The organism is Bradyrhizobium sp. USDA 4532, from assembly GCF_024171315.1.
GTDB classification, from domain to species: domain Bacteria; phylum Pseudomonadota; class Alphaproteobacteria; order Rhizobiales; family Xanthobacteraceae; genus Bradyrhizobium; species Bradyrhizobium australafricanum.
Map to the genome: position 1 here is coordinate 3,796,582 of NZ_JALJZN010000001.1, position 57,671 is coordinate 3,854,252.

At 58.8% G+C, this 57,671-nt stretch carries 36 protein-coding genes and 5 pseudogenes (1 of these 41 running past the window's edge); 24 read left to right on the forward strand and 17 right to left on the reverse strand.

From position 1 onward, the window contains the following. Window positions 1–15 precede the first annotated feature (15 nt). The 3 genes from J2R76_RS17750 (at window position 16) to J2R76_RS17760 (ending at window position 3,194) form a co-directional block, all read left to right on the forward strand. Complete coding sequence (locus J2R76_RS17750; RefSeq protein ID WP_253624362.1) at window positions 16–363, forward strand: NolY; 348 nt, start codon at window positions 16–18, stop codon at window positions 361–363. 990 nt (window positions 364–1,353) lie between these two features. Continuing rightward, window positions 1,354–1,599, forward strand: a complete 246-nt coding sequence (locus J2R76_RS17755; RefSeq protein WP_253624363.1) for a hypothetical protein — start codon at window positions 1,354–1,356, stop codon at window positions 1,597–1,599. Window positions 1,600–2,471: 872 nt separating this feature from the next. Next, complete coding sequence (locus J2R76_RS17760) at window positions 2,472–3,194, forward strand: outer membrane protein (RefSeq protein WP_253624364.1); 723 nt, start codon at window positions 2,472–2,474, stop codon at window positions 3,192–3,194. Window positions 3,195–3,512: 318 nt separating this feature from the next. Here the strand turns inward: J2R76_RS17760 and J2R76_RS17765 are convergent, their stop codons facing one another. Continuing rightward, window positions 3,513–4,238 (reverse strand): LuxR family transcriptional regulator, encoded by a 726-nt coding sequence (locus J2R76_RS17765; protein ID WP_253626025.1) that lies wholly within the window; start codon window positions 4,236–4,238, stop codon window positions 3,513–3,515. 1,338 nt (window positions 4,239–5,576) lie between these two features. Between J2R76_RS17765 and J2R76_RS17770 the strand changes: the two genes are divergently transcribed. Then, on the forward strand, window positions 5,577–6,293 hold the full coding sequence (locus J2R76_RS17770) for a sulfite exporter TauE/SafE family protein (protein ID WP_253624365.1): 717 nt from the start codon (window positions 5,577–5,579) through the stop codon (window positions 6,291–6,293). Window positions 6,294–7,265: 972 nt separating this feature from the next. Here the strand turns inward: J2R76_RS17770 and J2R76_RS17775 are convergent. Further along, window positions 7,266–8,579 carry a DUF2130 domain-containing protein gene (locus J2R76_RS17775; RefSeq protein ID WP_253624366.1) on the reverse strand — a complete coding sequence of 438 codons (1,314 nt, stop codon included), beginning with the start codon at window positions 8,577–8,579 and terminating at the stop codon, window positions 7,266–7,268. A 496-nt stretch (window positions 8,580–9,075) separates the two neighbouring features. Here J2R76_RS17775 and hemN point away from each other — a divergent pair, with 496 nt between their 5' ends. The 5 genes and pseudogenes from hemN to J2R76_RS17800 all read left to right on the forward strand — a co-directional run bounded on the left by hemN (window position 9,076) and on the right by J2R76_RS17800 (window position 12,401). Beyond that, entirely contained in the window at window positions 9,076–10,410 is a 1,335-nt protein-coding gene (hemN, locus tag J2R76_RS17780; RefSeq protein ID WP_253624367.1) for an oxygen-independent coproporphyrinogen III oxidase, read from the forward strand. Between the two features lie 401 nt (window positions 10,411–10,811). Further along, window positions 10,812–11,153, forward strand: coding sequence for an XRE family transcriptional regulator (locus J2R76_RS17785; protein WP_253624369.1), 342 nt, complete (start codon window positions 10,812–10,814; stop codon window positions 11,151–11,153). Next, the gene (locus J2R76_RS17790) at window positions 11,143–11,469 is read left to right on the forward strand and encodes a hypothetical protein (protein ID WP_253624370.1); all 327 of its coding nucleotides are present in this window, start codon (window positions 11,143–11,145) and stop codon (window positions 11,467–11,469) included. The genes J2R76_RS17785 and J2R76_RS17790 overlap by 11 nt, the downstream gene beginning before the upstream one ends. A 190-nt stretch (window positions 11,470–11,659) precedes the next feature. Continuing rightward, window positions 11,660–12,139, forward strand: a pseudogene (locus J2R76_RS40985) (HipA domain-containing protein); the annotation flags it as partial. Window positions 12,140–12,221: 82 nt separating this feature from the next. After that, on the forward strand, window positions 12,222–12,401 hold the full coding sequence (locus J2R76_RS17800) for a hypothetical protein (protein ID WP_253624372.1): 180 nt from the start codon (window positions 12,222–12,224) through the stop codon (window positions 12,399–12,401). Window positions 12,402–13,611: 1,210 nt separating this feature from the next. On the opposite strand, the gene J2R76_RS17805 is transcribed toward J2R76_RS17800, so the two are convergent. Next, window positions 13,612–13,767, reverse strand: a complete 156-nt coding sequence (locus J2R76_RS17805) for a hypothetical protein (protein WP_253624373.1) — start codon at window positions 13,765–13,767, stop codon at window positions 13,612–13,614. 360 nt (window positions 13,768–14,127) lie between these two features. On the opposite strand from J2R76_RS17805, the gene J2R76_RS17810 reads away from it, so the two are divergent. Together J2R76_RS17810 and J2R76_RS17815 are read left to right on the forward strand one after the other, a co-directional pair. Then, the gene (locus tag J2R76_RS17810) at window positions 14,128–15,714 is read left to right on the forward strand and encodes a carbohydrate porin (protein ID WP_253624374.1); all 1,587 of its coding nucleotides are present in this window, start codon (window positions 14,128–14,130) and stop codon (window positions 15,712–15,714) included. 333 nt (window positions 15,715–16,047) lie between these two features. After that, on the forward strand, window positions 16,048–18,252 hold the full coding sequence (locus J2R76_RS17815; protein ID WP_253624375.1) for a hypothetical protein: 2,205 nt from the start codon (window positions 16,048–16,050) through the stop codon (window positions 18,250–18,252). A gap of 718 nt (window positions 18,253–18,970) precedes the next feature. Here J2R76_RS17815 and J2R76_RS17820 read toward each other — a convergent pair. Together J2R76_RS17820 and nopM are read right to left on the reverse strand one after the other, a co-directional pair. Further along, window positions 18,971–21,220, reverse strand: a complete 2,250-nt coding sequence (locus tag J2R76_RS17820; RefSeq protein WP_253624376.1) for a hypothetical protein — start codon at window positions 21,218–21,220, stop codon at window positions 18,971–18,973. 931 nt (window positions 21,221–22,151) lie between these two features. Continuing rightward, window positions 22,152–23,903, reverse strand: coding sequence for a T3SS effector NEL-type E3 ubiquitin ligase NopM (gene nopM / locus J2R76_RS17825; protein ID WP_253624377.1), 1,752 nt, complete (start codon window positions 23,901–23,903; stop codon window positions 22,152–22,154). Between the two features lie 676 nt (window positions 23,904–24,579). Here nopM and J2R76_RS17830 point away from each other — a divergent pair. Further along, a complete protein-coding gene (locus J2R76_RS17830; protein WP_253624378.1) occupies window positions 24,580–26,400 on the forward strand; it encodes an NEL-type E3 ubiquitin ligase domain-containing protein in 1,821 nt (606 codons plus the stop codon). 317 nt (window positions 26,401–26,717) lie between these two features. Here J2R76_RS17830 and J2R76_RS17835 read toward each other — a convergent pair whose 3' ends face one another. From J2R76_RS17835 to J2R76_RS17850, 4 genes are all read right to left on the reverse strand, one after another. Next, window positions 26,718–27,758: a pectinesterase family protein gene (locus J2R76_RS17835; protein WP_253624379.1), complete on the reverse strand. Its 1,041-nt coding sequence runs from the start codon at window positions 27,756–27,758 to the stop codon at window positions 26,718–26,720. Between the two features lie 224 nt (window positions 27,759–27,982). After that, on the reverse strand, window positions 27,983–29,281 hold the full coding sequence (locus J2R76_RS17840) for a glycoside hydrolase family 28 protein (RefSeq protein WP_253624380.1): 1,299 nt from the start codon (window positions 29,279–29,281) through the stop codon (window positions 27,983–27,985). A 695-nt stretch (window positions 29,282–29,976) separates the two neighbouring features. Further along, entirely contained in the window at window positions 29,977–30,411 is a 435-nt protein-coding gene (locus J2R76_RS17845; protein ID WP_253624381.1) for a hypothetical protein, read from the reverse strand. Then, window positions 30,378–31,541: a hypothetical protein gene (locus tag J2R76_RS17850; protein WP_253624382.1), complete on the reverse strand. Its 1,164-nt coding sequence runs from the start codon at window positions 31,539–31,541 to the stop codon at window positions 30,378–30,380. Before J2R76_RS17850 ends, J2R76_RS17845 begins: the two co-directional genes overlap by 34 nt. A gap of 1,606 nt (window positions 31,542–33,147) precedes the next feature. On the opposite strand from J2R76_RS17850, the gene J2R76_RS17855 reads away from it, so the two are divergent. Then, window positions 33,148–34,557 carry an MATE family efflux transporter gene (locus J2R76_RS17855; protein ID WP_253624383.1) on the forward strand — a complete coding sequence of 470 codons (1,410 nt, stop codon included), beginning with the start codon at window positions 33,148–33,150 and terminating at the stop codon, window positions 34,555–34,557. Between the two features lie 228 nt (window positions 34,558–34,785). Here J2R76_RS17855 and J2R76_RS17860 read toward each other — a convergent pair whose 3' ends face one another. After that, window positions 34,786–34,992, reverse strand: coding sequence for a hypothetical protein (locus tag J2R76_RS17860; RefSeq protein ID WP_253624384.1), 207 nt, complete (start codon window positions 34,990–34,992; stop codon window positions 34,786–34,788). A 1,640-nt stretch (window positions 34,993–36,632) separates the two neighbouring features. Between J2R76_RS17860 and J2R76_RS17865 the strand changes: the two genes are divergently transcribed. The 3 genes from J2R76_RS17865 (at window position 36,633) to J2R76_RS17875 (ending at window position 40,209) form a co-directional block, all read left to right on the forward strand. Next, complete coding sequence (locus tag J2R76_RS17865) at window positions 36,633–38,066, forward strand: NEL-type E3 ubiquitin ligase domain-containing protein (protein ID WP_253624385.1); 1,434 nt, start codon at window positions 36,633–36,635, stop codon at window positions 38,064–38,066. A 1,616-nt stretch (window positions 38,067–39,682) separates the two neighbouring features. After that, a complete protein-coding gene (locus J2R76_RS17870) occupies window positions 39,683–39,880 on the forward strand; it encodes a hypothetical protein (protein ID WP_253624386.1) in 198 nt (65 codons plus the stop codon). Window positions 39,881–39,921: 41 nt separating this feature from the next. Then, entirely contained in the window at window positions 39,922–40,209 is a 288-nt protein-coding gene (locus J2R76_RS17875; RefSeq protein ID WP_375166572.1) for a GNAT family N-acetyltransferase, read from the forward strand. 977 nt (window positions 40,210–41,186) lie between these two features. On the opposite strand, the pseudogene J2R76_RS17880 reads toward J2R76_RS17875, so the two are convergent. Next, a pseudogene (locus tag J2R76_RS17880) lies at window positions 41,187–41,641 on the reverse strand (SMP-30/gluconolactonase/LRE family protein); the annotation flags it as partial. 150 nt (window positions 41,642–41,791) lie between these two features. On the opposite strand from J2R76_RS17880, the gene J2R76_RS17885 reads away from it, so the two are divergent. The 6 genes and pseudogenes from J2R76_RS17885 (at window position 41,792) to J2R76_RS40995 (ending at window position 45,147) form a co-directional block, all read left to right on the forward strand. After that, on the forward strand, window positions 41,792–42,115 hold the full coding sequence (locus J2R76_RS17885; RefSeq protein ID WP_253624388.1) for a hypothetical protein: 324 nt from the start codon (window positions 41,792–41,794) through the stop codon (window positions 42,113–42,115). Between the two features lie 239 nt (window positions 42,116–42,354). Further along, window positions 42,355–43,176: a type IV toxin-antitoxin system AbiEi family antitoxin gene (locus tag J2R76_RS17890; RefSeq protein WP_253624389.1), complete on the forward strand. Its 822-nt coding sequence runs from the start codon at window positions 42,355–42,357 to the stop codon at window positions 43,174–43,176. After that, a complete protein-coding gene (locus J2R76_RS17895) occupies window positions 43,173–44,051 on the forward strand; it encodes a nucleotidyl transferase AbiEii/AbiGii toxin family protein (protein WP_253624390.1) in 879 nt (292 codons plus the stop codon). The genes J2R76_RS17890 and J2R76_RS17895 overlap by 4 nt, the downstream gene beginning before the upstream one ends. Before the next feature lie 63 nt (window positions 44,052–44,114). After that, on the forward strand, window positions 44,115–44,537 hold the full coding sequence (locus J2R76_RS17900) for a hypothetical protein (RefSeq protein ID WP_253624391.1): 423 nt from the start codon (window positions 44,115–44,117) through the stop codon (window positions 44,535–44,537). Between the two features lie 120 nt (window positions 44,538–44,657). After that, window positions 44,658–44,858, forward strand: a pseudogene (locus tag J2R76_RS40990) (hypothetical protein); the annotation flags it as partial. Window positions 44,859–44,910: 52 nt separating this feature from the next. Continuing rightward, window positions 44,911–45,147 carry a hypothetical protein gene (locus J2R76_RS40995; protein WP_375166573.1) on the forward strand — a complete coding sequence of 79 codons (237 nt, stop codon included), beginning with the start codon at window positions 44,911–44,913 and terminating at the stop codon, window positions 45,145–45,147. A 339-nt stretch (window positions 45,148–45,486) separates the two neighbouring features. Here the strand turns inward: J2R76_RS40995 and J2R76_RS17910 are convergent, their stop codons facing one another. The 4 genes and pseudogenes from J2R76_RS17910 to J2R76_RS17930 form a co-directional block, all read right to left on the reverse strand. After that, window positions 45,487–46,158: a response regulator transcription factor gene (locus tag J2R76_RS17910; RefSeq protein WP_253624393.1), complete on the reverse strand. Its 672-nt coding sequence runs from the start codon at window positions 46,156–46,158 to the stop codon at window positions 45,487–45,489. Beyond that, a pseudogene (locus J2R76_RS17915) lies at window positions 46,155–48,837 on the reverse strand (PAS domain S-box protein). Before J2R76_RS17915 ends, J2R76_RS17910 begins: the two are co-directional and overlap by 4 nt. A gap of 89 nt (window positions 48,838–48,926) precedes the next feature. Beyond that, window positions 48,927–49,373 (reverse strand): hypothetical protein, encoded by a 447-nt coding sequence (locus tag J2R76_RS17925; RefSeq protein WP_253624396.1) that lies wholly within the window; start codon window positions 49,371–49,373, stop codon window positions 48,927–48,929. A gap of 30 nt (window positions 49,374–49,403) precedes the next feature. Next, window positions 49,404–49,772 (reverse strand): antibiotic biosynthesis monooxygenase, encoded by a 369-nt coding sequence (locus tag J2R76_RS17930; RefSeq protein WP_253624397.1) that lies wholly within the window; start codon window positions 49,770–49,772, stop codon window positions 49,404–49,406. A 97-nt stretch (window positions 49,773–49,869) separates the two neighbouring features. Between J2R76_RS17930 and J2R76_RS17935 the strand changes: the two genes are divergently transcribed. Beyond that, window positions 49,870–50,343, forward strand: coding sequence for a MarR family winged helix-turn-helix transcriptional regulator (locus J2R76_RS17935; protein ID WP_253624398.1), 474 nt, complete (start codon window positions 49,870–49,872; stop codon window positions 50,341–50,343). 251 nt (window positions 50,344–50,594) lie between these two features. Continuing rightward, window positions 50,595–51,086, forward strand: a pseudogene (locus tag J2R76_RS17940) (transposase); the annotation flags it as partial. Window positions 51,087–51,117: 31 nt separating this feature from the next. Here the strand turns inward: J2R76_RS17940 and J2R76_RS17945 are convergent. After that, entirely contained in the window at window positions 51,118–51,765 is a 648-nt protein-coding gene (locus J2R76_RS17945) for a 4'-phosphopantetheinyl transferase (protein WP_253624399.1), read from the reverse strand. A gap of 232 nt (window positions 51,766–51,997) precedes the next feature. Beyond that, on the reverse strand, window positions 51,998–57,671 hold the 3' end of the coding sequence (locus tag J2R76_RS17950; RefSeq protein WP_253624400.1) for a non-ribosomal peptide synthetase. 6,782 nt of this gene lie beyond the right edge of the window; only the last 5,674 of its 12,456 coding nucleotides appear in the window; its start codon lies off the right edge, out of view; its stop codon occupies window positions 51,998–52,000.

Below are 57,671 nucleotides of genomic sequence, written 5' to 3' on the forward strand. Positions count from 1 at the left end.
CCTTCGAATTCACGCATGCAAGACCTTGAGGATCGCATCGACCTACAACTCGATATCGTGGCAACTCTCGTACGCGAAGGAAGCAACGAGCTCGAGGCAATCCAGCTGCTCAACGCACTCACGAACGAAATGATATCAGCGGAACTGGAGCTCGGCCAGCTCGGCGATACGAGCACCGGTGGCCATCCTGGCGGCGGGCGAGCAGCGCGAATGAGACGGGACCATGGCGTCTACAATCCAGAAGAGCTTCAAATCTTGGGGCGCCTTCTCGATCAGGCAGTGGCCGCCTTACCGCCTGCACTGCGCACTCCGGCCAACCAGATGCGGATTGCCAGATTGATTCTGGCACGTGCGGCGGGCTGAGAGCCGTTTTGCTCTTCTGCGATTGACGGCCGCCCGGCGAGAGCTTCATCGCTGGGCTGACCGTGGCTGTGCTCTCCTACCCACGGATAAGGCCGGTTCAAGACCGCGGCTCACCGCTACGTGAGTGAGCCGCTTCCACGTGCTGATCATTTCGCTTCGAGGAGCGAGACATCCATCCGATTTCCGCTGGACTGCACCTCAAACGCTTGATCATGGCATCTTACACGGTCGCAGTTTACTCCAAGGCAGATAGGGGGCGCACGATCCGAGATATTCGTACCGCACGGTTGACCGCGCCTTCCGATATTCGGATCTTGGCAGCATAAGCTAGCTCCCTGATCGCGGCCGCATTGTTCTAAAGTTGCGGGCCACCTGATATTTCGTTGCCAGAACGAGCTCCTGGCAGATCAACGCAATTGTCGCGATAGCTTGTCCCGTTTCTTTGGTGCGACCCATCCGGAGCAGAATCGTATCGCAAACGTGGTGCCGCGCGCAGGAACCGGCGGATGTGGCCAGGCTGTTGACGCATGTCGGGAAGCACACGAACGGATTGTCGAGAATGAGCCACACAGCTGGACGCGACATAAAGAGCGCATACGACATCTCCCAGAACACTTCTTAGCCTTGAAAGTGGAAGGTAGCGAACGGCCTGCTCCGTAAGACGGCTGTAGTTCGACTGCCCCTTGGGAGCGTGAGCCCGGCGAACGGCGAAGGGCGAACGCCGGGCAACAAGATGCGGGGCGCAAAGAGGCAAATGTCAACGCAGGGTCTCTTCAGACAATTCAGAATCGTTCGACTCGCGCTGGCACTTCAACACTCGGTCATCCGGACTTCAACAAGCGGCATTATAAAGTTCGCTGTAGCGCCGCGGGCAGCTCGACACACATTTTGGCTGTGGCTCCGACTTCTTGCCGGTCAGGACAGGCCGCAGCTCGTCGGTACGCTTCGGACGAATCTTTTACCTTGTGCTAGGAGTCGAGGAGTTTCGAGATGGATCAGGTCATATCCGACCAGGTGCAAGCGCCAGAGGCTATCGTAAGTATCGCATTTGAAAAAGCGTGGCGCTTTGTCGAGAAGGACCCAGTTCTGGCGCATCATCTCAAGACGTTCCTTCACCGCCGCTTGCGAGCATTACTGGAGTGTTCGATCAGGACCGGCGAACGGAATACCCTGCATCTGGCAAACGAAGCGATACGCAATTTACGAGCGGAACTGGCGTCGCCGAGCAAACAGTAGGTGGTTCGTTCCCCTAGCTGGCCGCCCCCCCTTGTTATCGGCAGGAACGGGACGGTGTCGTCAACTCCGAAGGGTCAGGTCGTGGTCGAGCTGAGTTTTCACTGCTCATCTTCTACACCGACGACTGCGTCAGAGAGCGCTGCTCGTGCAGCTCTCGTGGTCCCTACACCAGTAGGATAGAAACGGGAGCACACCGGCAACGAAAGGCGGGACAAGCACGCGTTGCCCCGACGTGACACAATGCGCACCGTATCTGGCGGCCTGGCATGCGTCTCAGCAATTTCGATGCGGGCTTCATCCGGCGCGGTGACCAACATTCTGCGGCAGACGATCTTGGCGGCGCACCGGCTCGATTGGCTTTCCTGTCGCGGCAAGAGCAGTTACAGCTCGCCAGATACCGCTCCGGATCTTCAGGATGTCCGAATTTAGATCGATTAATGCCTCTGATGGGTCATTTCCGACGTTACCACAATCTTAAGTCGCCACACGACTCCTGACCCAAGATAAATTCAAATCCCATCCCGATAAGGACGCCTTCATCTGTGCGGCTCATGACGAAACCCGCTGAACGACGCGCAGCCGGACATATCGCCAGGAACCTGATTGTGGCGGTGCTTCAGCAAATGCGCTCGCAGCATTGCGTCGCACAGTGCCATCACGATCGCATCGCCTTCAGGTAAAGGCGCCACGAGGCGCCCTATCAATGTCGCTGCATCTTCGTCCAGGCGTCGCAAGTTAGGCGCCTCACAACCTGACGCACCGTGCGTTTCGACCCATTTCTTGCGGAGGAATGTTGTGCCTCAGTTACAGCAATTCGCAAGCATGTTGTTAAGACGCACGGCGCCGGGGGCATCAAAAGGAATGACACTGGAATGAAGAATTTGCTGATTCTGACCGCAAGCATCGCACTCAGCGCTGCAACTCCCACATTCGGCGCTGACCTCGCCGGGCAGCCTGTCAACATCAAGGCGCCCACATTGCCGGTGGTAGCCCCGATCAACGACTGGAGCGGCTACTATATCGGTCTCAATGGCGGCTGGGGATCGAGTCACAATTGCTGGAATTTCAACGGCGCCACTTCCGAGGGCTGCCATAATTCGACCGGCGGCACCGTCGGCGGCCAGATCGGCTATCGCTGGCAGATCTTCAGAACGGTGTACGGCATCGAAGGTCAGGGCAACTGGGCCGACTTCAGCGGCTCCAATGTCAGCACCGCTTTCCCAGCGGACACCGTTGGCACCAAGACAGATGCATTTGGATTGCTCACCGGCCACATCGGCTACGCATTCAATGCCGTGCTGCTTTACGCCAAGGGCGGTGCGGCGGTGACCAGCAACACCTATCACGTCAACTCAGTGGCTGCTGGCACCGAGCTTGGCAGGAATAACGATGTTCGCTGGGGTGGCGCGCTCGGCGCTGGCGCCGAAGTCGGCCTGACCCCGAACTGGTCGGCTGGCCTCGAGTATAATCACTTGTTCATGCAGGGCAGCAACGTAAGCTTCCCCACGGCCGTTGGCTTCGATCGCGTTCACCAGGACATCGATCTTGTCACGGCACGGCTCAACTACAAGTTCGGCCCAGCGTTTGCGAAATAGCGAACACCACGCGCGCAAGCGTTAAATCGAGAGCCCCGACTAACGGTCGGGGTTCTTTCTCGAAATGCTGCCCTACCGCCTCGCAACCAGCCAGCGGAACCGGCTCGAACTCGTCTAGGCTCAGATCACTGGCTGGCAGAGCAGACCGCAGGCACACCCGAGGGCACCAAGCCAGTCGGCTTGACATGCGTCGTCAAACTCCAGAACCTCACGCAACGTGAGTTTCCCGTCGCCTGTCTCAACGAAGCACTGTTCGAATGACATGAGCCTTGCCAGGGCTTGGCGTCAATGGCACTTCCTGGCAGTGAGGATGGGATCTCAAAGAATATTGAGGCGAATGGCTATAGCGGTCGCCTGGATCCGGCTGGTCGCACCCAGCTTTCGCATTGCATTCTTGATATGAAAATTGACCGTATTTTCGCTAATTTTTAGGATCTTCCCAATTTCCCAGGACGATTTCCCCTCTGCCACCCACCGCATGCAACTGATCTCCCGTTGCGACAATGCAATTTGTTTCCCGCCGCCGCCATTAGAAGGTCGAGCAATCTCGCCATAGGCGCTGTGAAAGAGCGAAGCCAGGGCATTGAGATGACCGATGCGATTCTGAGGATCAGCATCGTCGGACGGAGATGCGAAGGACACCACAGATACTTGGCCCAACGGACCAAATAGAGGCACGCTCATGCCATGCTTCAGCCCGGCCTCCCTGGCCTCATCCAATACGCGTCTCTCGTCCGGTTGAAGCTGACAATGGTCAGCGAGTTGGTCCCACAGAAACGGACGCGAATGCATCGGCGTCCGCCGGACCACCGGATCGATGGTGTGGTACTTGCGTTTGAAGTATCGATCGCACCAGGCCGGCGGCCAATTCACAGCGACAGTCGGCGGTGGATACTCAGCCAACCGAAGCGGCTCGACGAAGTTGAGGGCTCCGTAAGCGACTTCACTGAATCCTTCCTCGGTGGCACGGTTTACAAGAAGATCGAACAACGCTCTCAGCGAATGCGTCTGGTTTGCGCATTCGGTGAAGCTAAAGAGATCCACAATGGGCGCTTCGGCACGCCGATCCGGCTCGCCATCGCTGCGTTCGATTGCATTTGTTTCAGGCCGAGCCACATTCCATTCCATGAGCTGAACTCTCAGGTTTGCTCTTCGTGAAGTCTGGAGCGCGCGCTGCGTCAGACGCCATTCCCGAATTCCTCGCCTTCCGCCAGCTGCGGCGCGACAATTGTTCCGTCAAACGCCGGGATCCAGCTGCTATCCTCGTCGGACACCCGACGGCACGCCACAACCGAAGCGCCGTCAAATTCCGTCCGATCGGTCCTGCTCGCCGATGACGCGCTGGCCAAGCAGGCGGTCACCGCATTGTCGTTCGTCTGATGGTCTGTGCCCTCGATGCCGCCTTGATAGTGCGGCCAAAGCAGCCCTGAATGACAAGATCGGCTCTACTCAGATTAAATGGTAAGGAGCGACTGTCCTGCCCGAAGGACGCCTGGCTTCGCCTCAAGGTTGAGCGCGATGATACCCTGAACGTTGACCTTCGCGATTCAAGCGGGATGGAGCACGTTGGCCAACTTGGCGGTGCCGGACTCGATCTTCGCAGTTCTGACATCGGCCTTCTGCTTCCTGCCGACAGGAAGGTCATTTTTTCTTCCCCATCCTGCGAATTGCTGTCGCGGATTCTTCGCTCATCCTCCGTCCTTCGACGGCGTCGGGAATGCGGCCTGCGAGCAACGCGGAAGAGCCGCACCAGCAGGTGACCGCGTGATATAACGGCCCGGCGCCTGATCAGGCGCGTTGAAGAGGTCCAGCGCACCTGAATTGAAGGCACAGATGATCCGCGCGCCAGGTGCGCAATGGGAGATGCGCGCAGAAACGACACCTGCCGGCCGCAGAGGACACCTTGCATGCGCATCTCCATAAGGGAGAGGACCTGGGCGCGGATCAGCAAGTGTCGTACCAACTGGCGGCCTCGCAAGATTCAATCCTCGATACCAGGGATTCAAGGCAAGAGCCCGGTTTCGGCGCACGAGGGCTTGAAGCAATGGCGACAACTGGAGGAAACGCGACAGCGCCACTTGCGCTAGGCTCCCACGGCCTGGAAAGAGTGCTGCTCGGCGCGGCGGCTCCCAAGCGCCTTTCAAACAGCCGGGCGCTGGCGTACCACTTTCACATCTTGGTCAAGTACCAATGCTGACAATTGAAGAAGCCGATCCACAAATGGCAATCGTGTGGGAACCTTAGCCGGTGCCAACTGCGGCGCGCGGCCGCGCGGCATCCGATTAAGCGCTCGCTTGGACTTCTTCCCTCGCGGAAAGGCAATTGGGACTGCGTGCAGTTAGTGCAAGGCAAGCGAAGAGCTTTTCGCAGGGCTGGTGACGTATGCTTTCTCTGTTCTTCGCGATTATCTCACTGCTCTATGCAATGGTTGGCCAAGCCGGTGGAACCGCGTTCCTAGCGCTTATGGCGTTTTCTAGCTTGCCCTCCACGGAGATGCGCCCGACGGCGCTTGGCCTCAACATAGTTGTCGCGAGTTATTCCACGTGGTTCTTAAACCGCAATAAAGTCATCGACTGGACAGCGCTCCGGCCGCTTCTATTGTCATCGATGCCGGCGGCACTTGCCGGCAGCTTGCTGGTGCTCGGGGAGCACGTTTACAGGACGTTGACTGGTCTTGTCCTCCTTTTGGCGAGCGCTGTGATGATCGTTCGGCGCGGCCGCGTTGCCCATCGTATTTTCGAAACTCCGCTCTGGGGAAGCGTAGGCATTGGAGCGGTCGTCGGGTTTGTTTCGGGTCTGACCGGCGTGGGCGGTGGAGTATTCCTGGCGCCCGCGCTCATGACACTGAACTGGGCGTCAGCCAGGCAAGTCACCCTGCTGTCTCCTCCGTTCATCCTAGCGAATTCCACAGTGGGCTTCGTCGGAGTTTTTTTCACCGGCCAGTTTCCGTGTTCGGATTCGGCCGTTTACGCAATCGCCGCACTGGGAGGAGCCGTCGCAGGGACGGTTATCGGCCTGAAATGGCTGAGCCAGGCAGCTATTAGGTTCATCCTCGTGGCGGTTCTGCTCATTGCCGGCGTGCAGTTGGTGCGCACCTAAATGCCGTCGGATCTGCTTTTGCTGCAGCTGTCGTTGCGGTCATCGAGCACACCGAGGCTCATGACAACAGTCGCAAAGATTCCAAAACGAACGATCCGAGCCCCTGAAGCAGAACAGACGCGTATCGTCTGACTTGGACGTGCCAGGGAGTGCAGAAGCTGACAATGCCCGCGCGTTGCAATTCCGGCACAGCCTGCGGCCTGTTTGAGAATTGGTGAACTCGCAGCGCTCACAATGGCTCGGCCGAATTAAAGCGCCCCGACGCACCTGCCGGGGTTTGAAGTGCGCCGGGGCAGCCCCAGCATCATCAGTACATCCGTGACGATGCTTGGCGCAATGAGACAAGCGGCGTGGCGGAATTGAGGCTGATCCATCCTTATGACGTGGAATGCAAAATGTTTTTCACGCCGGTTCGATGGCTATTGAAACTCACGTTGCGTCACGTTGTACGATCTCACACCCTGCGTTTCATCGACCGAGACTCCTTGTCTGACAATCCCGGCTTGAAGAGCATTCTGCCCGTTGCATCCGGAGGCGTCGCGCTAAATACTATCCCTACCCTCGTTCGCCTATACCATTTTATCCTGCACAACCTAGGCAGCCCGGAACGCAAATCGGAACACGACATCGCGCCCCGAAGCATTTCCCGCCAAGTCGCTGAATGCAAATGGGCTCAAATCCCGTCTGCGCAGGTTTGAAAAGGCGCGACTGACAACGATGCGGCAGATTGTGCAGCTTCAATAGAAGCGCCGACTAGCGCTCCTCGACGAGCCCTTCTACCGTAAGAAAAACAACATCGACGCCGAGACCCGCCGGCGCTTTCTCACCATTACGTGCAAGCGTGTGGCAAAGGTGCTATTGCGCGAGGGGGAAGTGCCAGGCGCGAGCCGAACGGTAGCATGCCAACCTGTCAGTTCGCACAGGGTGTATGAAATCGAAGCCGAAAGAAGCTCAACTGTGCGTCGCATTTGATTATGACGCTTTGCGCTCCGATTGGGCCAAGCATTCCAGCAGCGGTGCATCGAGGCTCGGGATTTCCGGCATCGCCTTGCCGGCGATCGCCTGAAGGTCACCGACCATGCCAACGGTAGATTCGATGACAGAGAGGATCTGCGTCTCGCGCTTGGCCCATTGTCGGCCCATGAACTTGCGCTCCTTGTCGAGATCTTCTCGCATGTCGTTGAATTTTTCAACGACAGCTTCTACCCGCTGGCGGAACCTGGTGCCGGTCAGATACCGGTACACCTGCTCCATTTTGGTTTGCTGGCCTTGCTGCACCAGGCGCGAGCTGCTCAAATCAATCAGCCCCTGACGGAGCGCGATCGCGACCGCAACAGCACAGCGGGGATGAGCAACCCATATTCCGTCGATCAGATCGAAAAATTCGACGTGCTTCGGCAGCGCCTGTGAAATGATGAGGGCCACATCTGCGCCACACCGCCTTTGGTCGTCGCGCAGTTTCCCGAGCCAGCCGTCGCTCCATGCCTTCGTACGCTTGGATTCCCAAAGGATGAGGCCCGCAGGATGACCGATTGAACCGTTGACCTGCTGGACGACGTCCGCACCCAGCTCTCCCTTGCCGATCGGCTCGATTGTATCAGTGGGAAAACGGCTGCGAAGCAGCTCTTCGAGCTCGAGCTCAAGCACTTCGCCCTGGGATTGCTGCGAGCCCTGCTCAGCCTTGCGCTTCAACTCTTCGATCGTCCGCGCCATGGATTCGATCGTTTGATCCTTCTCGAGCACCCGAAAGCGGGCGGCTTCGTCGGCTTCCTGCCTGGCTTTGGCCCGGATATCTGCGATTGAGGCCTGCACGCGTTTTTCGATGGTCAGATCGAGTTCACGTTTCTCTTCGTCAAGGGCACGTTGCCTGCGGATCAGTTCGGCCTGAGCCTGCTGCGCCTCAGCAAGTTTGGCATTGTTGGCCTCCAGGCTTTGACGAAGCTCGGCTGCTTCGGCAGCTTTTGCCAGCAGCTCGGCCGCCGCGGCCTGCCGAGCCTTCTTCGCTTCCATGGCGACGAGTTCGGTGCGCTCGGCCGCCAGGCGCGCGGTCACTTGATCCTCGATCTGTTCGCGTTGCCTCGCCAGTTGCTCCTGCTCATGGCGCAAGGCCTCGGCCTTGCGGGCAACCTCGGCATCCTTGTCCGCCAACTGTCGCTGAAAACGTCGGCGAGTTTCCTCGATCAGGGGAGCAGCAAGAGATTCGGTGAGGTGAATCTCATGATTGCAGTTCGGGCAATGGAGAATAGGCTGATGCGCGGCGCCCGCCGCGGGTGCTTTCAGGTTCATGAGCCCTCCTGGCCGATTGGCCCTGTGCTGCCGGCCCAGCGTGGCGCGGACTACCAATCGGATTTAGCGTGATTTCCTGACTCGATCGAACGCCTGGGGCATCCACATCAGCTTTTCCACCGAAAACACCTTGAAAGGCTGAGGCCGACTGGTTCGCCGCCGGCAACGCCTTGGATCCTGTCTTTGTCGCAAAAGCCCCCGCGTTGGAGAATGCAGACGCAATGTGCGCTCCGATGAATCATTGTTCCTGCGCACAATGATTGGGCGGATCGAGCCCGGGCGGCCGAGCTCATGTGAGACATTTGTTCTCTTACCGGGTGCAAATGATGGCTAGCGCCTGACTTTCTCTCCGCTCCCAGTTCGCAGGCTGTCCTGGCAGCTACATCGAAGAAGGGTCTCGAGCTTCAGGATCAAGGCAGTGCCTTTTGACTTAACGCAAAGACAGAGCAGAGGATATCCGTCAGCCTCATAGCGTATCAGCGCGGAAAGGTAAGCGTTGCAGACCTCACTCCTGAACAAGTATTGTGATGCTCGCCTGCCCTGGTACACCATCTACCCAACGGTACCGGATTTCTCTGCTGCGGTCGGCGCCACGACCTGTGAGGCGTGGTTGCGGCGGCTGCCGCCTGACGAATCCGTATCGCTCTACCTTCACGTTCCGTTCTGCCGGTCGATCTGCTGGTATTGCGGCTTCCCAACAAGCCTCACTCACAGCGAGCGGCCGATTCGCAATTACCTGCTGACGGTACGTGAGGAAATTCGTCTGGTCACAGAGCAAACGCCTCACGGTCTTCCGGTGAGCGACCTGCATTTCGGCGGCGGCACGCCGACTACTATCCCACCGGCCGATTTCTTGGCTCTGATGGAGCTTTTGCGCCGCTGCTTCGCGTTCAGCAAATCGACCGCGCTCGCCGTCGAGATCGACCCCCGCGCGTTCACGGCCGAGATGGCGGAAACCTTGGGATTAGCGGGCGTCAGCCGCGCGAGCATCGGCGCGCAAAGCTTCGATCCCGTAGTTCAAAGGGCGGTCAACCGTCTCCAAAGCGAAGCGCAGGTCGCTTTTGCGGTCGAACGCCTTCGCCAACATGGAATAAGCCGTATCAATTTCGACCTGCTCTTCGGATTGCCGCATCAGACCGTGCAATCCTGCGTGAACTCAGCGCAGACGGCTTTGACCATGCGGCCCGACCGCCTTGCTGTGTTCGGCTATGCCCATGTTCCCTCTTACATGAAACGTCAGCGCCAGATCGACGAGACGGCGCTGCCCGACAATGTTGCACGCGCCGAGCAAGCTGCAGCCATGGCAGATACGCTGGTGTCCGCCGGATATCGCCAAATCGGGCTCGACCATTTTGCCCTCCCGGACGACGAGCTCGCGCACTCGCAGAAAACCGGCCGGCTGCGCCGCAACTCGCTGGGCTATTCGGCCGATACGTGTAACACAGTGATCGGCTTTGGTCCGTCAGCCATCGGCCGTCTGCGCGATGGTTACGTGCAGAACGAGACGGCAACCAGTTCCTATAGCCGACAGATTAGTGCCGGCCATCTGGCAACCTCAAAGGGCCACTGCCTCACCGCCGAAGATCGCGTTCGGGCTGCAATCATCGAGCGGCTGATGTGCGACTTGCAGGCCGACGTGCCGGCAATCTGCGCCGCCCACGGATTTGCTCCGATGCCCTTTGTCGATTCAGCTGATCGTCTGGGAATGCTTGCCGAAGACGGGATACTGGACATCGAAGAGGGTTTCGTCCGAGTCAAACCAGAGCACCGTTTTGTCATTCGCGCTGTTGCTGCCGCGTTCGACGCTTACCTCGACCGCGCCCCCTATTAGCAGGCGACGGATATGCGCATCGCGAAGGAGCGCTCGGAGGGGCGCCTCGGTCAGCCGATTGTCCAGTGGATCGGACTGACTAGTCGCGACCTGCGTTGCGCTGGAAGCGGACAAGATTGGTGCTACGCAACTCCGCGAGGTCCTGCGTGACGATCTCGCCGGGCAACTACGCTTCATCTGACGAAGCGTATAAATGTTGAAGTGCTTGTCGAGCGGTTCAGGGTAGTGGCGGGCGAAGCTGTCGGCATGCTCCTGGATTCGGACTGGCCACTCACAGCTTCATCTTTATTTAAAGCCTATAAGCAACTGACAAACCACGCATATCTCCCAAACAGAGGACGGGAAATTGATGAATGCTGCTCTTAAGAGCATGGTAAGTCGCATAAGTGGCTTTTAAGAGCATGGTAGCAACCAACAAACTTCAAAAGGCTCCCCCCTTCCCCGTGTCCCGGGCCCTCAAGCAATTGGGAGCAGATCTGCGTACCGCACGCATCCGCCGCAACATGACCATCGAGGACGCAGCCAGCAGAATCGGAACGGGCTTGCGCGCTGTTATGGACGCCGAAAAGGGCAAAGCATCGACGGGTATTGTGGTCTATGCCGGGTTGCTGTGGCTCTTCGATTTGCTCCGGCCCCTCGAAGAACTCGCCGATCCCTCAAGGGATAAGGAAGGAATTGCCCTGCAAGCGACGCGGGAGCGCAAACGGGCACGCAAATCCGGCGGTCTCGACAATGGCTTCTAAGGGCAACACTGAACGCTTCGTCTACATCACGCTGCCCGGTCAGACCGAAGCGGTAACGGCCGGCCGCTTCCAGCTCGTCGAGAACCGCCGTGGCAATGCAGTGGGACGCTTCGTCTACGGCAAGTCGTATCTATTACGCGAAGATGCCGTCTTGATTGATCCTGTCGAGCTTAAGCTTTCGGGAGAGACAACCAAACAGGTCGACCGAATGGCGTCTTTGGCGCGTTGCGCGATGCAGGACCGGACTATTGGGGGCGCCGTGTCATCGAGAAGCATGCCGGCGTTCCTCAGCTCGGTGAACTCGACTACGTGCTGAATTCAGCCGACGACCGCGCAGGCGCGCTTGGTTTTGGACTTGGTCAACAACCTCCGGCACCACGTCGCAAATTCAACGAGACGCTCGAACTCGCAAAGCTGCAGGAAATCGCCGACGCCTTAATGCTGAGGACGATGTAAACACCGAGGAAGCTGCACAGATACAAGACTTGATGCTCATAGGCACCTCCATGGGGCGCGCTCGCCCAAAAGCTGTCATAGAGGACGATGACGGACCCTGGATCGCAAAATTCAATCGCCCGGACGACCGCTGGAACAACACCCGCGTCGAGCGCGCGATGCTTGAACTGGCTAAGGCTTGCGGCCTTCGTGTCGTTGAGAGCCGTATCATCAGCGTCGGCGAAGGACGTTCTTCTCATCAAGCGGTTCGATCGCACGAAGACTGATAAGGGATATATGCGCTCGCGGATGATCAGTGGACTGACCGTGCTCGCGCTAACGAAACGGTCGAGACGCGAGACCGCTGGTCCTATGTATTGATGGCTGAGGAGATGCGCCGGGTTACCGAAGAGCCCAAAAAGGATGCCGAAGAACTTTTTGGACGCATGACGTTCAATGCGCTGATTTCCAACCTGGATGATCATCCTCGCAACCACGCCATGGTCGCCAAAGAGCGGGAATGGCAGCTTTCGCCGGCCTATGATCTGACGCCTTCCCCGGTTATTTCGCAGGAACATCGTGATCTAGCGCTGGAGGTTGGCAACCGGGGGGCGATTTGCAAATGCAAAGAACGTGCTGTCGCAACATGCCCGCCTTCTGCTGGATGCCGAAGAGGCCAAAGCGATTGTCTCGGGCATGACCGAACAGGTGCGCGCCTCATGGTACGATGTCGTTCGCGGTCAACGGGTGAGCGACAAGGACGCCGAAACGATCAGCGGCGTCTTCGTATACTCCGGCTTCTTGACAGAATAGAGTGAGGGACGATCGCTCCCACTGACTAGCTGGAGATTCGATTCGGCCACTGCGCCAAAATGGCGGGTCGTTCTCCGTCCCTTGGCCGATGCTTGGAAGCAGACAGGTTTTTGCGAGCTTCAATCACTTTGCCGAATGGTTGGCCTTTCTGCTTCAATTCAGTTGACCTCCGGTATTCCGCAAGTTGTGAGCGCAAAGTTTGAATGCGCTCAGAACCCCTATGGGCTCGCATGGCCTGATTTCGGCATGATCAAAGCGGGATGGTTGGTCCGATTGACTGCGCTATAGCTGGCGCGGAACGACAGGTATGGTGGCAAAAACGCGGCCTTTCGACGTCAAGGCGCGCTTGCCTTTGGTGCTACGATCACTGGCGCCCCTCCAACGGAAACAGGTCCTTGTGGTGTGGACTGCCCGAGCCGTTTCTTGGCCCGGCTCGAAGCAGCCTGGGCGGACGGTGGGGCAGAAACGGAGGGCGTAGAAGCAACAGGCATTGAATTCCGCAGCGCCTCGATCCGCGAAGTCAGCACGCTGATCTGATCTAAGATCCCCTTGAGGTCCTCCCGCGCGGCATCGATCCTGCGGTTCAGTTCTGCGATCTCATCGCTAGCCTTCAGCTGTGCCCACTTGATCTCGGATAGGGAAGCTCTGTCATCCAGTGACGACCTCATGATTGAAGCGACTTGGTGAGTTTCCGGCGTCCCGACAAATTCCCAGAGGTCAGCCCAAAGCCAGGCGCCAGCAGCACTGGAGCCCACGAGGACAAGGAGAACCACCAAGACACAGAAAATGCGTCGTGACGGCCCTCGCAAGAGCGGTCGCAAATCCGAAGCGACCGCATCGTCAATCATCACCATCGCTCCTCGTCCAGCATTCTTCTTTCGACCGGTTTGCTTCGCCGATCCGAGCGCTTGCGGTGTTCGCGCGCTCCAGAGGTCCCGACTGCCGATAATGCCACGTTTCGCGGTCCTCCTCGGCCGCCTGCCCATTTTGCTTCCTGCGCGCCTTGAAGGACCTGCCGCTTCACTCAAGACGCGCCGCTTAGGCGGCGGCTGAACGTCAATTTCTCATAGGGAGGGCAACCATTGCGCGCGATCAACTACCAATCTCAGCAGGTTGATTGAGATCACGGGCGCATGCCAAGCGGGACCAACGAAAGCCGCGCAGGGGAAGCACCCGCTATGCAAGACAGATTCGGCCGTCCCAACGGCTCTTACGGCGCCAGCTGCTCGCCCGCCTCCACCAAAGCCGCTCGAAGGCTGTTTTGTCCATTCACCTGTGACGACCATGATGGACGTCGTCGTGCGATCTGCGAGCGCAGACATTCCAGACGCGGCTGGTCGCGGATCCAGTCGATTGTCTGGCGCATCACAAAACTCCATGAACTCGTGCCTCGTGCACCACGAGATTTGCTTCCTGGCGCTTGCCACTTCGTCAGTAAAGGGATCTTCCCGCAAGGTACCCGCCAACGCCAGCCTGCTCTGTCCCAGGGCGAGCAGCCTGGCTGTGTTCATAGAGTGAGGGCGAGGGTAAAGGCACTCGTCCTCAACCCTCTTGCCGCGCCAGCGCGCACTGCTCTCTTTCGGCGCTTCGGCCTGATGCGCAAGTTATTTGCAGAGCAGATCATCTGCTGCCTCCTCGGGAACGAAAATGTTGGGATGCCACTCTCGGCCAATCAGGCGACAGTTCTTTCCGATCATGACTGGCTGACACGGACCTGAAGTACGCTATGCGTGATTGGTTTCTTGCGGCGACGTCGCTTCGAACATCTTCGGCCGCCTTGGCATCTGTTTTCACGTTTCGGCCAATCGGCAAACGATGGAGACGGGCTATCGCAGTTTCGCTGGCGGCTTGCCTGTTCGGCAACGCCGCGCGGGCACAAACCGGTGACGAGTTCGATCCCGGAAACGACACTGTAGGTCAAGCCAGCGAAGGCAGACAAGCTTCCGGTCCGGCGATAAAGTTGCGGACCGGGATGATGCGTGCAATCCGGCCTCGGCGCCCGTGGTCTGCGGCACGTGCCGATACGTCTGGCGAAAAGCGCAGCAGTGTTGATAGATTTGCTCAGACGCGAACGCAAAAGCCCATCGATCCCTTCGCCAGGTACGACAATCTGCGTGAAAAAGGGTTGTGGCTCGCCATTCCTGGTCCTGCAGATACGATTGATCAGGAGGACGGCGGCGTTCGGTCCGCGCTGGCAGATGTCGGCATTGGCTATATCGGCTGGACACACAACATGTTTGTAGATAATCAGCTGCCGAATGCAGCGAGAAGCCCAATCGCAAACCAGCTTTACATGGGCCAGAACCCGACCTTCGCTTCGGCGAACTTCTTGATTGTCACTTACGATCTCAGCCGATTTGGCATTCCCGATGGCCAGATTGTCGTCGGAGCCGAGCAGCAATACTGGACGTGGGACCGCCCGGGGCCTGACAGAGTGGGGTTCAACACGCTCGCCTACTACCAGACTTTGCTCGACAGGAAACTCGAACTCAAACTTGGTTACCTGAGAAACCAAAATGAGTTTGCCGGCACATTGTTCGGAGGGATGACCGGATCGAACATGTTCGCCTTAATCCAGGCAGGGGTGAGCACCAATGCTGCGCCCACGCCGGCGGTCAACCTGAAGTACAATTTTGATGATCGCTTCTACAACAAGTTCTCACTTCAGCGCTCAATCAGTCCGGATGGTCCCTATGCCGAGATAAGGGAGAATCCCGCCGGCTTGAACTGGAGCACGACCAATGCGGGCACGCTTCTCGTCGATGAAATCGGCTACAGGAGCAAGGCCGCTCCTGGATCGCCCGACACATGGCTGCGGGCCGGCGCTGGTTTCAACACCAGCCGCTACAAGAATTTGGCGGACCCGGATCAACAGCGAGTAAGCGGCAACAATTTCCAGTACATCGCTGCGGACCGGCAATTTTGGCAAACTGATGCCACTGGGTCGCCGTCTCGCGGACTCTATGGCGGATTCTCTTTCATGGCAGCTCCGCCTGACCTCAACAGGATCAGCCAGTATTACGAGCTTCGTCTTTATACGAAAGGGCCGTTTGATAGTCGCCCCAAGGATCTGGTTGCTCTTGTCGCCAGCAACACGACCTGGAGCAAATTCGCCGTGGATGCTGCCCTGGCTAAGGGCCAACTTGCGCATCGCGATACCCTGGCGATCACGGGCACATATACTGCCCATCTTGCCCCGGGCATCTATGCAAGCGCCGGACTGTCATACATCCACAACCCGACAAGCGTCACACATACGCTTCACACCGAGCACGCCCTCAATCTGCTGGTGTCTACGCTGGTTTTCTTCTGATTATGGCAAGCGCCGTTCTGCTGCCACCTTCGCGTGCCCCCGGGAACCGGAACTCTGCGATCTGCTTGCAGGATCGGTCCTGCATCTGAGTTTGATGAGCCGGTGACATCCGATGTAAAGGGACGCCACCTGTAAGTGATTGCGCAAAATGGAGGACGTTAGGTCTGTAGGGACGGTCGACGGATCGTCGAGAAGAGGCTGATACCGAACGCCGTCATTTGCGGGATTGGCCAACGCCAATAACCTCAAGTACGGAACCTTAACCACGTCAGGTTCTCGAAAGCTTGACCGACTAGGCAGACCTGTTCAGGTGATCCTGGACGAGAGGTTAGCGTGGACCCGCAAGATTTTGACCCGTCTAACGTGCCAGCTTGGCCGCAGGTGCAGCACGACGTCTCGCAAGAGCTGCAAACGAGCCAAGCCGGACAAGAAGGCTTTGAGCAGCACTTGGCTGAGACAAGGCAGTCCGAACCTGCGTCCGTCGGCGCTGGTGGCTCCTATCCCCATCTAGCTGCCCAAGACCGCGACCTTATCGACAGGGCGATTGCTCAATATAGGGCTCAGAAGGGTCTACAACCGAACACGGTCAAGCTTTATACTCACGCACTTTTTCGACTGGCGAATGATCTCCGCCGCCGTGGCCAAACGACTGACCTAAGGGACCACCAGTCCCTGGTTATTCACCTAGATACTTACTTTCCGAAAGACGCCCTCATGAAGACAGGCGTAAGCGTGCTTCGTGCGTCTCATGATTCCGGTCATTCGGTTTCTCGCGGGCGACCGCGCGCGCTCCCCTCGGCGAAAGACACATCTAGCGATGGCCAGCAATCCCCGGACGAAGCGGTGGATCCACGTGCCAGAAGCAATCTCCTGGCAAGCGAGGATGTCCCCATCAATCATGAACCTGACACAGTTCAATCGAGAGCATCGAAAAGAAAGAGGACGCTGAACGATCTGGAAGAAGTTCAGGTATATAGGAAACCGAACGCAAGCGCCGCTTCGACAGGAAGTGGCGGAGCAATGCCGGTCGCTTCAACGGGCGTCATAATCCGGGGACAGTGGGACAGACGGCCTCTTTATCCCGAGGATGCTGCCGATATCTTCAGGCTTGAGGAGGCGCTTTTTGAGGGCGGGACGGCTGCCGTTACGGCGAAGCAGCATGCAGGTTCTCTTATTGGCTATAGTCGTTGGCTCTTCGCAAATAACAAACCAAGCATTGTTGCTCGGTTAGACGGCAAATCGCTGAACGATGGCAGTGACATGCGCGAGTTCAGCGGTGCCTCTAGTAGCAACAGACTCGCTAGAGCATTAGAGCATCTGCGGATCTTTCGGTCGACGGGGGCCGTCGCGCCCATCGTGCGTCCAGGGCGTACGCGCGCTAAGCTCAATCCTTCCGTTCAGAACCCGGCGCTCATCAATCCCGAAGGCGCTTTACTGACAGAACCGACACGCATCGACAGCGCCGCTGCGCAGCACCGCACGTCGTACGAAGCTAATCGACAAGTGGAGCATCAGGAGGGACACGACAATCAAGCTGTCCCGTCGGCTCTCCTCGAAGGGGCGGTCGCGGTCGAGCCAGAGCAGCTTCCTCAGGAGCAGCTTCGGCGCTTGTGGGACGATCTTGATGACGAAGCTATTCCCTTGACAGTTTCCCTGCCTTCAGAGGAGCTTCAGCAACTGGAAAAGGAATTGGGCAACGAGCTTCAGCGGCAATCGGAGCATCCCCCGGCCCCCTCGTTTTCCTTTGATCAAGTAGAGTTTATCATTGATCCAGACCAGTTCTCTCCAGCGGAGTTTCGGCGACTGCTCGAGGATGAAGACGCACAGGAGCTTACCGAGGGGCGAGATGATCAACTCGCCACCTCGGCTTTCAGCCAGGAGCAAGTCGCATCCGATTTAGAGCAGCTCCCTCAGGCAGATCTTCGGCAAGTACTGGATCATCTCGATGATCAACCTAGCGACTCGCCAGTCTCCCTTCCTCCAGAGGAGTTGCGGCAACTGGAAAAGGAATTGCATGACGACCTCCACGGACCACTAGGCGATCACTTCGTCCCTTCGGTATCGATTGGCCCGCCGGATGGTCAAGCCGTGCCGCGAGCTTTCCTCCAACAGTCCGTTGGGCGCGATCAAGCGTCGATTCCTCCGGAGGAGCTTCGGCGAGTGCTGGATGATCTGGATGATCGCCCCCTTCCCTCGACGGTCTCGGCCTCCCCGGAGGAGCTTCAGCGACTGGAAAAGCAATTGTATGACGAGCTCCACGGACTAACAGACGATCATGCTGCCCTGCCAATCTCGACCGATCCGGAAGCATTTGCTCTTAATCGAGAGCCGTTCTCTCCAGGGATGCTTCAGGGACTGCTCGGCGATCAATACGTACGGGAGCATACCGACGGGCGAGATGATCAACCCGCCGGGTCTGCGTTCACTCAGGAGCAAGTCGCATTGGATTCAGAGCAGCTGCGGGGGGAGCTTCGACTGGCCCTTGATCATCTCGATGATCAACCCACCCGCTCGGCCGTCCATCCAAAGGAGCAGTAAATGGAAAAGGACTTGCATCACGACCTGCATGGACTACGAAGCGATCACTTCGCCCTTCGGTCTCGATTGATCCAGAAGAGTTGACTTCCGATTGGAAGCAGTCCCACTCTGGCCATTTCGGCAACTGCATGATGATGAATAAGCAGTGGAGAGCGCGAGACCTAGCGGTAACCACCCGAGTGGACCGCACAGGTATGGTACCAAAGACACTGCATGGGCTATGCCACTTCTCCTCGATGGTTTCGCAGTCTTCTAATTCCCCCCGTGGTCCGCTTCCTAATTATCGTAAGCCGAGCGCTGACTGCCGCCTCGGTGCGCCCAAGCTTCTGGGCGATCTCGCGCTGTGTCAGCGCCGTCTCCCGGATCAACCGCAATAGCTCTTGCTCTTCCTCAGCGGACCACGAGCCTGCCGGCATCGAAACCCTCCGAAATTGCGCCGTAATGAAATGCCAGCAGGCTTGCAGATTTTGGTAGCTGCGTCTGTCCGGTCTTTCCCGGATTTGTCCAAATTTGTTCGATCGCATCTCCCAACCAGGACAACACCTGTGAGCGAGCACCTCCTATCCTGGATTCCGCGTTGAATGGATCGTTGACTCGATTGGCACCACGCTGCCTTGCGAGAGGGGCGTTTCGATATCTCTCTGCCTAAACGCGGGTGTGATATCGGGGCAACGAAGGTTTCAATTGAGAATTGGAGTCGATAAGGCACCTGTCCTCGTTAGTTGGATTCGGGATAAACGCGGACACGCTGGCGTCCCTCGCTTTCCACCAACTCGCCCCTATAAGGCACTCCACGGATCTTGAAATAGCTCGGCCGCCCGGGCCCGGGCATGATGCGCTCGCCTTCCAGAACGCGGACGAGGTAAGGCGGAAGGAACCGCTCTCTGTGCTCCCAGCCGCCCCGAATCAGAGAGCCAAGATCAACCGCTCCTTCCCCGGGCCGTCTTACGCTTACGATTGGCTGTGGGGGGTGCAGCGGCCGGGATGGCCCGGCTTCGTTCATCCCACCAACGCGCGGGTGATGGATCAGGCGAATATCCCTGCGACCGCCCGGTCCAAATGTCGCCGAATAGCGCTCCCCATTAATCGCAAATTGACTTGGCCCGAACTGGTTTGGCAGCAGATTGATGTTGCCCAACACATCGATCAACACGTCTGAGGCCGCCTGGGAACCGTGGTGCCAGTTGGCGCCAACGATCGCTCCGATGTCCCGCAGCTCCGGAGTCACCCCCGGTGGGCCCGCGAACGACGAAGCAGCTGCAAATTCAGGTGGCGCAGAGCGCGCATCGTCGCGCAAATCATGCGGTGTGGGTGGATCCAGATCAACGAAGGACTCGAGATCGCCGTAGATGTTTGACGATCGAGGCCTCACGGACGAAGGCGATGCGGGTTCTTGCATCTGTTGCCCAAGCCAGGCCCAGGCTCCCTGGCTCGGGGTGGCTGGAGTAGCAGGAAGCTCGAATGGCGGATGAGCCTGCGCGACCCAGTGCGGTGCCGGCATCGGTGAAGCGGGCCCGTGGATCTGCTCACCAAGCCAATCCCAGGCTCCAGCGCTCGGCGTCGCAGGCGTTGCGGGAAGCGGTTGAGATGAGCTGGTCTGCCAACCGCTGTGCGGCGCCGGCATCGATGAACCGGGCCCGTGCATTTGCTCTCCAAGCCACTGCCAGGCACCCGCGCTCGGCGTGGCTGGCGTTGCAGGAAATTCCTGTGGCGAGTGGGCCTGTGGAGCAGCCAACCCAGAAGGCTGACCTGCGTCCTCAGGAGGCGGCAATCCCAATGCCCTGTTCGCCTCGAGGATTTGCTGGTAGAGCCCAAGCCTGACCAGATCAGCGTTGATCTTGCTGTCCTCGGTTTCTTGCGTGTATTCCGCGAGGTCTTGAGCGAGCCCAGGGGTAGAAAGTCGGCCGGCGATCGGCTGTCTGTCGTGCGTCTGCAACCACTCACTCAACCTGAACATGCGGCGAGTTTGCCTGTCGATCGTCTTTGGATCGATCCTGCCGGTTGCCTTTTCCGCCGCCGCCCACATGCGGATGAAGCTTGCGTCCTCAGCATGAGGAGCCAGCCGGCGGACATCGGCTGCCAAGGTATTTCCGGCACCGACATCACGAAGCTTCTTCAGGGCCGCCTTGATGCGCCTGCCGCGGTCCTTTGCGTAAGTGTCTACGTCCTCATCGAGCTCCGCTTCCAGCTGGTGGTTTTCCACATCGGGATTTTCCAGCTGCGCATTCTCCAGTTCGCGGCGAATTCGATCGGCAATCGAGGGCCTGCCGGCGTCGCTCAGGCGCGCGCTCAAATGGCGCAAATCGGCTGCCGCGTTCTTGATCGTGCCGTCGCTGAGATTGCCCGCCGCCTTGTTTCGGAAATCCTCGATGAGCTCCTCATCGGCCCGAGAGACCCCACGCGTCCGGCCTGGCTGCCTGGCGTGATCAATTCGTAGATTCGTCGAAATGACGTCAGATTGCCCCGCATCTCGCGAGGACTTTTCGCTGCCGCTCCCGCCAAGGGCCTTGCCAAGTCCCGACTTGAAGCGTGACCATAATCCGCGGCTTTTTCCGCTCTTGGCCGACGCTGCAGACGCTGCGTCCGGAAAGCTGTAACGTGTGCTGCTGAACAGATCATCTCGCAAACCAGACTGCGGCACTTGCGACGAAGCGGGAAGCTGAAGGCTGGGAATGTCTACGCTCCGTCGCGTGCCGCCTAGCGCACTCTCCCTAGAAGTGGAGCGTGGCGGCGCCCGCATCGAACCGCCGAAATCGTCCCTCCGCACTGCTCGACCACCTGCTGCGGGAGGCCGATCAGGCGAAGTTGAATTCCTTTGATCAGACGGATCGAGGGTCAAGTCCTGCAGCCGCCCTTCAAAGTCACCCTGCTCGCTTGGGCTGCCCGCTCGCTGCCCAGTCCGCCCCTGAAGGGCGGCATATTCGCGCATCCAGGCCCCTGAATCGAAGAATGGGTCAACCGGATCCATCCTGCTCTCCCCATGTTTGCATAGACCCTGCAACAATCCGCACTTCCTGGATTACGGCCAGGTAGCAGTTCGTTCAGCAAGGGTCAGATCAATCTGATTGTTGTAGCTGCAACCTTTCCAAAAGCTGACGAGATCAGGATATTGCAGCGCGCAACACCGCCCTCGCATCGTCACCCGCCTGACGACAGGATAGGGTCGCTCCAGTTTTGCCGAACCTCTTCGCCGGCCGCGAATTGGCCGACGGATATAACAATGGATCGCCTGTCGATCGTGCGCCGAATTCAAACATCACGGCCGGGCTCACATAGCCTCTACTAGTCTCCAATAGGTAACGTGACGAGTATCGTGTCGTCCTTGGCATCAGCTTTGGCCCGGCATCAACTTTGGCGCTGAGCTTGTCCTGCTGCACGCACAACGTCTTTTCCTTGACGCAGACCGGGAGGACTTCTCGCGCGGTGAAGTTCCACTTTGCTTGACTGCGGTTCTGAGGGACCAAATTATCCTAGCTTGCTTCATCAGTCCGGAGCCATTGTTCGAATGCGGTATGTGAGATCCACGTCGTCCGGGAAACGGCGGATCGGGATCAGATAGGTTTAAGGTTTATCCGCACACAGTTCGCTGAGTAGGCCTTGCAAGACAACTCGGCAATGAAGATTCGGCAGACTTCGCTCACTTAAATCGGGCTCAGTTTTTGCCTGAGGAGACTTTTCGACCGATGGGGCTCGGTCTCATAGCCGATTTCGCCGGACGTAGATACAACCTCGCCTCGCGCGCGGAATTTTTGCCGCTCGGCGAGACAAGGGCCCAGATTGACGGCGGCATACTTTCCAAGGTGCAAAAGCACGTTGGAAGCGATGAGCAAGGCCTCACAAGCGATCGTTACGTACCGCCGCAGAGCAATGACAAACATCTCTGCGGCGGTTCGGGAGCCTCATAGTTCGAGGCCACGCTCTGCGAGCACACGGTCCATGACCTCGCGTTTGATCTCGCCAGCGATCTCGTTTCGGACTTGCGCTCCGAGCACCCGCTCGGCATCCGCGTCGCCCAGCAGATCATGCTCGGCCAGTCGCGGACCGAGGCGGCTTTGAAACTCCTCGCCCATGGCTTCGAGCACCCGGTCTTGCATCGCGGCATGTTCGTCCGGAGCGATGCGCTCCAGCACCGTCTCCCAGGGTTGCCAGCGGCTTGCCATGTAGTCGATGAACTCGCTTGCTTCGCGCCTCCGGACCAGGTCCAGCGCCTCCGTCGCATCATCCTCGCTTACGTCAGCGACCGCCAAGAAGCGCATGTCAGAAGCGACGTGACTGAGCTCCAGCGGCTCGCGCAGCCGATGTTGATAGGCCAAGTAGACCTCGACGTCGTCTACGTTCGGGTTGACGCTAGCAAGCACGTTGACCCTGTCGCGCGCGATCTCGTCCAGCGCCTCCAGGCGAAACGCGAGACGGCCGCACTGGATCAGTTCGCCAAGCCGGTTGTCATATAGCCCATTCTTGACCTCAGCGTTGATGCGCGCCGTCTGCATACCGTTCCAGTGCAACGTAACACGATCCTCGCAGCTGGTGTTAGCCTCGGAAGCCTGAGCAAAGAACTGCTCGCGCAATCCCTCATTGGCGGCCGCCTGCCGCAGATCATCAGCCACTGCCTGACGAAACGCGCCATTGCCGTAGTTCACAGTGCCACGTAGCCTTTCCAGGAACTGTGCGTAGTCCTGGGCGCCGGGCTCATCCGCAAAGTGCTGCCATTCGGCCAGCGCGGCCGGGTCGTCTGCGAGCCAGTGTGCCGCAGCCTCATGCAGGGATTGCTGCGCAAGCTGCGGTGGTGGCGCTTCAGCCGCCGCCAGATGAGCGAGGACGTCGTCCGGCAGCGGGTTATCCCCGAACTCGGGGCTCACCAGATGCGGGTAGTAAAGGCTATTCATCGGTACGAGAGCCTCTAAAAGACCTTCAGGCAGGCTGGTCAGCCGGTTACCGCTGACGTTGAGCGACTGGAGCGTGCTCGGAAGTGGGTCGGGAAGGCTGGCCAATAGATTGCTGCTGACATTGAGTTCAACGAGCCGCGACGGGAGCGACTCGGGCAGATCGGTCAACTGATTGCCGCCAACCGCAAGCGAGGTAAGCCCGCTCGGGAGAGCGTCCGGCAGGCTGGTTAGCCGGTTGTCGTTCGCGTTCAGGACCTCGAGGGCGGCTGGAAGGTTGGCCGGCAGACTGGTCAATCTATTGTCGGCGGCCTCCAGCTCAGAGAGGGTCGCCGGAAGATCGTCCGGCAAACTGGTCAAGCGGTTATGGCTGATGAAAAGACGCTGGAGACCGGGTGGGAGCATGGCGGGCAGGCTGCTTAGCTCGTTGTGCCTGGCGCGCAGTTCCAGCAATCTTGGCGGCAGGGCGGTAGGCAAAGCGGTCAGCGAGAGTGAGGATAAGTCAAGCGCGCGCGAGCCTGTGTTCTCAGTATTCCTGATTCGTGTGCGCCCCTGCCGCCGATTCTCGGCCTCGCCCTGCCCCACTTCGGCAACCCAGTTGTCGATGACCTGCGCGCGCGCGGAAGCCGGAGTCCGATAGCCCGTCAAGGTTTCAACCAAATTCGCCACGGCGCGGTTGAAGCCGCCGAGGTAGCTTTCCTGGTCCACCTCTTCAGAAGGCGCCGAGGAAGAAGAACCTGCGTTCCACTGTGCCCGTCCCGCGTCCATCAATCTCTCCATCATCACAAACAAGAATGACCCCTGCGGAGCAGGCGGTTGCACAGCGCGAATGTCACTTGATAACCGCTATACGTGCTCGACAGCCCCGTCCGAGCGGGTACGGGTTTACACGAGTTCAAGCGCGGCAAAATGGATCGACACTGCTGCGAGTTTTGCCGCCATTTCGTTGACCAGATAAAGGCCGGTAGGACCCGTTCCCGGGGCAGCGTACTGCCGTTAACAAGCCTACCTGTCGATTAGCTGACGAGTGTCGCTGCAGAACCTCAGGGTTCGCTCGTTTGCCACGGGTGAGCGAAGCAAACCAGCTTGCGGGCGAACCGGTCAAGCTTCACAAAAACCAACTCGGCACCACTGCCTAGGCATTTGAGAGGCTCGGACTGAATTGGCCCTTCGGCCCGCCTGCCGTGCTTCGTTTCCCGTTGCTCGACCGAGAAGGCTCTGCTGGTCATCGTTGAGCTCCATACCGAAGCCGCTACCGCCTTGGTTATCCGCCGGGACGTTCCGGCACACTATTCCAAATCGTTGTAGCGACGATCGTGACGGCTTCGTTGGCTCTTTGTCACCTTATGACGACAGGCTCTGTCAGCTTATCGAAAGCTAAATGCCTTAAGCGCTAAAATGTGTAGTCGTGGACTGAGTCTGCTCGGTCTCGTTAGGAGGTAGGATGGTTCCTTTTGAGGCAGGACAGATTCAGCACGACGGTGGCCCCCCTTCTGCGTCTGCCGAACAAGAGGGCAGGCAAAACGAGGCCGCGGCGCAGTGGCAGGTACTCGTGACGGGCTATGCAGCTGCAGCTTCAGACCATGCTCAGGCCAATGAAGATCAGACGCTTGAGAATTGGGCTGCCGAACCTGAGGTCGGCCCGCTTGAGGATCGCGAAGAAGTGGTCAGGCGAGTGAATGCTCGGGGTGACGCCGATAGACTGAATCTCGAATCGCTGTCCCTTACTGGTCTGCCCAGGTTTCCGGACGATATCGTCGTGCTCGATATTCCCTTCAACCGGCTTACGAGTCTGCCCGACAACCTCCCTGCTTCGCTCCGACGTCTAAACGTCAGTGCCAATCAACTGACCAGCCTGCCTGCGCTTCCAACCGAGCTCAGAGGCCTCGACGCGAGATCCAACCGGCTGAGGAGCTCGCCTGAGGGCCTACCTGCTGCGCTGGAGTTTCTCGACCTCAGTCACAATCAATTGCTAGATCTGCCCGAGGTTCTCCCTGTTTCGCTCCGGTTTCTCTACGCCAGCCAAAATCAGTTGACGAATCTGCCGGAGGTCCTTCCTGCCACGCTCGAGTATCTCGACGTCAGCGAAAACCAACTCACGCGTTTGCCGGAGGTCCTCCCTGCTTCACTGGAGTTTCTCGATGCCAGCCAAAACCGGTTGACGAGTTTGCCCGAGGACCTGCTGACGCAGATTGGCGCTGATGGCGGGATAATTCTAACTGAAAATCCCTTGCCCGAGCAGGTGCTCGCGAATCTGGATACAGTCCTTAGCGCTAACGGCTATGTCGGTCCGACCGTCTACCTTTCGCGCGATGACGAGAGTGAATCGTCCGGGACGGACGATGAGCCGGCCGATGCTCTCATCGAGAAGGTCGCAGACTGGCTCCGCGGCAATCCACAGGAGGCTGATCGAGAGGTGCTGGCAGCTTGGCAGAGCCTTGCTGAAGAGCCGGGCGCCCGGGAATACACGCTCTTCCTTGGCAAACTGTTCGACTCCGTGAACTCACGTAATGAAGAATTCCGCCAGTCGGTCGCCGATGATCTGCGGCAGGCGGCGAAAGACCCGCAATTGTGCAAGCGCTACTTCCAACTGGCCCTGGACGCCAACCAGAGCTGCGAGGATCGCCGAACTTTGACTTGGAACGGCATGCAGACCGCACGGCTCATCGCAGACGTCGAGAACGGCGCCTATAACAACAAGGCCCGGCTTCCCGATCTCATCGATCTGGGGCGGGTCATGTTTCGCCTGGACGCGCTGGAGAGAATTGCGCGTGAGAAGGTTCACTCGCTAGGCTCGGGCAACAACGTCGAAGACATCGACGCCATTGAGGTCTCTCTTGCTTATCAAAATAAGCTCCGCGAGCGACTGGGATTGCAACACGTCGCGCCGAACATGCGCTTCTTTGAAGTCTCCGGCGTCACCAACGCTGACGTTGATAGCGCAGAGGCATCCGTGCGGGAGAGGGAGGCGACGGAATTCGCCGACTATTTGGCGGTGGACTGGCAACCTTGGGACGACGTTGTGAGTCATATCGCGCCCAAAGACCATGCCATGGCGCACGACGAGCTCATAGCTGCAATGGGGCCGGAGTTCGCCAGGCGGCTGCAGCAACAGCTCACCGACAGAGGTTTGATCGGGGTCGAAGCTGACCTTGTCGAGGATGCCAAGCTAGAGTTGGGTGCCGCAGTTCGTAGGGAAATCGCCCGTGAGATCAAGGGCGCTCTCAGAGACAAGGTGCTCAATGATCACTGCCTCAAACTGTAAATCGACTTTTGCTGCAGAAAGCTGCTAAGTCTCCTGTTGCAGTTTTCCTCCGGTGGGGCGAGTGGGTCGCCGAGAGAATTCGCGTGATGCGCAGCGAGTGCTGCGGAACGCCGATCTAAGGCACCGGCGTTGCTCGACTCATGCACCTTAAGCGACGAGGGCCGATCTCGCGATGATGCGGATGTCCTCGGCGGCTATCGAGGGCGGCATGGCCACGAACCGATGAGATCGTCGCGCCGGCCCCTTCTATCGGTTTGACTCGGGCGCCAGTTGGGTTTCTGTACAAGACTCTCCATGACAATTGGGCTCTCCTCCCGTCATTCATCCGAGAATCGCCGTCGAAGCCCTTCGCCCCGAACGCTGCTCTGCGTGCCATCGTGATGGTTCGTTGGCAACCAATCTGTGGCGCCTCCGAAGAACGCGCTCAGCGACCATCGCGCAGCTTCGCCATCTGTCAATTGATGGGAGTGAGGCTCGCGGCCTGAGGGGTTGGCCCCGACGCCGAAGGATCTGTATTCAGCATAATAGCTTGTCTTCAATGTAGTGGTCTTACCGGGCGTCCATTCGCGCCACCCTTCCGCGATCACGGGGGCATCTATCTTCGCCGACAGGAAGACCACTGTGGCGTAGGGGCGCCAAGGGCGGCCAAGTGCGATATAGCCCGCAACAGGGTCGGCAGTTAGCCTGCAATGATCAAAAACATAGCCACTGTCCTCATCCGGCGCCGCCTTGCTCTGAGCGGTATAGATGACCGCTTGATTGGCGATGCCGTGCAACTCACATTGCCGAAACCAGGCCTTGGCGTTGCCGAATATAAAATCGACATGCCCCTCGATGTAGCACTTCGAGAAGTATTGTCGTGACATTCGGCCGTTCGGTCCCTTGCCGGCAAAAAGCGTGTCCTGGGCGCCGAGCAGGCGGACGCGCGTAATGACGACCCGGTCTCCGCTAACTGACAGCGCTACTGCTTGCGAGGGGGGATTGGCTGGATTGAGGGCGTAGTCGTTCTGGATCGTCAGATTTTCAAGCCGGAAGTCATCGCCAGCGGCATCCAGTGTTGCCGAACGCGGGGTTCCTCCCGCATTGATCGCGCCGTCGCCATACACAATGACCGTATCCTCCGGTTTGCCGCCAGTCCCCACGATATGAATACCGGATTTTGAGGCTTTGACCTTCTCGCGATAGGTCCCCGGCGCGATCCGAATATCCCCGCCTTGCGCCGGCAACGCGTCGATGGCTTCCTGCACGGAGTGATAGTCTGTGTTTGCAGCATGCGACACCAATAATGCCTCAGCGTATGCTACCGGGATACAGAAACATCCAGCCAGAAGCGCGGCGGACATTAAGAACATTCGCATTTGATCTTCCCCTTGGTCGCGTTTGCGGCGCGTTCGGTGCAGTCGATGTAACGCGCCGCCGCGAGATAACCCCGTGGAGCCTGCGCGCGGCTCTCGCAATGTCCGCCCCTGCAAACCAGTCGGGCAGCGAGCGCGGGCCATGAGGCTTTCTTCCGCCAATATCGGCAATCCAAGCTATCGATGCGGCCTCTCCGCTCCGACGTTCCGCGCCGGAGTCCTAGTGCTTACCGGTCGGCGTCTCGGAATGCCCTGGAACAAGCGTCCGATCCGCGCGACAGCGGTTCTGTCGTTCGCCCCGGCAGCGGCGGCGATACGTCAGACTGATCGGCGGTCACCTTTGCATGTTCGAGCTGCCAGGTCGCGGAACTGGCAAATCGGACATCCTCGAGTGTCACGTCAAGGGCATGCTGCTCGTCTACGCCCCGCATCATCAGCGCGCCATTGTCGCCACGCACATGGCGCAGAACAATCTGCCGATAGACCGGAATCCGCGAGCCCTGTGCACGTGGATCGTATTTCGCATCGAACGCCAGCGGCCACCGGTTGCCCCTCAGGCAGATGTTTTCATAAATCACGCGCTCGACCAGACCGCCTCGACTGACATCGCTCTTGATGCGCAGACCAGACGTCGTGCCATCCAGCGTCAGATTACGTACCACTATGTCGCTGGCTCCGGAATTCACCTCGCTGCCGATCGACATGCCGTGCCCCCAGCCGAAATAATTATCGATGATGGAGATATGGCTGCTTGAGCCATTATCGCCGGCCTTGATTGCGACGTTGTCGTCTCCCGTTCGGATGAAGCTGCGGGTGATGGTCACATCCTGGCTCGCGCCAGGGTCGATGCCGTCGGTATTGCGGGCATCCGCCGGGGCATCGATCGTGAGGCCCCAAAACGTGGCACCTTCGACCCGGTTCATCGCGATATGAAAATTGGGCGCATTGCGCAAGGTGACACCCGCGAACGTGATGTCTTGCGCATGATCGATCTGGATCAAGCGCGGGGCGTTTTGGTTGCCGCCCTCGGCTTGGGCGCGGCGGGCCAGCTGCCACCAGGTTTCGGCGCCGCCGACCATGGTTGCACCGCCCTGACCATCGATGATGCCGTCCCCGTAGATACCGCCGCCCCGGGTTTTGGAAAAACTGATGAACGGCCGGCAACCATCGCCCTTGCCCGAGATGCGACCACACTGTCCGCGGCCCTTGTCGTAAGCAGCCGGTTCGGGGATGGCGATGAGCTTGGCGCCTCGTCCGATCCATAACGTCACGCCCGATTTCATCTCGAGGGGACCCGACCGGAACTCGCCCCGCCCTAAATACACGGCGGCCCCCGACGGGCATTGGTCGATGGCATCTTGCAAGGTGACCGTATCTTGTTTGCCGGACGGCACGGGGCGGTCGCACACTGTCTGAGGTGCAGTAGGTTCGGTAACGATGCGACGATCTTGTGCGCTGGCGGCCGGACAGAGAATGATGCAGGCAATGATGGATAACAGACTGCATGCTCGAAAAGGCTTTGTCATCGACCTCATCTCTTCGCCGCGTTGATCTATGCGGCCTAATTGTCTCACGTGCGCGAACTGATCGGTCGCTGCTCGCCTCACTCGCCGCGCAAGATGACATTTATAAGACGCAGAGGATGCATTGACCTTTACGAGCTCGCAGCAGCATTGCTGCAAGGGGCGATGAACGGCCTGCAAGGGGGCACACGATTCATCGAACAGCTCATAACTGAGAGAGGCTTGCGCGCGGGTGACACCTGCGCCTCAAGGTCGCAAGACTTGCAAATCAGCCAGTAGTTCGCCCTCGATGTCTTCAGTTATGGACTGAGAGCCGGTCACGTCCTACAGGGAGCTCTCCGCACTACAAATGCACCTTCAGCCATAGCTTCGAGAGTACTGCGCGCGAAGGCAATCCAGTTCAGATAGGGTTATCGAAGCAAAGCCGGCTGAAAGCCAAGGTGGCACCGCTCAATACCGACCAGACGTGCCGTGGGTCGCCGCGAATTGAGCAGGTCGCCAGAGCAAACTCAGTGCGTCTGCGGCGATGCCTCGTGTGATCTAATAGCCGCTCGGCAAGCGGCGAGGCGGGTGATCCGTGGCTGGCGATGCCGGCTCATCGTCAAGCAATCGCCCAAGCTCTCCTGGTAGCATCTGCTCTTCGTTGAATGTGAACCCATCTGGATCCGCCGAGACCGGCAGATTGCCGACTGGCTGATTTATACCAATCGGCGCGGGGTCATCATCCAGCCCCCCGCGGAGCGGCGCTCGCCCGGTGAGAACGGCACGTTTTCGAAGTCGATGCTGTAGGAACCGGCAGCAAGGTTCGGCGACTGACCGGTGAATTGGTCGACTCTGCCGGGCGCGGGCGCATCATCGAGCAGTCGACCAAGCTCGTCCTGAGAACGCGGCGGTCGAAAGATGACAGAAGCTCCTGTATCGACGGCGCCTGCTGGCTCGTCGGCGAGTTGATTTGGCTGTGGCGGCGTAGGTTCATTATCCAACAGTCGCGACAGCTCCCCCGGTGAAAGTGGAAGGGGTGCGAAAATAAACGCATCCGGATCTATTGGGCCTGCAGCGTCGTCGGCGAACGGATCCGGGTCGAACTGAAGCGGCTCATTCAGCAGTTGCGAACGCTGCTCCGCCGGAACCAACTGCCGGGGGTCGGGGCGAACCGACCTGGATCGACGGTGGTCGGGGAATGCGGGAATTGAGCATCCAGCACTCGTCTTCGCTTTGCCAGCCGCCCGGTGGGATCCTCTGGATCGGATGTCAATTCTTCGCCCGGGACGGGAAGCGGCAGCGAAGTCGCTTCATCGTTCTGTCCGCCCTCAATTTGGTCGCGAAGATCCTGCTCCTTGCTCAGAAGTTCGGGAGTCTCGGCTACGACGGAGCACTCGTCGAGATCATTATCCAGCAGCTGGTAAAGCTCCTCGGGGATGACATCCGAGCTTGACGAGCCGGCAGCGGCCACGCTCTCGGCCCGCTCAACGCCGTCCGGTGCGGAAGACCTGCCCTCCCCCCCTCCTCGATGCTCGCGGAGCGCCCAGAGCGAACCCGTCATTCTCTTCCAGTTCTTCGGGAAGGCTTCCTTAATATATTCGTACAGCGCATCATCGCTCGTTCCGGCAAGCGTCTCGCCCCGCGTGCCGAGACTGTTCGACAGCTTGCGAAGGGTGGTGTCATGATGCTGGACGGTAGCCAGCGCCCAGTGCTTGCTCTTGATACCTTCATTTATGATGCTTTCGATAAGCGGAGCATCAGCCTCGGTTGGGGCAACAGGTACACGCCCGATAGTTGCCGAAGACGCGCCACGTATACGCCCAGCAGGCGCGCCACGTTTACGCCTTCCAACCCCGCCACGCTGCTCCTGGAGAGCCTGCAATGCGATACCCACATGCTTGTTCTTCTTGAACACCGTCTCAGAAAGCTCATTTAACGTCTTTCTATCAGTTTCTTCGAGCGATTGGCCTCTCTCGCCCAGGAGCCTTGCGACCTTGTAAAGCATCTGAATATACTTCTCGGCCGTCGCGTGTGACAGCTTTCGGCGCGTGCTGCCCCCCTCAATCATAGCCCAAATGTAATCGCGATCTCTACGAGACACATTGGTCGGCGGTTTACGGTTGGGGCGCCGGTGAATGTGGGCGGTATCGGCCATCCGCGCTGCATCCAGCTGTTGCTCAAAGGCATCTTGTCCCGCCCGAGCTTGTTGATCTTCCAGATGGACGTTCTGCACCGGTGCTGAAAGTGCAGCACCAGATGCGTCGAAATTGTGCGAGTCCACGCCGACCTCACCTCGAAGCCTACCCGCGTTAGTCCGTATTCGTACAAGCTTTCGAGAAGCTGACGAAATCGCTGTCCGCATATGGATTTGGATGGACCTAGAACCCTCTTTTTTGGCATCCGCGAACTCAGGTGATCGCCATTATCATCCGCTGCTCGAGAACCCAGCCGGAGGAACATAGTCAGGCACCTCTCATCAACATCCAGGCGATGCCAAATGAGGCTGGTCAGCTTGCCCGATCACTGCCCGGGGCGTGGCGTGCCTTGATCTTACCGAGCGATCACGACCGATTAAGTACTCCGGCCTAGCTCTCTAACAATAGAGATGGAGACCTCTGCGTGAGCGGCCCAATCCGGAAACATAGCGTCCGGTCGGAATCGCGGACGATACGCCCCCAGTCAGCGTTACCAATCAAACGCGCGTCCGCTGGCCACGCAAGCAACAAAAAAGCGGAGCCGATAGAAGTATCGCATCTCGATGTCCATTTCGGCAGTCGGTTCGCAACACGATAGATATTGAAGGCTTTGCTACGCGTGCAGAGCCTCCGGGTTCACGAGCGTCCGGCGCACCTAACGGTCCCAGGATTGACTCGTGAACGTGGCGGCCAGCGGGTCGACAGGATCATTGACGCTCTGAGATTTGCGCGGCCGTGCCTTACGCGCCGAGGTGTCTGCCGCAGATTTCTGCTGGCGTTCATCGATCGGCGCCGAGACTGATCGACACTCAAGCCTCCGCTCGAGCTCCGCCAATTCTGTCTTACATTCGGCTACAACCGATTGGGCACGAAGCAACTTGACCCTGAGTTCGTCCCGTTGCCTGAATAATTGCTCAGGATTCCAATCGTCATGCATCAGCTCATTCATCATCCGCTGGCGCAAGCCCCTCTACCTGGTCGTCGCTCAGCAGCAAGGGAAACGGCTCGGCATCTCGCCGCTAATCGATGCCGCGCCTGAGGTGCCGATGAAAGGTCAGGCGATAGATCGCCCTCGGGTGCAACACCTTCAATCAATCTGACATGCACATTCGTGCCGTGCTCCTTGGAAGGTGATTTGTGGCGACTGTCAAATCACACCGCGATCTGAAGGTGACAAAACGTCGCCATGCAGGCGCGCGCTATGGAGCGCGATTGATGAGACCTCTGGAATCGAACGGATCCGACAATCCTCATTTGAAAACCCGTATGGGTTACTGGAGAAACATCATGGCCGCATAAATCTTCTCACATCTTTCAAGCAATCGACATGCCAATGGCGCTTGAGAGTTTTTCATTGAAGAATGATGCGCCTCTCGCTGCATTAGCTCGCTGCAAACGTCCTGTTGTCGCGCTTGAGACAGGCGGCGTCTGAAGCGAGACAGCCAAGTCGCAAGCACAACGCTCATACCAGCGACTGCTTTTCCTTGGCGGCCAAACGCTCTCACCATTTTTGAGCGGAGCGTCATCGATTCAGAACATGCTATCAGCAATGACCGTGCCGATGACGCGGCCTTAGATTGGAGCGCGAATGTCGTGTCAGCAGGGCAATTGGCTGAAGCGTGGAATCCGGAGCGGCGGCATTCAATGAGAAAGACAGGGGACGACACGCACCGATCATCTTGGCGTCGCCAGTTGGCCAAATGGGTGGCTCGCCATCACCTCAGTGGCGAACTCGCCGCAACCGCGACACTCGCGACCCCGATCGCACTCACGCAACTTGCGCAGATCGCGATGATGGCGACGGATCTGGCATGGATCGGCCACATCGGCACCGACGCCCTCGCGGCAGCCGCGCTTGCCGGCATGATCTTATCGGTTGGCCTGACTTTCGCAGCTGGCGTGATCTCGGCAGTAGGCCCGCTCGCAGCGCAAGCGCGGGGCGCGGCAAACACAGCCCTGGTACGGAGCTCGCTGCGCATGGGGCTATGGATTGCACTCGTTCTATGGGCGCCGATCATGGTTTTGCCGGTGCAAGGCGAGCAAATCGTGCTTGCGCTTGGCCAGGAGCCAGCTATTGCGCGCTTAGCTCAGCAATATCTACTCGGGCTCGCCTGGGGTATCTTGCCGGCGCTGTGGTTTTTGGCGATCCGCAGTTTCATGGCAGCGGTCGATCGACCGGCGCCGGCCTTGTGGATCACGCTCGCCGCCATTCCGACCAACGCACTGCTGGCCTATCTGTTGATCACCGGCAAATTCGGCTTGCCGCAACTTGACTTGTTCGGGGCCGGCCTTGCGACCAGTCTGGTGAACAGTGGGACCTTTCTGGCTGGTATTTGGTTCGTTACATACTGCCGTCCTTTTCGCGACTACCAGGTGCTCCGATATCTTTGGCGGTTCGATTGGCCATTGATGCGGGAGCTCCTCGTGGTCGGCACCCCGATTTCGGTCGCTATTTTCATGGAATCGGGTCTTTTCTCTGCGACGGCCCTCCTGATGGGTGTGATCAGCACCACCGCGGTTGCCGCCCATCAGATCGCATTCCAGGTTGCAGCCGCCCTGTTCATGATCCCGTTTTGCATCGGAATGGCGGTGAGCGTGCGAATTGGACACGCACTCGGCCGCAACGATCTACCAGGTATCAGACAAGCTGGTTTTGCCGCCATGCTGCTTGGAGTCCTGATCGCGGCGATCGCTACGATTGCGGTGGTCGGCACGCGCTTTGAAATCGCCGAGCTGTTCGTCGACCAATCGGCCAGCAATGCGGACGCCACGATCAAGCTGACTGCAGCTCTCATCCTTGTCGGAGCGAGCTTCTTCATTACTGATGCACTTCAGAGCATTGCCGCTGGCGGCCTGCGCGGCTTAAGGGACACGCGTGTGCCGCTGCTCTTCGCAGGCATTGCTTACTGGCTGATCGGCCTTTCGGTCAGCTACGTGCTAGGCTTGAAAACTGGCCTCGGTGCCATCGGTATCTGGATCGGCTTGTCTATCGGCAAGGCCGTTTACGCGGCCCTCCTTGTGACACGTTTGCGTCTTTTGGCGAACAGACCTCTCGTAGCAGCCATGAGCCAGGCTTCAGCTCGAGCGGTGGGCCAGCCATGAGCCGAAGCTCCAGCGCGACGAGAAAATGCGCCTGAAGGACAGGCTCCGCAGTCCATGGAGCGCGACGGGGCGGGTCCTCATTCTCTTCGGACCACACAGGCAGCCGGCTCCTAGCCTACCCTGTGGTCACGTTGGCTTCAGGATCCGAACCTCCGGCAAACCTTGTTCCTGAACGTAGAAGAGCCCCCGCCGGATACGGGAGCCCCTCGAGGAGGAGAAGCTCCAGCCCTACGGCGTCGGCGGCTGAAGCCCAGCCGAGGAGACCCAATCGTCAATGTCTGCTGCAATTTCCGCGGTGCGGGCTCGCTTCAGCAGATTATCTCGCTCCGCGCCCGCAGGCATGGTCGCCGCCATTTCAGCAAGACCTCTTGCAAATACGGCCAGGCGGTCCTGCAGTGATGTTGTTTGCCTCGCATGATTTCGCTTTTTCTTCACTGAGGCGTTCCTCGTTTCAAGCGTCGTCGCTCTGCGGATCTTCGAGCAGCATAACTTCCGACAAGAGTTTTACCACGCCAACCTAGGTTTAGTTGCGAGATAACTCTCGACGGTTCGCGTGCAGCAAGCCATCGGACGCGATGTCGCTACCGTTTCTGTGGCAAAAAAACAGGCCACTCCATATTGGCTAGGGCTTTCTAAGTGGCTTACTCCATTTGCTTCTTGGACTAACATGCGGCCGGGGCTTTGGCTTGAGGTGATCGATTGAAGCCGATGCCGGACATCGCCCATATAGACAAGATCTTTGCCTTCCTGCTTGCCAATAGCAGCCGGAGCAAAGGCGTCGGCTCAGGGATGAAAGCGCCTTGATTGACGATATTGCGCCTGCGAGCTGAATCCTTTGCTTGACGGTCATTCCCTTTGGACGGGATGAAGCAGCTATGGTGTGTTTCTCAGCAGGCGGTCGCGGTCGACGAAAATCCATCCACGGCGAATGCGATGCGCCGCTGGCCCCCGCGGCATTCAGGACACCCGGGCCGCACATCGCACGATCTACTGTGCTGGAGCGGGCGATCACAGTAGCGCGCCCACGGAAACCAAATGCAAGGATCGGTGAGCCACTTTTTGTAGCCGGGCGGAAGGCCCGCCAGCTTCTCGCAAGCTTGCCGGCGTAGCTGTGCTGCCACCGTCCGCGGAGTGAGAAGAGCGTGGACAATCCTTTCCCATCCAGTCCGGCAGCTTTGATACAAGTGCAACGGGCCGCCGCGGAAGATCGTCAGGCAGGCGAGGCGTTCGAGCAGCAGTTGGCAAGCGCCAGCGAGCCTCACGAGGAGACCGGGCTGTACGCCGGACCAGTCAGTTTCCAACCAGCAAAGCGGTTCAAGGTGACCTGCCTCTGAGTATTTCGTCCGGATGGAGTTATGGTCCGGCCTGAGCAGCAGTCTGGAGTCCGACGCTGCGAATGTGGAATTGAAATATTTGAGCAGCTGCGCGACAGCACAGGATCCTCACCAAGCGAACATAGAGTAGCTTTGCAACCGCTTCATGGCGGATGACCTGACGCTCGTCAGCTTATCGACAGCTGAGCTTCCTACCATGCGAACGTCTCGATCTAGCCGATAGGACCGCCTAATCGGCTGAGTCCAAACATGTCATGGAGTTTAATGAATACCGAACGAGCTCAGCCTGGCGCTGGCGTACCTTCCGAATCCGAAAGCACCGCACCAGCGTCTGCGGCCGCCGGGCAGTCCCCCTCATGCCTTCCCCAGTGGGCGTCAGCCCTGACGCGGTGGGTCACGGGAGCGGCCGGCGCCGACCTCGTCTCGTCGCAGGACAGCGCCCTGGCGAGCTGGGCAGCAGAAGAGGGGCAGGGCCAAAACGAGAATCGGCAAGAGGGGGTCAACCGGACGAGGGCATGGCGGGACGAGGGTAATGTCAGAGACGAGCTGAATTTGTCGTCATTGTCCCTGACCAGCTTGCCAGCCTCACTCCCGCCCAGGCTCCGGACCGTCATCGTCATCGGTAACCAGTTGAGCAGCCTGCCGGCCCAGCTTCCGGGCGGACTCCGGGACCTCTACGCCTCTGACAACCGGCTGACTAGCCTGCCCGCCCTTCCGAGCAGGCTGCGGAACCTCCACCTCATGGCCAACGAGCTGACCAGCCTGCCGGCAGAGCTGCCATCCAGGCTCCGCAGCTTGATGGTCGATGGCAACCAGCTGACCGATCTGCCCGCCCTTCCCGCCACGATCGAGGAGTTCTCCGCCAGCAATAACCAGCTGACCAGTCTGCCCGACCTTCCAGCCAGGCTCCGCCGCTTGGACGTAAGCGAAAATCAGCTGACGAGCCTGCCCAATCTTCCAGCCAGACTGCGCTACCTGGACGCAAGCGACAACCAGCTGACAAGCCTGCCCGAGATTCCGGCTAGAGTTGGATACCTGGACGTCAGCGAAAATCAGCTGACCAATCTGCCCGAGACGCTCCCGGTCAGCCTTGAAATGCTCGGCGCCAGCAATAATCAGCTGACCGGCCCGCCCGCGACCGCGCTGACGCAGCTCGGCAGCGCGTCCAGCATCGACCTGCGGTCTAATCCGATACCGCCCCCGGTGCTGGCCGATTTGGCGTCAGTCACGCGTGGCGCGGATTATGCCGGTCCGCAGGTCTTGCTGTCGATGCCGCTACAACCGGTGGAACATCAGCCGCCTCTCCTGCACGCGGTTGTCGCGGATTGGCTCGCGGACGAGCCCGGCGCAGTGGACACATGGCAGGGCTTCGCCGAAGAGCCGGGTGCGCAGGACTTCGCACTGTTTCTCGAAAGGCTCGCGGGCACCGTGAACTATGGTCATCAGGCGTTCCGCGACCAGGTGGCCGAGAGTCTGCTACAAGCCGCGATGAGGCCGCAGCTGCGCAAGCAGTATTTCGAGCTGGCCAATGGAGCGACTGCATCCTGCGAGGACCGCATCACTTTGACCTGGAACGGCATGCAGACCGCACGCGTAAACGCTGATGTCAAGGATGGGCTCTATGACAATCGGCTCGACCAATTGCTCCAACACGGCCGTGTCATGTTTCGTTTGGGGGCGCTTGACGACATCGCACGCGAGACGGTCAGCTCGCTGCGTCGCGCCGACCCGGAGGCCGATATCGACGAGATCGAGGTCTATCTTGCCTATCAGACCCAGCTACGGGATCGGCTTGAACTGCGCCACATCGCCCCCGATATGCGCTTCTTGAATCTCGCTGAGGTCACGGCGGACGACGTTGCGAGGGCTGAGACGTCGGTGCGGCAACAGGAAGCGACGGGTTTTGCGGATTTTCTGGCAACGCGCTGGGAGCCCTGGGATGCGGCAGTGAGGCGGATCGCCCCCGATGATCATGCCGCGGCGCGGGACCGGATTGCCGATGCGCTCGAAGATGAGTTTCCGGCGCGCTTGAACGAGCGACTCGCGGAGCATGGCCTGACGGATGATGTCGATGCCCAGCGGGTGGTCGGAGCCCAGATCCTCAGCGAAATCGCTCACGAGATCAAAGGCGAGCTGATGCATAAGGTTCTCCGGGAGCACGGCCTCGAGCCCTGATCGATGCGATAGCCGCCCTGCAGTCTCGTTTGGTCGTTACGGGACGAGCGATTGTTCAGGTTGAATGGATACGCGCAGTTGCCGTCTGCTGACTACATCCGACCAGTCCGGCGTGTTGTTCACGCGCCGGCCGTGCCCAGAAACCCGCAATTCTCAACTTGTAAGCGCCGCCAGAAGGTCATTGCTCGGCTGGATTTCGACGAACAGACCATGTCCGACGGGTCCGAATACAAGGCTGTGCCAGGACACGACTGGCATTGCCTGGGTCGAACTTGATCACGCGCAGGATACTTCGGCAGCGCGGGTCAATGAATCTCCGTTCCCATCGGCGCAAGGTTTCATAGCTCAACACCTAGGGCGATTGTCTGGCATCGGCTTCGCGGCACAGAGCGCCTCGCCGTAGGTCTGCGAGCAGGATAGCTAGGGTGCCCGCCCCACAGCTACCGGGCCGGAAGGCAGCCCCTGCTGACCATCCGAGGGCGTCACGCGGCTCACCGTCAGAATGTCGATGATCCAAAGTCACTTCGGCGCGCTCGGCTCGACGTCATGCCGAGGGGAGGCCGATGACGTAAGCGTGACGGAATAGATCGGTGCCAATTTCGAGCCGCCCGATCGCGAGCAGCTACGCTGCGGCTTCGTCAGCTTTTCGAAAGCTTGCTCTGGTAGGATGTCTGCTCAGGTGATCTTGGACGTGAGGCTACGTGGATCCGCACAATTGTGACCCATCCAACGTAACAGTTTGGTCGCAGGTGCAGCATGCCACCTCGGAAGAACAGCAAGAGGGTCGGCGAGGCACCAGGCGTTTGAGCCGTCCTTGGCGACGGCGCACCCAGCCAGCAGCGGTACATGCCCTCATCAGTCTGAAGAAGACCGGCGCCGAATTGATGACGCGACGAATAATGCGGCGGCTCGGACCCGTTAAAGGGCGAACATTAAGCCTGCATACTACCGAACTTGGCCGATTGCGGGCATGTTCTCCGCTTTCGACGTCGAGCGTTTGATCTGCGCAATCAGCAATCCTATCGCCCACGTCAACGAATTCTAATAGCCGAAGGATGAAGGCGCCGCTGAGCAATCTTCGCGATTGCTGCGAGCCCGACGCTCGCCGTGCGATTCCACCAGGCCCCTCAGAAAACGACGAGAGTTTCATTGAAATGATGACGCGTGCCAATCGGCGCAGCGAGGCCGCCCTTGACCCGTATCGCCCTGCTCTTCGTAGATTCTCCGAGGCGCTTCTTTTAGAGGGCCAGACGATATCTGGACTGGACCATGACGCGCGGGTTAAGTCCGCTCGGAGGCTGTTCCCGCACGACAAGACTCTCATCTCCGCGCTGAATTTGTTTCGTGCTGCGGAGCTCCGCGATAAATTTGGGTCGTGATGCGGAGCCCGCCTTTCGGTCCAGGCGCCTCGAGCGGGCAGCTGACGTTGCAGCTTGGCGGAGTAGTCCTCCATAGTCATTTGCCAGCTTCGGTTGGGTTGGGCGACGCGGCACGTAACCACCTTTTGCCTTCAAGAGCATGTCGCTCTGTGGAAACTCGTTATTGCCGTGGGCGTTGGCAATGAACTCACCGCCAGACCTAGCCGGGGGCGATCGGCTCGCTCTGTCCGAAATCAGATGACAGACGATAGCCAGGTGCGGCGCATCGGCGCCGACGAAGTGGATAAGCGTTTGGAGCGTCTCGCCGACATCCTCATTGACTGCGTCGCCCACGGCGATTCGGTCAGCTTTCTGCCACCCCTAACTCGACGACGTGCGCTGGCGTACTGGCGTAGCGTCGCAGACGCGGTCATTTCAATGGATGCGTGTTACTAGCTGCGGAAGATGGCGCAGGTCAGATTGTTGGCACAACCCAGATGATACCTGCCGCGTCTGAGAACCAATTGCATAGCGCCCGAGTCGTCAAAGTCCTGGTTGACAGAAGTGCACGCCGCCGCGGCATCGGGCGCCTGCTCATCTCGGCTGTCAGCGACTTAGCACGAAGGGAGGGAAAGACGTTGTTGACGCTCAGCACTACCACAGGTTCTGCTGCCGAGCGTCTTTACGCCAGCGAGGGATGGCAGCGGGTGGGTATCATACCCGGGTGTGTGCTCGCCCCTGACGGAACATATCGCTCGGCGACCTTCTTCTACAAGCATCTCTAATGCTGCGTAGCTGAATTGGCACCTGCTATTCACCGACAAGATCTATCCGGTCCGTGTCCTGATAAATTATCATCGTCGGGGAACATCACTGACGTTACCGCTGTATTGTATGGCTTTGTGAACAACGACGACTTTGGCTCTCGAGAAAGAAACCAAGCGGATCACGGTGGATCATTCAACTGCCGCACGGCCTGTCATCACAATGCCGAGCCGACGATCGGGAAAGTGACGTCCATTTTCCGCCCTCGATCTCATTCAACGTCCATAGCGCAGGGGCCGCGGAACCTGAAGCAATCCCTATCATTGCGCTTGACATACTGCCCCCCGCTCCTAACGACCTCGTCTTGAGGCCAAGATAGCGGGCATGTCGCCGCAATCTCACTACGCGAACGCCTTCTACGACGCCGTCGGATTATTTTGCTGCTCGGGCCAGCCGTTGGACCAAATGTGCGAGCCAGGCGAACGTCCGGCATAAACTTTCGTATCGTCAGGTGCTCCCCTTGAGGTGCCCAATCTTTACCAAGGTTCGATTGAGCCGCTGATCACGATCCTCTTAGCTGCATGTGCGGCTGGCTACAGCGACAACTCATTCGTCTTCGCCGGCTTCGTCAACTGATAGCTGATCAGGAGGTCGCGAATTCTATTTTTCGTCGGAGTGGCAGCCTTTGCCGAAATGTGGATAGAGATACTGATGGAACCATTCGAGCTTGCGTGGTGCGAGTTCGAATACCAACAGGCTCTCAGATTCCTTGAAAAGATGGAGAACAGGGCGGACGACGTCTAGTCCCAGAGCGCGGAGATTCAGCCGTTCTGATCCGTCATGCGGAAGGGCCTGTGGGCCAAACACTCTATGACAGCGCACGGCCACGCACGCCAGCAATGTCCTTCAGCGCGCCAGCGAACCGGCCACGCACGAACCCGTGCCGCTCGATGAGATGGCGGGCAACGGTAGTCTTGCCGGACCCAATCCCAATACCCTGCAGGCAATGCTCGCGCCCTTCCCGGTCGGTAGGAACGTCTCGAAAAAACCGCCTTGCCGCTGGGTGACGAAGACGGTCTTGCCGTCACTGCCGCCGAACGCGAGGTTGGTCGGCTCCTTGCCACCGGGCGTCACCTCTCTCTCGCAGCGCCGCTCGGCTGCATGATGGCGATCGCCCCTCTCAGGATGTGGGCAACGTAGATCCTGCCGGCGACATCGGAGCGTAGGCCGTCGACCGTATCTGGCTCAAACGTCCTGATCAATTTCGCATCGCTCAATCCGCCCGCGCCAACTGCATAGGACCAGATCTGGCCGGAATTGATCACTGACATAGAGCCGCTTTCCATCGGGACTGAGGTCGATGCCGTTGGTGGTGCCCATGGCGCGCGGTGCGGCCATCACTTCGCCTTGCACTGTTCCGTCGGCGGCTTGCACGACACGCCAGATCCGGCCGCCAAACGACATCATGAACCCGACGGTGGGGGCAGTCCTTCATGACGCAAAGGGGGCAGTTCCGGATGGCGTTTGACACCGTCGACCTGACGTTCCCGAAAACCCTGAATCCTTCGTTGAGTACCTGGATAAGGAAACTATCACCACACCGTGGATAAACGCACCCTGCCCACCGCCAATGAATACATCGAGCGATTGCGACATTTGGCATTGCCCGACAGAAATCTCATGAGGGCCATCATCGAAAAGGCGCTGGCGCTCGGAGGTTCAAGGCTGAGCGAGTATGGAATTTCCGTTCACCCCGATGATCTTAAGACCCTCCCGATCAATAACAGCCGTCTTTCTGACTATCGCATCGGAAAACTTGGCAAGACTCTGGAGCGAAATGGATTGGGCCATTTGGATGTTGAGGAGGAGCCGAGACTGTTCATCTCGGCACCCGATGAGGATTTGGTGGAGCGATTGACGCACTGAATCACCGTCTTTCGTGGTGGGTGCCCGTCCACCAGCTCGTTACCTACAATATCTTGGCCGTTATCGCTCCCCCATCTGGCCACCTCACCCGCGCGTACCCCAGCATTGCCATCAGAGGAGCCCTCCGCAGTTCAAGCGGGCTTAGCTGGCCAATCTTATGTAGGAAAATCCCCGTTTTTCAATGATTTAGCTACATAGCATTATGTTGAAAAATGCCCGCATTTCGGGTATATTCGTACATGATGCTTGATCGGCGCCGAACCCTTTCCTCCTACCTGACGGACCTGCTAGCCAGCGGGCGGATATCTTTTACCCGCGACGAGGCCATTGCCGAGTTGGGTACGACTTCTCGCGGATTTCTCGCCGCAGCAAAACGGCTGCAAGACAAAAAGGCACTCATCAATCCGCGGCAGGGCTTTTACGTGGTCGTCCCGCCGCAATACCTGGCTCGTGGCGCGCCTCCGCCTCAGTGGTACATCGACGATCTAATGAAGCACGAGGGCCACCCTTACTACGTCGGATTGCTGAAGGCCGCCGAGATACACGGAGCTTCCCACCAAGCTGTCATGCAATTTCAGACCGTAACAGACAAGCGGATACCCAAAATCCGCGCTGGCCGTTCGATCCTCACGTTTTTCTACCGCAAGGACATAAACACTCTTACGGAAGCGATCACCGATCAAAAGACGGATACAGGCCGGTTCAAGCTGTCCTCGCCCGAACTCACCGGTCTCGACTTGTTGCGTTACATGCATGTGGCCGGAACAATCGACAGTATCGCTACCGTGCTTTCCGATCTCGGTGCCAAGATGAAGGCAAGGGAGCTACAAAAACTCGCGCCCGCCTTTGAGCGCTCCGTCATCCAGCGGCTCGGCTACCTGCTCGATTTCGTCAAACATGGCCAGGCCGCCGAAGGGCTTCACGCCCACCTACAAAACGAAAAAATGCTGCCCTGGGTCAACCTCGATCCATCCAAGCGTACTGGCAAATCCCGCAATCCGACCGAGCGCGACGCCCGCTGGAACGTTCTGGTTCACCGTCGTCCGGAGCTCGATCAATGATCCCGGCCATGAACATCGTTGCGTGGAGCCAGACGGCTCCATGGCCGGAAGACCGTCAGATCGAGCAGGATCTCATTATATCCCGCGCGCTCGTCGAAATCTTCAAGGATGACTATCTGAAGACAGAACTGCGGTTTCGTGGCGGCACCGCACTTAATAAACTACACTTTCCAAGCGCATATCGGTACTCGGAAGACATCGATCTTACACGCACAACCGAGGGCCCGGTCGGTCCAATCATCGACCATCTCCGAGCTGCGCTGGAGCCGTGGATGGGCCGCGGCCACTACGATCTCGGAGACATAGGACCGAAGCTTACTTTCACGATCAAAGCCGAGGATGAAAACGCCTCGCAGCCCATTCGAGTCAAAGTTGAAATCGCCACACGCGAACGAACCGCCTACGACGGAGAGAAGACCTTCCCATTCGAAGTTAAGAACCCCTGGTTCAACGGGAAAGCGGACATTACGTCGTTCAGCCGAGAAGAAATCCTAGCGACGAAACTCCGTGCACTTCTCCAACGCGATAAAGGCCGAGATCTCGTTGATCTTGCGAAGGCCGTTGCGCTGTTTGACGGGCTCGACGCTGCACGTGTCGTCGAGCTGTTTGGCAAATATCTGAGTGCGTCCGGCCAAACCATTTCTCGAGCCGAGGCCGAGGAGCGCATGTGGGCTAAGCTGGAAGATCCCTCATTCTTGGCCGACGTGCGCCCGCTGATGGCTCCCGATGACGCGGAAGAATTTGACTCCGACGCGGAGCGGACCGCGTTCGTGACCGTCTTCACTGAATTCGTAAAGCGCCTACCGAGCCAAGCTTGGTTGGATACGCCTGCCATGGCGAAAAAGAACGAAATGCCTGAATTGGCTAAAGCCTAGCGCCATGACTCGCCCGAACGCTCCCATCGCATTGCGACGCCAACCACCTACGAACTGCATTCGTTGGGTTGGAAGGCATTTCAGCAATTACGCGTGTCTGTAGCCTCAGAGATCTGGGGGCAGACCGTTCAGGGCTTTTTCGACTCGCATGACGGAGGCCGCGACGGCGCGTTCTACGGCACCTGGACTTCCAACAAGGGGGAGACGTTCACAGGCAACTTCACGGTTCAACGCAAGTTTTCGCAGAAGCCGCACCGGCACCTGAGACTGACTTTCCTGAAGGATGAACTCGCCAAAGCTGCTCGTCTCGCGTCACGGGGGCTTGCGGACAACTACTTTCTCTTCACGACTATGCGACTCACTGCCACGACCGATGAAACCGTTCGTGCCGCGTTTGAAGCCATTCCAGGGCTGAACACTGCCGCATCTACGGCGCAGACCAAATTTCCCAATTCATCCAGGAGTCCGCACGCTTCCGGATGCTGATCCCTCATATTTATGGTCTTGGAGATCTCAGTCAAATCCTCGGCCACCGCGCCTATGACCAGGCGCAGGAAATTCTCAGCGCGCTCGGTGATGACGACATGAACAAGTTTGTCATGACCGATGCATTCCGTGCCGCAGCTCGTGCCATTGTCGAACGTAGCTTCGTTCCTTTTCTCGGCGAACCGGCATGTGGAAAATCATGCGATCGCAGCGGCGCTCGCTCTCGGCGCTCTGGAATGGAACTGCTTTACAGTGAAGTTACGCGACCCGTCCGAATTTGTGGCTGCGTCGAACCCACATGAAAGGCAGTTTTTCTGGGTGGATGACGCCTTTGGAGCCAGCCAGCTTGATTGGCAAATGACGTCAGAATGGAATGCCAACTTTTCCCCATATTCGGGCAGCAATTCGACGCGGAGCCAAATTTGTCTTCACATCCCGGGATTACATTTACAAAAACGCCAGAAATTTTCTGAAGGAATCCGCTCTACCGGTAATCCAGGATTCACAGGTCGTCATTCGCGTGGAGCAGCTGTCAAAAGACGAGCGGGAGCAAATCCTCTACAATTATATTCGCCTCGGTGCTCAGTCCGTACCTTCAAGCGTCAGCTAAAACCGCATCTCGACACGGTCGCTGCTCACCAGCGTTTCAGCCCGCGATCGCACGGCGTCTTGGAAATCCGCCTTCACGAACAGCTTTTGATTTCTTCAAGCGCACTGAATGATTTCGTCGGGCGCCCCGTACAATTACTGCATTGTCGCCTGTGCGCCGTAGCCACGCGATTTCAAAAAATTCTCTGTCGCCGCACGGACCGAGGCGTCGTTGTCAACAACGGAAATCACAGGCGCGGACAAGACGAGCCGTCCTGAAGGGGGAATAGGGGCTGCAAGCATTAGCCGCCTTCGGCGAAAGATGCGCTGGACTGATGAAATTGTAAAATCATACTTGTGTTTATTCAGGACGATTGGCGCGAATTCCCAACGTCTCAGTCATTCTGATCAAGTCGGCCAGCGACCGTGCACGCATCTTCTTCATTACGTGTCCCCGGTAGATCTTGACCGTGATCTCGGCGAGCCCAAGCTCGGCGGCTACCTGCTTGTTCATCAGGCCGGCAGCGACCAGTTTCGTCACCGCCTGCTCGCGCAGGCTTAAGCTCTCAAATCGACACTGCAGGTTCGCGACGATGTGCTGAGCCTCCCGTCTTTTGCGATCGCGTTCGGTCGCCGCAACCACGGCATCAAGCAGTTCCTGATCGCGAAACGGTTTGCTGAGAAAATCGACCGCTCCTTCCTTCATGGCCCTGACGGTCATGGGGATGTCGCCATGGCCGGTAATGAAAATGATCGGAATACGTATGTTCAACCTCGCTAGCTCGGTCTGGTAGTCAAGGCCGCTCAAGCCTGGCAGCCGGACATCAAGAACTAGACAGCTAATAACGTCCGGGATTGTGCTCTGCAGCATTTCGTGCGCCGATCCGAATGCAATGACGCCTAACCCTACCGATTGAAAAAGATTCGTAAGCGAGCGACGCATGGAGATGTCATCCTCGACGACGAAGACAACCGCCCTTGTCGAGGACTCGGCGTTGCTGACTTCACTTGGCGAGTCAAATCGTCCTGTCACGAGACGGCCTCCTTATGCAGCGGTAGGGCAACCTGGAAGGTCGCGCCCGGTCCACTTTTGTGAACCATTGACAGCCGTCCTCCGTGAGCTTCCACAATCGACCGGCAGATCGAAAGACCCATTCCAAGGCCACTCGACTTGGTGGTGAAGAAAGGATCCAACACGCGGTCCACGTCGTTCTCGGCGATGCCGACGCCGCAATCGGTCACGGCAAGTTGGATGTGCCCGACATCGTCCTTTGATGATTGAATCAGCAGTTCGCACGTCCGGTCGGTAACTGCCTCCATGGCTTCGATTCCGTTCATCACCAGATTGATGATCACCTGTTGTAGCTGAATCCGATCGCCAAGGATCGGAGGCAGCCCTGCCGTCAACTCGGTTCTTAACGTCACTCGGTGGCTCACCAGCTCTCGTGTTACCAGCGCAATGACCTCCTTAACGACCTCATTGATGTCGAGCGGCACCATCTCAATATTGCCTTTCTTCGCGAGCGCGCGAATACGACGGATCACCTCGCTTGCCCGGGTTGCGTCTTCGATGATCCACTCCACCGAAGAGCGCGCAGCGGCAAGATTAGGAGCTTCCCGCCCCATCCAACCGAGGCACGCATCGGCGTTGCTGATAATAGCGGCGAGTGGCTGGCTTATTTCATGGGCGATGGAAGTTGTCAGCTCTCCTAAGGTCGTTATACGCGTTACATGCGCAAGCTCCGCTTGTGCCTTTCGTAGTTCTTGTTCGGCTTGATCGGCGCGAATGGTCGCGGTGATGTCAGTGCTGACGCCACGGTAGCCGAGAAAGTTCCCCTTTCCATCGAAAAAGGGCTTGCCACTCGTGCGGACGTAGATCGGAGAACCTGTCCGATTCACGGTGCGGTAGACGAGATCCCGAAACGGAAGATGGGCCTCCAACGTCGCCCGATGCTGCCGCCACTTCTCGGGCTCCTCCTCGAGGTCGCACGCAATGTCCCAGCGAAGCAGGCCGATCAATCCTGTCGCCAAAATTCCCGCAGCGTTGGTGTGCTCGGATAAGCGAGTGACCTGATGATCCGGCCCAGTCTCCCAGAGCCAGTCGGAAGCTGTTTCGGTGTAGTCGCGAAAGCGCTGTTCGCTTTCGCGCAGCGCGGCAAGTGTGTTTTCCAGGCGCTCCCTAGCTGCGTGTTGCTCGGTGACATCCATATGTGTTCCGATCAGCTCGCTGACGTTACCATCGCTGCCGACCACCACCTGCGCAACGGAGTGTATGCGTCGTATCCCGCCATCTGGTAGAAGGATACGAAAATCATATTCGAACCGCCCCTCCTTGTGTTCAATCGCCTGGCGCTGCACCTCCTCCAGCCGCGGCAAGTCGTCCGGATGGATGCGCGATCGAATGGCCTCGATTGATACCGGCTCTTGTGGGCGAAAGCCGAACAGACGATCGATCTCGGCGGAGCGATACACGAAATCTAGACCGTAGACGTCCCAGGACCAGCTGCCCGTGTGACTGAGATGCTGGGCTTCGGCCAGATAGGCCTCGCTGCGGCGCAGCTGTCGTTCTGCTCGCCTGACCGCCGTAATATCCGTAGCTGCCCCAACAAACTCGATCTCACCAGAGGCCGTTCTCGTCGCTCGTGCCTGCGCATGGATGTGCTTTACCGAGCCGTCTGGTAGCAGAAGCCGGTATTCGTGCTCGAAATCGCTCGGGTCTCGCATCGCGCGCTCGATAATTTCTTGAACCGAAGCCCTATCATCTGGATGAGTGCGCTCAACGACGAGCTGCGGCCCCGGCGGCGTCTGGGGATCTAATTGGAAAATCCGAAATGTCTCCTTTGACCAGAAGGCCTCGCCCGTGGTGGGGTTCCAGCTGAAGCTGCCTGTGTGGCTCAACTCCTGCGCCTGGGCCAAATGTGCTTCGCTCCGCTGCAGGGCAAGTTCGGTCCGCCTTCGCTCCGTAATATCTTCGCAGGCGATAAGGACAATGGGCTGCTCATCCGCCCAGAGCATGGCTTTGGCGCTTTCACGTACCCACAAGACCGAGCCGTCCTTCCTGACCTTCTGGACGTTCCAAGTGCGCGTTTGTCCGAGATCCTCCAGGCACGTCCGAACGCATTCCCGAACGAACGCGCGATCCTCCTCGAGAAATACCTCCAGCACGGATTGACCGATCAGTTCAGCACGAGCATAGCCGAGTTGTGTCGCGCCGAATGTATTGACGTTGAGAACAGTGCCGGCTTCATCGACCATGAAGTACATGGCCGGATTGTGCTCGAAAATGGCGCGCCACTGCTTTTCGCGATCCTGCAAATCGGCCGCACTCCGCTGAAGCTTGGCCGCAATCACACGCGCAGCCTCTCTTTCCTGGCGGAGCTTACCGATCAGGTGTGCTCCCACAATCGAGGCAATAAAGAATGCAACAATCACAGGCAGATCTTGGGGGGTCATCGATTCGTAGGCTGAATGCCGGCGGCGCAAAGCAGTAAGCGAGAGCGGCGATGGTTACGATGCAAAGCGCAGACGACGCGATGAAGCTGCCCATCAGCGAAAACAGCAAGATCACTAACAAATACGCGAACGCCGTCGTGGCGAAATGCGCGTGAAGGTACAAGCAGGCCAGTGTTACCACGGTCAGCGTTATGCTGCCGAAGATAAACTGAAGGCCCGAACGTTCTGCTGCTGATTTGGCTGCGCATTCTGATGCCATCCGGCCTGTTCTCCGGCGGGAGATAGGGCGCGTACTCATAAAGCCACGACAATACCGGGCGTCACGTCAGTTGTCCGCGCAGTTCCGGTTCAAGCGGGTTTGTGGCGCAACCATCCCTTCATTTTGAGACCGTCCCGGATGTTGAGAGCAAGAAGTGTAATGTTTGTTCCGCCGGCGACGAGCTCGATCGCCTGCACAGCATAGAACGTGGCATCGAATTCTGCCCCCTGAGCCTTGGACGCAAGGAAGAGCGCAGACGGAATAAGAATCAGGATGCCGTTTCCTGCAATGAATGGCATGCGCTTGAATTTGGCGCCGATCAGTCCGGCCCGGCGCGCCTTTGCCAAGATGACACCTGTACCACCGGTCGCAGCGAGCGCCGGAATCAGCAACAGGAAACCCCACGGTATGGTGCTCTTAACCGCTGCAACTGTGGCATGGGACGCGAACAGCTCGCTGAGTACCGTCGATAGCCAAAATGTGCCGATCGTTGCGATAGCCAAGGCGCCAGCGACAGGATGGATCAACTTGATCATGAGTATCTTCACTTCCTAAAAACAGCAGGGCTAGGCAACGCAGATGCCGGGCACGGCAACTTTCTGGAACAGATGAGGGGAAGCTATCGCCGAGGCCGGATAGCTGGCGATTTTTGCTAGAAAGTCAGGATGGGTGAAGGCCGCGCGGAAGTGAGCGGTGGATTCCCAGACGGCGTAGTTCAGATAGGTCGAGCTGTCGCCGAGAGCCCTGTGCAGCTGAGTGGAAATGAAGCCCGGCTGTCGCTTCATGAACGCTGCGTCGTCCTGCCAGGCCTTGAGAAAAGCCGCCTCATCGGCTTTGTCGAGAGTGAATGGGTTCACCAGGACGACAGAATTTGCGTCAATAGCGATCTGGCGGTCGATCGGGAAGGAAGGGTCGAGTGGGCGTAGCAGCGACATGAGTGCCTCCATGGCTATTTAATCTATGATGCCTAATTGGTATTATGACCACATAACAAATTGACGTCATGATGTCAATATAAAACGATGGTGACAAATGAAAAGAGCCAAGCGAACCCCCGAGGGTGACGCCCTGACCGACCTTGTTCTCGATCTGTTCAGGCTCGACAGCCTACTTCTGACGGCCGGCGACCGTCTGGTCGCCCCGCTTGGCCTTACAAGCGCACGCTGGCAGGTGCTTGGCGCCATTGTGTCCGCCGAACGTCCCCAACCGGTCGCTTGGCTCGCACGCGACCTCGGCGGCAATCGTCAAAACGTGCAGCGGATTATCAATGATCTGCACAGGGAGGGCCTCGTATCTTTTGAGGTCAACCCACATCACCGACGGGCGCAGCTCGTCGTACTCACTGAGAATGGACAGCGCGCCTTCGAAGCCGCAATGGAATTGCAGGCTCCCTGGATCAACGATCTTTCAGAAGGGCTGTCGGTCAAGGATATACGGATTGTCCATCGCGTGATCACGGCCTTGCGGGATAAACTTGAGGGCAGCCGTGAGGACAAGTCGGCCTGACATGCACGAGGACAGCGGCTGCAGTGCTGTCATGACGTTGAGCCGGAACAATCAGGCGCGCCTCGCCGAACCAGAAAGAACAAAGACAAGCTGCCGCCGGATCGGTCAGCGGAAGAAAGCGCAATGGTACTGTGCCCAGATACGAAAGCGAAGTTACGCGACTGCTTTGTATGCCGTAGGGCCATCACGCCCTTGATGCGGAGGACTTGTCTCTGAGTGGTTGGCCGGAATCGAGCGCGTGCAGCGACGCCGAACGTCGTACGCACAGCTACGTGCGGCATGGTACGACCACGTTGTTTGCTGCACGCGATGTCTCCTTGGGGTTTATAATTGGCAAATGCTACAAGCTCCACCGAGCGTCGAGTTCTTGAAGTTTCTCAAAGAGATCGGTGTTCAAATCCCTGAAGGGCTCGATGTCCATATCGTCATGGACAACTACGCCACCCACAAGACACCTAAGATTAAAGCGTGGCTCGCTCGCCGGCCGCACTATCATGTCCACTTCACGCCGACTTCTGCGTCCTGGATCAACCAGGTTGAGTTTGCCGAACTTACCAGAAAGCAGATCCAGCGAGGCGTTCATACCTCCGTCAGGCAGCTCGAGGCCGGCATCCGCATCTTCATCGAACTCCACAACAAAAACCCGAAGCCATTTCAAATGGACCAAGTCCGCCGACCAGATTTTGGCATCCGTCAAACGCTTCTGTCACAAAGCCCAACAGACTTTATGTGGCGAACTTTAGATTCACGTGACTAGCTGGGGTATCGATTGCTTTAGTGGGGCGACTGCTGATCTTGGAGAGGCTCTTCGACCTCATACGTCCGCGAATAAGCCACCCCGATTACATTTTTAGAAATAAGTAACTCGAGCGAAAACGTGCGATTTGCCTTGGACACGTGTCCTGATCGCGCAAAGATATCAATTTCCACGTCCTGGAACTCCAGAAACTGGCGATCCATTGGAAAGCACGCCTTATACACCGCCTCTTTCAAAACAAAGAGATCGCGCCGCTCGAGCGTGTGTAGATCGTACATTCGCCGTTCATTAGGAGTGGCAATCAATTCGATCAGATTTTCCGGCAGAGGTTCATTAGGCTCAATGTCGACGCCGAGAGCTGCAATCCTTTTCGTTCCTGCAATAGCGGCGGCTGCGACTGTATCGTGGTGGGCCAAAGATCCGACCACGCCGGCTGGCCAGAGCGGAACACCAGAGCGTGTCTTCGGAATCGCCATTGGTGGGAATCCCAATTGCCCAAGAAGTGTTCGGGCAGCTACTCTTGCGGCACCGCTTTCGCGACGGACTTTGGCAACGGCGCGTCCCATCGACATAACTTCGGAAGCGTACAGAGTGGATCCGTCGCAGCGTTCTATCGGACGGATACCGACCATGATGTTCCGTTGATCAATTGTGACAATCTCCATTACTTGGTCCCGCTAGCTTTTCGAACATTTGAGGGTCGACCAGAGCGGCGGCGGTCGCCCACATACGGACCGCTTCTGATCTGCGCCTGAATTTGATCGGGGGGCAGTTAGAGTCTCGGTGGTTTTGCAGCGAGATCGAAGTCTGGACCACCGAGCCGCTTGCCGACCTGTGGGGTATTTTGGGGCTTGAGACTGACCTTCGAACCCAAGCTTTTCGAGAGAAAGTCCTTGTCTATTTAACAGTCCCGCTTAGCGCCCTTGAAATGGCCCGAGCCAGAACTTGCCGGTTTTCTGGATTGCTCACCATTGTCGTGTGATTGCCTGGCATCGGCACCGCATGAATGGCCGCGGCATCCAAAACCAAGTCCCAACCCTTCTTTGGCGAGTTTGCCTTGTGATGCGGTTGTTCGTCGGGTGGTACCCCAGAGCTGATGAGAGGCTCGCTGGCATAAAACTGATGTATCTCGATCGGGAGCGGCGGAACTCGGTACGATTGTAGCGCCCGCTGAAATGCCACGGCCCTTTGATACATTGAAACATCGCTGTGGAGATCGTGATCTGGAGGTAACGCTCCTATTTGCTGCGCCTTTTCGAGCAACTCAGAAATGGAACATTGCTCCGTGCATCCTTCGAAAGCCTCGCCGTATTCATCGTGCGAGATTCTACAACGCTCCAAAACAAATTCTCGAGCCAAATTGATGTGTGATGCGTTTGAATAATCTGCAGGTGAACCAACATCGATGAACGCCATGAATGATACAACTTCGTCGATGCTCAGCAATTGCTCGGCAATTGCATAGGCCAGGATTGCACCTGATGAGTATCCAGCAAAACGGTATGGGCCTCGTGGCTGGATCTCTTTAATCGCACGGATCACCTCTGCGGCCATCGCCTCAAGAGTGGGTGAGCAAACGTCATTGAAGGGCGGCCATGGCAGGGCGTAGACGGGGCAATCTACATCCATTTCCGCCACCAAACCGAAGACATAGGAATAATCCCCAAAACCTGAGGGGACAAAGAAGAGCGGTGGCTGCGATCCGGTTGATCGAACGGAAACTACCTCTCGGCTACTGGGCTGTGGCTCCACATGAACCTTTGATGCAAATTCCTTCAGAACAGGGGTTTGGAAGAGATCGGCAGCGCTAAAGCTCAGCCCAAGTTCTAATGCTCGACCGAGCATCTGCACGGCCAAGAGCGAGTGGCCGCCCAGTTCGAAGAAGTGGTCGTTGCGCCCGATGCGCTCGAGACCGAGAAGCTCGGCCCAGATCTGCGCCAGCGCGGTCTCGACCGCACCCTGCGGCGCCTCATAGGCCGCCAGCGCATAGGCTGCATCGGCCGGCGCCGGCAGCGCGTTCCGATCGAGCTTGCCGTTCGGCGTCAGCGGCAGCGCCGCGATCGGCACGAACGCAGCCGGCACCATGTAGTCCGGCAGCCGGCTACTTAAGTGCGCGCGCAAGGCGCCCGCAAGCCCGCCTGCATCACCCTCGTCCGCAGCCCGCGGCGCGCAGACCACATAGGCGATCAGATGCTTGTCGCCGGCGCGGCTCTGGCGTGCCACCACCACCGCCTCGCGCACAAGGGCGTGCTCGCAAAGCTTTGCGACGATCTCGCCCGGCTCGATGCGGTAGCCGCGGATCTTCACCTGGTCGTCGTTGCGGCCCAAAAACTCAATATTGCCGTCCGGCAGGTAACGCCCGAGGTCTCCGGTCCGGTACAGCCGATCGCCCTCGACAAAGGGACTGGCGATGAACCGCTCGGCCGTCAGTTCAGGGCGGTTCAAATACCCGCGCGCCACTCCCGCCCCGCCAATGTAAAGCTCGCCGACCGCACCAAACGGCACGGGCGCGCCATGACCGTCCAGCAGGTACACCCGCGTGTTGGCGATTGGACGCCCGATCGGAACCACTGTCCCATCAAAATCAGCCGGGCAATTCCAGACCGTCGCGCAAACTGTTGTCTCGGTCGGGCCATACGCGTTGACAATTGATGCCGGGGCAAGACTTCGGATGAGTTCAGCCTTCGGCAGCTCGCCAGCAAGAATGAGAACTTGCGAAGCCAAACATCCCAGATTCTTACTTGCCGGTAGCAACGCGGGGGGTAACGTCGCATGGGTGATAGCTTCGCTTCGGAGATAATCCGATAGCTTGTTACTCGCTTGACGCATCTCGTCCGCTGGCAAGTGCAACGCGGCTCCAGAGCCAAACGCCATAACAAGCTCCCAAGCGCTTGCATCAAAACCAATGGAGGCGAACTGCACGACTCGACTCTTGGAAGAAGCGCGAAAAAGGCCGACCTGAGCCGACAGCAGATTGACCAGCTCCCGATGCTGGACCATGACGCCCTTTGGGGTTCCCGTGGATCCTGAGGTGTAGATCACATAGGCGAGATGGCTGGACGTGAGACCAAGCGCGCGTGGGTCAGGGTCCGAATCCGGCCGTTCGGCCCAGGCCGGCGTGGCCGTTGCCAGATCGACCACCGTCACGGCATTCAGCACGTCGGGGCCGAGTGCTGCGCGTCCGGCGGCATCGCAAAGCAGCAGCCGCGGCGCAGCATCGTCGACAACCTGCCGCAGCCGCTCGCCGGGATAGGCCGGGTCCAGCGGCAGATAGGCACCGCCCGCCTTGAGGATCGCCAAAAGCCCGACCACCATCGCCAGACTACGTTCCAGGCAGATCGCCACTGGCTGGTCCGGCTTGACCCCGAGGGCGATCAGATGATGCGCCAGCCGGTTGGCGCGTGCGTTGAGCTCACCATAGCTCAGCCGCTCATCTTCGCAGACCAGCGCCACCGCCTCCGGTGCCTTTTGCACCTGCGCCTCGAACAGCTCATGGATGCACCGTTCCGACGGATAAGGCGCCGCGGTTCGGTTCAATTCCTCCAGCAGATAGCTGCGCTCCTCGGCCGGCAGGATGTCGAGCTCGCGCACCGGCATGTTGGGGGCATGCTCCAGCGCCTCGGCCAGTTGCTCGAGCGCCCGCTGCATGTAGCCGCAGACCCGATCAGCAGAAACAGGCTCCGCCACCTGCGCCGTCAGGCCGAGCGCTTCGCCATAATCCTCGACCGACAAGTTTACGGGATAGTTGGTGCGCTCCTCGCCGCCGAGCCATTCCACGCCCGACAGGACATCATCCGTTCCGAGGCCGGGCGTGGCCGCCGGCCTGTTGTGACGGTAGTTCAACAGCGCGCTGAACAGCGGCGCTGGCGCCGCAACGCCGCTGCAGCGTTGCGCCAGCGCCAGCGAAGCATGCTCATGCGCAAGCAGCTCGGAAAGCTGCGCGTGGGTACTGCGCACGCTCGCCGCAACCCCGGTCTCGTCCAGGGCAAGCCGCACAGGCAGCGTGTTGATGAACAGGCCCATTGTACGGTCGGCGCCCGCGCCCGCATGCATTCGGCCGAACAGCACCGTGCCGAACACCACCTGCTCTCGGCCGCTGCTGCGCGCCACCACCTGCCCCCAGGCCAGATGGCACAGGCTGGCCAAGCTCACCCCGAGCCGTTGCGCCTGTTCGCGCAGCCGCTCGTTGAGCGCCGGCGGCAGCATCCGATGCGCCTCACTGAGCCCGCTGCCGTCGCCGTAGACCTCGCTTAGCCCAAACGGCATGGTCGGCTCGTCGATGTCGGCCAGCATCTTTCGGAAGAATTCTTCGTGCGCTTCCGCACTCACGCCGAGCCGCGATTGCATGACCAGATTGCGGAACGGCTGCGGCTCTGACAACTCATGCGCACGCCCCTCGAGCACGGCGCGCACCTCGGTATGCATCACCTCCAGCGTCGTGTGATCGCCGATCAAATGGTGCTGCAACTGCAGCAGCAGCCAGCGCCTGCTGGCGGGCTCGCGCGCGATCACAAACCGCAACAAGGGCGCCTGGCCAATTTCGATGCGCTGCCGGCGCGGATCAAACCGGCGCCGGAGCTCATCGGCACCGGCGCTTTCGCAGCCATCCAGCTCGACCTCGCTCACGTGTAGCGGCGCGCGCCGCCAGACGACCTGGACCGGGCTCGACAGCCCCTCCCAAACAAACGCCGTACGCAGGATGTCGTGCCGATCCACCACCTGCTGAACCGCACCAAGATAACGCTCCAACAGGGCACGCTCGGCAAACGCCACCTGCGACACCATCAGGTAGGGATCGCCCCGACTGGCTAGCAGATGATGGAACAGGATGCCGTCTTGCAGCGGCGACAGGCCATAGATGTCTTGGATGTTGCTGACGCCGCCGGGCACTGTGGCGACGATCCGATCGATCTCGCCCTGTGTCAGCTCAATCAGCGGCAGCATCGGCGGCGTAATGGCGGTGCTTTGCTCGGTGATCAGGTTGACGGGGGCTGCCACCTCGTGATGGCTGCCAAGGCTGGCGGCAAGATCGGCCAGCACCGGCCTGGCGAACAAGGTGCGTACCTCCACCCCGAGCGACAGCCGCCGCAGCCGCTCCAAGACCTGCACAGCCAAGAGCGAGTGGCCGCCCAGTTCGAAGAAGTGGTCGTGGCGACTGATGCGCTCGACACCGAGCAGCTCGGCCCAGATCCGCGCCAGCGCGGTCTCGACCGCGCCCTGCGGCGCCTCATAGGCCGCCAGCGCATAGGCTTCATCGGCCGGCGCCGGCAGCGCATTCCGATCGAGCTTGCCGTTCGGCGTCAGCGGCAGCGCTGCGATCGGCACGAATGCAGCCGGCACCATGTAGTCCGGCAGCCGGCTACTTAAGTGCGCGCGCAAGGCGCCCGCAAGCCCGCCTGCATCGCCCCCGTCCGAGCCGGCCTCGGGGGTACCGGTCTCGGGCGCGCAGACCACATAGGCGATCAGATGCTTGTCGCCGGCGCGGCTCTGGCGTGCCACCACCACCGCCTCGCGCACAAGGGCGTGCTCGCACAGCTTTGCTACGATCTCGCCCGGCTCGATGCGGTAGCCGCGGATCTTCACCTGGTCGTCGTTGCGGCCCAAAAACTCAAGATTGCCGTCCGGCAAATAACGCCCGAGGTCTCCGGTCCGGTACAGCCGATCGCTCTCGCCAAAGGGACTGGCGATGAACCGCTCGGCCGTCAGCTCAGGGCGGTTCAAATACCCGCGCGCCACCCCCGCCCCGCCGATGTAAAGCTCGCCCACCGCGCCAAACGGCACGGGCGCGCCATGACCGTCCAGCAGGTACACCCGCGTGTTGGCGATTGGGCGGCCGATCGGGATCACCGATCCATCAAAATCAGCCGGACAAGTCCAGGCGGTCACGTCGATAGCAGCTTCCGTGGGACCGTACAGATTGTGCAGACCAGTCCAGGGCAATACGCGACGAACCTTCTGCACAAGAGAGGCAGACAGCGCCTCACCACTACAGATGAGACGCTTCAGCGATGTGCAGCGATCAACCCCCTTCGCGTCCATGAAGCTGATCAGCATCGATGGTACAAAGTGAGCTGTGGTGATGTGTTGGCTGACTATCAAGTTGACAAGCGCATCAGGGTCTTTGTGCGCACCAGGAAGCGCCAGCACCAGGCTCGCCCCTTCAAGCAACGTCCAGAAGAATTCCCAGGCCGAGACATCGAAGCAAAATGAGGTCTTCTGCAAGACAACGTCAGTCGCATTGAGTGCGTAGGCTTTTTGCATCCAGATCAGGCGATTGATAATAGCCCGATGCTCATTCTGCGCTCCTTTGGGCGTTCCGGTTGAGCCTGAGGTGTAGATCACATAGGCGAGATGGCTGGACGTGAGACCAAGCGCGCGTGGGTCAGGGTCCGAATCCGGCCGTTCGGCCCAGGCCGGCGTGGCCGTTGCCAGATCGACCACCGTCACGGCATTCAGCACGTCGGGGCCGAGTGCTGCGCGTCCGGCGGCATCGCAAAGCAGCAGCCGCGGCGCAGCATCGTCGACAACCTGCCGCAGCCGCTCGCCGGGATAGGCCGGGTCCAGCGGCAGA

What these genes read in the sequence shown, in the direction of transcription:
- J2R76_RS17835 (WP_253624379.1), bottom strand. Translation starts at nt 27,758, where the DNA reads ATGCGAATGTTCTTAATGTCCGCCGCGCTTCTGGCTGGATGTTTCTGT.
- J2R76_RS40995 (WP_375166573.1), top strand. Translation starts at nt 44,911, where the DNA reads ATGCCAACTTTTCCCCATATTCGGGCAGCAATTCGACGCGGAGCCAAA.
- J2R76_RS17810 (WP_253624374.1), top strand. Translation starts at nt 14,128, where the DNA reads ATGCGTGATTGGTTTCTTGCGGCGACGTCGCTTCGAACATCTTCGGCC.
- J2R76_RS17935 (WP_253624398.1), top strand. Translation starts at nt 49,870, where the DNA reads ATGAAAAGAGCCAAGCGAACCCCCGAGGGTGACGCCCTGACCGACCTT.
- nopM (WP_253624377.1), bottom strand. Translation starts at nt 23,903, where the DNA reads ATGGACGCGGGACGGGCACAGTGGAACGCAGGTTCTTCTTCCTCGGCG.
- J2R76_RS17930 (WP_253624397.1), bottom strand. Translation starts at nt 49,772, where the DNA reads ATGTCGCTGCTACGCCCACTCGACCCTTCCTTCCCGATCGACCGCCAG.
- J2R76_RS17805 (WP_253624373.1), bottom strand. Translation starts at nt 13,767, where the DNA reads ATGCGCCAGACAATCGACTGGATCCGCGACCAGCCGCGTCTGGAATGT.
- J2R76_RS17775 (WP_253624366.1), bottom strand. Translation starts at nt 8,579, where the DNA reads ATGAACCTGAAAGCACCCGCGGCGGGCGCCGCGCATCAGCCTATTCTC.
- J2R76_RS17755 (WP_253624363.1), top strand. Translation starts at nt 1,354, where the DNA reads ATGGATCAGGTCATATCCGACCAGGTGCAAGCGCCAGAGGCTATCGTA.
- J2R76_RS17840 (WP_253624380.1), bottom strand. Translation starts at nt 29,281, where the DNA reads ATGACAAAGCCTTTTCGAGCATGCAGTCTGTTATCCATCATTGCCTGC.
- J2R76_RS17870 (WP_253624386.1), top strand. Translation starts at nt 39,683, where the DNA reads ATGACAGACGATAGCCAGGTGCGGCGCATCGGCGCCGACGAAGTGGAT.
- J2R76_RS17770 (WP_253624365.1), top strand. Translation starts at nt 5,577, where the DNA reads ATGCTTTCTCTGTTCTTCGCGATTATCTCACTGCTCTATGCAATGGTT.
- J2R76_RS17865 (WP_253624385.1), top strand. Translation starts at nt 36,633, where the DNA reads ATGGCCAACGAGCTGACCAGCCTGCCGGCAGAGCTGCCATCCAGGCTC.
- J2R76_RS17750 (WP_253624362.1), top strand. Translation starts at nt 16, where the DNA reads ATGCAAGACCTTGAGGATCGCATCGACCTACAACTCGATATCGTGGCA.
- J2R76_RS17760 (WP_253624364.1), top strand. Translation starts at nt 2,472, where the DNA reads ATGAAGAATTTGCTGATTCTGACCGCAAGCATCGCACTCAGCGCTGCA.
- J2R76_RS17820 (WP_253624376.1), bottom strand. Translation starts at nt 21,220, where the DNA reads ATGGATCCGGTTGACCCATTCTTCGATTCAGGGGCCTGGATGCGCGAA.
- J2R76_RS17875 (WP_375166572.1), top strand. Translation starts at nt 39,922, where the DNA reads ATGATACCTGCCGCGTCTGAGAACCAATTGCATAGCGCCCGAGTCGTC.
- J2R76_RS17785 (WP_253624369.1), top strand. Translation starts at nt 10,812, where the DNA reads ATGGTAGCAACCAACAAACTTCAAAAGGCTCCCCCCTTCCCCGTGTCC.
- J2R76_RS17945 (WP_253624399.1), bottom strand. Translation starts at nt 51,765, where the DNA reads ATGGAGATTGTCACAATTGATCAACGGAACATCATGGTCGGTATCCGT.
- J2R76_RS17790 (WP_253624370.1), top strand. Translation starts at nt 11,143, where the DNA reads ATGGCTTCTAAGGGCAACACTGAACGCTTCGTCTACATCACGCTGCCC.
- J2R76_RS17830 (WP_253624378.1), top strand. Translation starts at nt 24,580, where the DNA reads ATGGTTCCTTTTGAGGCAGGACAGATTCAGCACGACGGTGGCCCCCCT.
- J2R76_RS17895 (WP_253624390.1), top strand. Translation starts at nt 43,173, where the DNA reads ATGATCCCGGCCATGAACATCGTTGCGTGGAGCCAGACGGCTCCATGG.
- J2R76_RS17890 (WP_253624389.1), top strand. Translation starts at nt 42,355, where the DNA reads ATGATGCTTGATCGGCGCCGAACCCTTTCCTCCTACCTGACGGACCTG.
- J2R76_RS17925 (WP_253624396.1), bottom strand. Translation starts at nt 49,373, where the DNA reads ATGATCAAGTTGATCCATCCTGTCGCTGGCGCCTTGGCTATCGCAACG.